Source organism: Achromobacter dolens, assembly GCF_902859745.1.
Classification (GTDB): Bacteria; Pseudomonadota; Gammaproteobacteria; order Burkholderiales; family Burkholderiaceae_B; genus Achromobacter; species Achromobacter dolens.
Map to the genome: position 1 here is coordinate 55385 of NZ_CADIJW010000011.1, position 51053 is coordinate 106437.

The 51053-nt window shown below is 62.7% G+C and carries 68 protein-coding genes (2 of these 68 running past the window's edge); 45 read left to right on the top strand and 23 right to left on the bottom strand.

Annotated features, from left to right (window positions below; all coding sequences use genetic code 11):
• The 5 genes from HV783_RS11030 to HV783_RS11050 form a co-directional block, all read right to left on the bottom strand.
• Positions 1–365: the 5' portion of a hypothetical protein gene (locus HV783_RS11030; RefSeq protein ID WP_175189111.1), read on the bottom strand. Its footprint begins 13 nt before the window's first position; only the first 365 of its 378 coding nucleotides appear in the window; its start codon is at positions 363–365; its stop codon lies off the left edge, out of view.
• 1 nt (position 366) lies between these two features.
• Positions 367–714 carry a hypothetical protein gene (locus HV783_RS11035; protein WP_175189112.1) on the bottom strand — a complete coding sequence of 116 codons (348 nt, stop codon included), beginning with the start codon at positions 712–714 and terminating at the stop codon, positions 367–369.
• A gap of 35 nt (positions 715–749) precedes the next feature.
• The gene (locus HV783_RS11040; RefSeq protein ID WP_175189113.1) at positions 750–956 is read right to left on the bottom strand and encodes a hypothetical protein; all 207 of its coding nucleotides are present in this window, start codon (positions 954–956) and stop codon (positions 750–752) included.
• Between the two features lie 155 nt (positions 957–1111).
• A complete protein-coding gene (locus tag HV783_RS11045; RefSeq protein ID WP_175189114.1) occupies positions 1112–1483 on the bottom strand; it encodes a helix-turn-helix domain-containing protein in 372 nt (123 codons plus the stop codon).
• A 334-nt stretch (positions 1484–1817) separates the two neighbouring features.
• Positions 1818–2177: a hypothetical protein gene (locus tag HV783_RS11050; protein WP_175189115.1), complete on the bottom strand. Its 360-nt coding sequence runs from the start codon at positions 2175–2177 to the stop codon at positions 1818–1820.
• An 89-nt stretch (positions 2178–2266) separates the two neighbouring features.
• On the opposite strand from HV783_RS11050, the gene HV783_RS11055 reads away from it, so the two are divergent.
• Positions 2267–2608, top strand: coding sequence for a hypothetical protein (locus HV783_RS11055; protein WP_175189116.1), 342 nt, complete (start codon positions 2267–2269; stop codon positions 2606–2608).
• Here the strand turns inward: HV783_RS11055 and HV783_RS11060 are convergent.
• Together HV783_RS11060 and HV783_RS11065 are read right to left on the bottom strand one after the other, a co-directional pair.
• The gene (locus tag HV783_RS11060) at positions 2574–2843 is read right to left on the bottom strand and encodes a hypothetical protein (protein WP_175189117.1); all 270 of its coding nucleotides are present in this window, start codon (positions 2841–2843) and stop codon (positions 2574–2576) included. The two genes, HV783_RS11055 and HV783_RS11060, sit on opposite strands and share 35 nt — an antisense overlap.
• Positions 2844–3257: 414 nt before the next feature.
• The gene (locus tag HV783_RS11065) at positions 3258–3890 is read right to left on the bottom strand and encodes a hypothetical protein (RefSeq protein WP_175189118.1); all 633 of its coding nucleotides are present in this window, start codon (positions 3888–3890) and stop codon (positions 3258–3260) included.
• Positions 3891–4349: 459 nt separating this feature from the next.
• Here HV783_RS11065 and HV783_RS11070 point away from each other — a divergent pair, with 459 nt between their 5' ends.
• The 3 genes from HV783_RS11070 to HV783_RS11080 all read left to right on the top strand — a co-directional run bounded on the left by HV783_RS11070 (position 4350) and on the right by HV783_RS11080 (position 6124).
• Positions 4350–5339, top strand: coding sequence for a helix-turn-helix domain-containing protein (locus HV783_RS11070; protein ID WP_175189119.1), 990 nt, complete (start codon positions 4350–4352; stop codon positions 5337–5339).
• Positions 5336–5815: a hypothetical protein gene (locus HV783_RS11075; protein ID WP_175189120.1), complete on the top strand. Its 480-nt coding sequence runs from the start codon at positions 5336–5338 to the stop codon at positions 5813–5815. Before HV783_RS11070 ends, HV783_RS11075 begins: the two co-directional genes overlap by 4 nt.
• A gap of 135 nt (positions 5816–5950) precedes the next feature.
• Positions 5951–6124, top strand: coding sequence for a hypothetical protein (locus HV783_RS11080; RefSeq protein WP_175189121.1), 174 nt, complete (start codon positions 5951–5953; stop codon positions 6122–6124).
• Between the two features lie 125 nt (positions 6125–6249).
• Here HV783_RS11080 and HV783_RS11085 read toward each other — a convergent pair whose 3' ends face one another.
• Positions 6250–6948: a hypothetical protein gene (locus HV783_RS11085; protein WP_144655210.1), complete on the bottom strand. Its 699-nt coding sequence runs from the start codon at positions 6946–6948 to the stop codon at positions 6250–6252.
• A 62-nt stretch (positions 6949–7010) separates the two neighbouring features.
• Between HV783_RS11085 and HV783_RS29605 the strand changes: the two genes are divergently transcribed.
• The 4 genes from HV783_RS29605 (at position 7011) to HV783_RS11100 (ending at position 8372) form a co-directional block, all read left to right on the top strand.
• Positions 7011–7139 carry a hypothetical protein gene (locus HV783_RS29605; RefSeq protein ID WP_276608449.1) on the top strand — a complete coding sequence of 43 codons (129 nt, stop codon included), beginning with the start codon at positions 7011–7013 and terminating at the stop codon, positions 7137–7139.
• Entirely contained in the window at positions 7129–7497 is a 369-nt protein-coding gene (locus HV783_RS11090) for a hypothetical protein (protein WP_175189122.1), read from the top strand. Before HV783_RS29605 ends, HV783_RS11090 begins: the two co-directional genes overlap by 11 nt.
• Positions 7494–7790 (top strand): hypothetical protein, encoded by a 297-nt coding sequence (locus HV783_RS11095; protein ID WP_175189123.1) that lies wholly within the window; start codon positions 7494–7496, stop codon positions 7788–7790. Before HV783_RS11090 ends, HV783_RS11095 begins: the two co-directional genes overlap by 4 nt.
• A gap of 87 nt (positions 7791–7877) precedes the next feature.
• On the top strand, positions 7878–8372 hold the full coding sequence (locus tag HV783_RS11100; RefSeq protein ID WP_175189124.1) for a hypothetical protein: 495 nt from the start codon (positions 7878–7880) through the stop codon (positions 8370–8372).
• A 233-nt stretch (positions 8373–8605) separates the two neighbouring features.
• Here the strand turns inward: HV783_RS11100 and HV783_RS11105 are convergent, their stop codons facing one another.
• A complete protein-coding gene (locus tag HV783_RS11105) occupies positions 8606–8803 on the bottom strand; it encodes a hypothetical protein (RefSeq protein ID WP_175189125.1) in 198 nt (65 codons plus the stop codon).
• Complete coding sequence (locus HV783_RS29640; protein WP_367646381.1) at positions 8800–9402, bottom strand: mobilome CxxCx(11)CxxC protein; 603 nt, start codon at positions 9400–9402, stop codon at positions 8800–8802. The genes HV783_RS11105 and HV783_RS29640 overlap by 4 nt, the downstream gene beginning before the upstream one ends.
• Before the next feature lie 331 nt (positions 9403–9733).
• Between HV783_RS29640 and HV783_RS11110 the strand changes: the two genes are divergently transcribed.
• The 30 genes from HV783_RS11110 to HV783_RS11260 all read left to right on the top strand — a co-directional run bounded on the left by HV783_RS11110 (position 9734) and on the right by HV783_RS11260 (position 33864).
• Positions 9734–10378 (top strand): putative metallopeptidase, encoded by a 645-nt coding sequence (locus HV783_RS11110; RefSeq protein ID WP_175189126.1) that lies wholly within the window; start codon positions 9734–9736, stop codon positions 10376–10378.
• A 318-nt stretch (positions 10379–10696) separates the two neighbouring features.
• The gene (locus HV783_RS11115) at positions 10697–11170 is read left to right on the top strand and encodes a DUF2280 domain-containing protein (RefSeq protein WP_175189127.1); all 474 of its coding nucleotides are present in this window, start codon (positions 10697–10699) and stop codon (positions 11168–11170) included.
• Positions 11121–12704 carry a phage terminase large subunit gene (gene terL / locus HV783_RS11120; RefSeq protein WP_175189128.1) on the top strand — a complete coding sequence of 528 codons (1584 nt, stop codon included), beginning with the start codon at positions 11121–11123 and terminating at the stop codon, positions 12702–12704. Before HV783_RS11115 ends, terL begins: the two co-directional genes overlap by 50 nt.
• On the top strand, positions 12701–13984 hold the full coding sequence (locus HV783_RS11125) for a phage portal protein (protein WP_254603870.1): 1284 nt from the start codon (positions 12701–12703) through the stop codon (positions 13982–13984). Before terL ends, HV783_RS11125 begins: the two co-directional genes overlap by 4 nt.
• A gap of 37 nt (positions 13985–14021) precedes the next feature.
• Positions 14022–14765, top strand: coding sequence for a phage head morphogenesis protein (locus tag HV783_RS11130; RefSeq protein ID WP_254603871.1), 744 nt, complete (start codon positions 14022–14024; stop codon positions 14763–14765).
• Between the two features lie 10 nt (positions 14766–14775).
• Complete coding sequence (locus HV783_RS11135) at positions 14776–15858, top strand: DUF2213 domain-containing protein (RefSeq protein ID WP_175189130.1); 1083 nt, start codon at positions 14776–14778, stop codon at positions 15856–15858.
• Positions 15858–16310, top strand: coding sequence for a structural cement protein Gp24 (locus tag HV783_RS11140; protein WP_175189131.1), 453 nt, complete (start codon positions 15858–15860; stop codon positions 16308–16310). The genes HV783_RS11135 and HV783_RS11140 overlap by 1 nt, the downstream gene beginning before the upstream one ends.
• Positions 16311–16377: 67 nt before the next feature.
• The gene (locus HV783_RS11145; protein WP_175189132.1) at positions 16378–17337 is read left to right on the top strand and encodes a DUF2184 domain-containing protein; all 960 of its coding nucleotides are present in this window, start codon (positions 16378–16380) and stop codon (positions 17335–17337) included.
• Complete coding sequence (locus tag HV783_RS11150; RefSeq protein WP_054506654.1) at positions 17337–17723, top strand: hypothetical protein; 387 nt, start codon at positions 17337–17339, stop codon at positions 17721–17723. The genes HV783_RS11145 and HV783_RS11150 overlap by 1 nt, the downstream gene beginning before the upstream one ends.
• A 2-nt stretch (positions 17724–17725) precedes the next feature.
• Positions 17726–18100: a DUF4054 domain-containing protein gene (locus HV783_RS11155; RefSeq protein ID WP_175189133.1), complete on the top strand. Its 375-nt coding sequence runs from the start codon at positions 17726–17728 to the stop codon at positions 18098–18100.
• Positions 18090–18542, top strand: a complete 453-nt coding sequence (locus HV783_RS11160; protein WP_175189134.1) for a hypothetical protein — start codon at positions 18090–18092, stop codon at positions 18540–18542. The genes HV783_RS11155 and HV783_RS11160 overlap by 11 nt, the downstream gene beginning before the upstream one ends.
• Positions 18543–18546: 4 nt before the next feature.
• Entirely contained in the window at positions 18547–18960 is a 414-nt protein-coding gene (locus HV783_RS11165; protein ID WP_175146762.1) for a hypothetical protein, read from the top strand.
• Between the two features lie 127 nt (positions 18961–19087).
• Positions 19088–19546 (top strand): phage neck terminator protein, encoded by a 459-nt coding sequence (locus HV783_RS11170; protein ID WP_175189135.1) that lies wholly within the window; start codon positions 19088–19090, stop codon positions 19544–19546.
• Positions 19547–19612: 66 nt separating this feature from the next.
• The gene (locus tag HV783_RS11175) at positions 19613–20971 is read left to right on the top strand and encodes a DUF3383 family protein (protein WP_175189136.1); all 1359 of its coding nucleotides are present in this window, start codon (positions 19613–19615) and stop codon (positions 20969–20971) included.
• A gap of 15 nt (positions 20972–20986) precedes the next feature.
• Positions 20987–21415 carry a phage structural protein gene (locus HV783_RS11180; protein WP_045953074.1) on the top strand — a complete coding sequence of 143 codons (429 nt, stop codon included), beginning with the start codon at positions 20987–20989 and terminating at the stop codon, positions 21413–21415.
• On the top strand, positions 21415–21924 hold the full coding sequence (locus tag HV783_RS11185; RefSeq protein WP_175189137.1) for a phage tail assembly chaperone: 510 nt from the start codon (positions 21415–21417) through the stop codon (positions 21922–21924). Before HV783_RS11180 ends, HV783_RS11185 begins: the two co-directional genes overlap by 1 nt.
• 142 nt (positions 21925–22066) lie before the next feature.
• Positions 22067–24529 carry a tape measure protein gene (locus HV783_RS11190; RefSeq protein WP_175189138.1) on the top strand — a complete coding sequence of 821 codons (2463 nt, stop codon included), beginning with the start codon at positions 22067–22069 and terminating at the stop codon, positions 24527–24529.
• 13 nt (positions 24530–24542) lie between these two features.
• Positions 24543–25163, top strand: a complete 621-nt coding sequence (locus tag HV783_RS11195; RefSeq protein ID WP_175189139.1) for a phage baseplate protein — start codon at positions 24543–24545, stop codon at positions 25161–25163.
• Between the two features lie 4 nt (positions 25164–25167).
• Positions 25168–25500, top strand: coding sequence for a phage baseplate plug family protein (locus HV783_RS11200; RefSeq protein WP_175189140.1), 333 nt, complete (start codon positions 25168–25170; stop codon positions 25498–25500).
• A complete protein-coding gene (locus HV783_RS11205) occupies positions 25487–26404 on the top strand; it encodes a phage protein (protein WP_175189141.1) in 918 nt (305 codons plus the stop codon). Before HV783_RS11200 ends, HV783_RS11205 begins: the two co-directional genes overlap by 14 nt.
• The gene (locus HV783_RS11210; protein ID WP_175189142.1) at positions 26401–27102 is read left to right on the top strand and encodes a Gp138 family membrane-puncturing spike protein; all 702 of its coding nucleotides are present in this window, start codon (positions 26401–26403) and stop codon (positions 27100–27102) included. Before HV783_RS11205 ends, HV783_RS11210 begins: the two co-directional genes overlap by 4 nt.
• On the top strand, positions 27099–27467 hold the full coding sequence (locus tag HV783_RS11215; RefSeq protein ID WP_175189143.1) for a contractile injection system sheath initiator: 369 nt from the start codon (positions 27099–27101) through the stop codon (positions 27465–27467). Before HV783_RS11210 ends, HV783_RS11215 begins: the two co-directional genes overlap by 4 nt.
• A 21-nt stretch (positions 27468–27488) precedes the next feature.
• On the top strand, positions 27489–28940 hold the full coding sequence (locus HV783_RS11220) for a baseplate J/gp47 family protein (RefSeq protein WP_175189144.1): 1452 nt from the start codon (positions 27489–27491) through the stop codon (positions 28938–28940).
• The gene (locus HV783_RS11225) at positions 28940–29605 is read left to right on the top strand and encodes a baseplate wedge 1 family protein (RefSeq protein ID WP_175189145.1); all 666 of its coding nucleotides are present in this window, start codon (positions 28940–28942) and stop codon (positions 29603–29605) included. The genes HV783_RS11220 and HV783_RS11225 overlap by 1 nt, the downstream gene beginning before the upstream one ends.
• Complete coding sequence (locus HV783_RS29350; protein WP_217484229.1) at positions 29605–30936, top strand: phage tail protein; 1332 nt, start codon at positions 29605–29607, stop codon at positions 30934–30936. The genes HV783_RS11225 and HV783_RS29350 overlap by 1 nt, the downstream gene beginning before the upstream one ends.
• Positions 30937–30945: 9 nt before the next feature.
• Complete coding sequence (locus tag HV783_RS29355) at positions 30946–31566, top strand: phage tail assembly chaperone (RefSeq protein WP_217484230.1); 621 nt, start codon at positions 30946–30948, stop codon at positions 31564–31566.
• A gap of 98 nt (positions 31567–31664) precedes the next feature.
• Positions 31665–32108, top strand: a complete 444-nt coding sequence (locus HV783_RS11245; protein ID WP_175189146.1) for a hypothetical protein — start codon at positions 31665–31667, stop codon at positions 32106–32108.
• Positions 32109–32110: 2 nt separating this feature from the next.
• Entirely contained in the window at positions 32111–32602 is a 492-nt protein-coding gene (locus HV783_RS11250; protein WP_175189147.1) for a hypothetical protein, read from the top strand.
• Positions 32599–33141 (top strand): DUF2514 family protein, encoded by a 543-nt coding sequence (locus tag HV783_RS11255; protein ID WP_254603872.1) that lies wholly within the window; start codon positions 32599–32601, stop codon positions 33139–33141. Before HV783_RS11250 ends, HV783_RS11255 begins: the two co-directional genes overlap by 4 nt.
• A gap of 321 nt (positions 33142–33462) precedes the next feature.
• The gene (locus tag HV783_RS11260) at positions 33463–33864 is read left to right on the top strand and encodes a hypothetical protein (RefSeq protein WP_175189148.1); all 402 of its coding nucleotides are present in this window, start codon (positions 33463–33465) and stop codon (positions 33862–33864) included.
• Positions 33865–34137: 273 nt separating this feature from the next.
• Here the strand turns inward: HV783_RS11260 and iteS are convergent, their stop codons facing one another.
• The 9 genes from iteS to HV783_RS11305 form a co-directional block, all read right to left on the bottom strand.
• Complete coding sequence (gene iteS / locus HV783_RS11265) at positions 34138–36420, bottom strand: S8 family anti-phage peptidase IteS (RefSeq protein ID WP_175189149.1); 2283 nt, start codon at positions 36418–36420, stop codon at positions 34138–34140.
• The gene (gene iteA, locus HV783_RS11270; RefSeq protein WP_254603874.1) at positions 36392–37540 is read right to left on the bottom strand and encodes an anti-phage ATPase IteA; all 1149 of its coding nucleotides are present in this window, start codon (positions 37538–37540) and stop codon (positions 36392–36394) included. Before iteA ends, iteS begins: the two co-directional genes overlap by 29 nt.
• Positions 37541–38361: 821 nt before the next feature.
• On the bottom strand, positions 38362–39054 hold the full coding sequence (locus tag HV783_RS11275; RefSeq protein WP_175189150.1) for an SOS response-associated peptidase: 693 nt from the start codon (positions 39052–39054) through the stop codon (positions 38362–38364).
• A gap of 550 nt (positions 39055–39604) precedes the next feature.
• Positions 39605–39946, bottom strand: coding sequence for an STAS-like domain-containing protein (locus HV783_RS11280; protein ID WP_254603875.1), 342 nt, complete (start codon positions 39944–39946; stop codon positions 39605–39607).
• Positions 39912–40625 (bottom strand): hypothetical protein, encoded by a 714-nt coding sequence (locus HV783_RS11285; RefSeq protein ID WP_175189151.1) that lies wholly within the window; start codon positions 40623–40625, stop codon positions 39912–39914. The genes HV783_RS11280 and HV783_RS11285 overlap by 35 nt, the downstream gene beginning before the upstream one ends.
• An 833-nt stretch (positions 40626–41458) precedes the next feature.
• The gene (locus HV783_RS11290; protein ID WP_175142946.1) at positions 41459–42073 is read right to left on the bottom strand and encodes an Nmad2 family putative nucleotide modification protein; all 615 of its coding nucleotides are present in this window, start codon (positions 42071–42073) and stop codon (positions 41459–41461) included.
• A gap of 113 nt (positions 42074–42186) precedes the next feature.
• Positions 42187–42624 carry a hypothetical protein gene (locus HV783_RS11295; RefSeq protein ID WP_049051322.1) on the bottom strand — a complete coding sequence of 146 codons (438 nt, stop codon included), beginning with the start codon at positions 42622–42624 and terminating at the stop codon, positions 42187–42189.
• A gap of 210 nt (positions 42625–42834) precedes the next feature.
• Entirely contained in the window at positions 42835–42993 is a 159-nt protein-coding gene (locus tag HV783_RS11300) for a DUF6726 family protein (protein ID WP_006388004.1), read from the bottom strand.
• Between the two features lie 285 nt (positions 42994–43278).
• On the bottom strand, positions 43279–44037 hold the full coding sequence (locus tag HV783_RS11305) for an MFS transporter (protein WP_254603876.1): 759 nt from the start codon (positions 44035–44037) through the stop codon (positions 43279–43281).
• A 260-nt stretch (positions 44038–44297) separates the two neighbouring features.
• Between HV783_RS11305 and HV783_RS11310 the strand changes: the two genes are divergently transcribed.
• Positions 44298–44945 carry a DUF7424 family protein gene (locus HV783_RS11310; protein WP_231133017.1) on the top strand — a complete coding sequence of 216 codons (648 nt, stop codon included), beginning with the start codon at positions 44298–44300 and terminating at the stop codon, positions 44943–44945.
• 102 nt (positions 44946–45047) lie between these two features.
• On the opposite strand, the gene HV783_RS11315 is transcribed toward HV783_RS11310, so the two are convergent.
• A complete protein-coding gene (locus tag HV783_RS11315) occupies positions 45048–45206 on the bottom strand; it encodes a DUF6726 family protein (protein WP_144655200.1) in 159 nt (52 codons plus the stop codon).
• A 299-nt stretch (positions 45207–45505) separates the two neighbouring features.
• On the opposite strand from HV783_RS11315, the gene HV783_RS11320 reads away from it, so the two are divergent.
• The 5 genes from HV783_RS11320 to HV783_RS11340 all read left to right on the top strand — a co-directional run bounded on the left by HV783_RS11320 (position 45506) and on the right by HV783_RS11340 (position 48526).
• Positions 45506–45826 carry a hypothetical protein gene (locus HV783_RS11320; protein WP_175142948.1) on the top strand — a complete coding sequence of 107 codons (321 nt, stop codon included), beginning with the start codon at positions 45506–45508 and terminating at the stop codon, positions 45824–45826.
• 70 nt (positions 45827–45896) lie between these two features.
• Complete coding sequence (locus tag HV783_RS11325; protein ID WP_006388009.1) at positions 45897–46202, top strand: NIPSNAP family protein; 306 nt, start codon at positions 45897–45899, stop codon at positions 46200–46202.
• Between the two features lie 135 nt (positions 46203–46337).
• Positions 46338–47255, top strand: a complete 918-nt coding sequence (locus HV783_RS11330; protein ID WP_144655198.1) for a PhzF family phenazine biosynthesis protein — start codon at positions 46338–46340, stop codon at positions 47253–47255.
• A 279-nt stretch (positions 47256–47534) separates the two neighbouring features.
• A complete protein-coding gene (locus HV783_RS11335; protein ID WP_049075013.1) occupies positions 47535–47969 on the top strand; it encodes a GNAT family acetyltransferase in 435 nt (144 codons plus the stop codon).
• A 53-nt stretch (positions 47970–48022) separates the two neighbouring features.
• Complete coding sequence (locus tag HV783_RS11340) at positions 48023–48526, top strand: ankyrin repeat domain-containing protein (RefSeq protein ID WP_064526942.1); 504 nt, start codon at positions 48023–48025, stop codon at positions 48524–48526.
• Between the two features lie 19 nt (positions 48527–48545).
• On the opposite strand, the gene HV783_RS11345 is transcribed toward HV783_RS11340, so the two are convergent.
• From HV783_RS11345 to HV783_RS11355, 3 genes are read right to left on the bottom strand one after another with little or no spacing between them, the layout of a single operon-like run.
• A complete protein-coding gene (locus tag HV783_RS11345) occupies positions 48546–48902 on the bottom strand; it encodes a hypothetical protein (protein ID WP_144655196.1) in 357 nt (118 codons plus the stop codon).
• On the bottom strand, positions 48903–49856 hold the full coding sequence (locus HV783_RS11350) for a M14 family metallopeptidase (protein ID WP_116792095.1): 954 nt from the start codon (positions 49854–49856) through the stop codon (positions 48903–48905).
• A 9-nt stretch (positions 49857–49865) separates the two neighbouring features.
• On the bottom strand, positions 49866–50864 hold the full coding sequence (locus HV783_RS11355) for a Bug family tripartite tricarboxylate transporter substrate binding protein (protein ID WP_054503844.1): 999 nt from the start codon (positions 50862–50864) through the stop codon (positions 49866–49868).
• 155 nt (positions 50865–51019) lie between these two features.
• On the opposite strand from HV783_RS11355, the gene HV783_RS11360 reads away from it, so the two are divergent.
• On the top strand, positions 51020–51053 hold the beginning of the coding sequence (locus HV783_RS11360; RefSeq protein ID WP_054503843.1) for a MurR/RpiR family transcriptional regulator. The gene runs 830 nt beyond the window's last position; the window shows 34 of its 864 coding nt (coding positions 1–34); its start codon is at positions 51020–51022; its stop codon lies off the right edge, out of view.

The following is a 51053-nucleotide window of genomic DNA, read 5'->3' on the forward strand; positions in this document are numbered from 1 at the left end:
CCGAAGGTCACGCGCTGGCCGTCCTCGCAGCGGTCCGCGAGGTCGGAGGTCAACTGTCGGACTGCCACACTGACCCAAAGGTGAAATAAGGCCCCCACCGCAGCCAACGGGGCCCGATTCATAACCGCGCGCACCGCCAATGCAAACCCATCCTCGGCGAGCTGGTTGCCTTCGGTCGCGGCGTAGAGCGCTTCGGCGGCGCGCTGGCTGAAGTCGTATTCGCGGTGGATCAACTGATCGCGGCACAGCGCCAGATGCACGTCGCCGCCGAGGTCTCGCATCAGCTCTGCGCGCCGTTCCTCATCGTTGTAGGGGCGAAGAATCGCGGACGTGCCGCACGGGGTGGGAATCGTCATGCTGGACATGTCAGTTCCCCTTGGCGCGGTCAGATTCAGATGCCGGCGCCGGGCTCAACTCGATCGCCAGCAGGTTGCTGATCTGGTTTTCGATGTGGCTGGCCTTCGCCTCGGCCTCGGCGCGGATCTTCTTCACTTCCGCGCGCATCGACGCCACCCTGGAATCGATCAGTCGTTCGCGGTCAGGCAGCGTCAGGGTGATGCGGGCCTTGCCGATGAGCGTGTAGCCGCAATCGGTCATGTCCAGGTTGGTGTAGGACAGGTCGCTGAGGCGGACCTTGTTCGGATCGGTGATTTCGTCGGGCGAGATCAGGCTGGTGGGCGTCAGCCATGCGCTGACGGTTTGGGTAACTTCCATGGTGGTCTCCTAGCCCCGGCACCCGGGGCGGGTGGTCAGGCAGAGGCGTGCAGGGCCGCACGGCGCGCGTAACGGGCCGGTGCGTTCTTGGCTTTTAGGTTGAGCGACCGCATTTGGCGCAGCACGTCGCCATGCTGGGCGCGCAGGTGCTTCGGGATTTTCTTCATCGCCGCGGCTAGTGCGCACCGCAACGAACGCACGCAGCGGCCTTTGCCGTCTTTACCCATGATCTTTGCTTGCATTGCTGTTCTCCCATTCCTCCCCGGGGTGGGGAGGTGTTGAGGAGAAATTAAGGCAAGCCTAACAATCATTCAATAGGCATGCCTAATTTTAAGACGAAAAGAAAGCCACTCAGAAGTGGCTATGTCTATTTACCAGTCAAAAAATGAGGCATGGCTCATGCACTCTGTGCCTTCGATGCTGTGGACGGCGTTCCAACGTAAGCTTCGACTTGCTTGAGTACCCATTCTTCAATCCCATCGCGCTGCGATACGGTGAGCTGGTAATACAGCTCTTTGGGGATTCGCGGAAATGGCCAATCTGAATCGAGCATTCGCTCTTTGGGCAGCTTGCCGTCTGCCAGCCAAGCCTCACTCACATTGAGCAGCTGTGCAACGCTAACCAAATTCGCACCGCGAATGTTCTTGGTCTTTCCGTTGAGCCAGTCGGCCACCGAGGGCGGTTTGATGTTCGCTGCGCGAGCAATGTCCACCTGCTTTACGCCGGTCTGGTCCATTGCTTCTCTGAGACGTTGTGCGAGTGTGCTCATTCGGCAATCCTAAGTGGAAAATGAATAGGTATGCCTTTTAATTCCATTAGGCATGTCTTGACTAAATTTAAGGCAAGCCTAATAATCTTGGAGTGAACACTAAACACCCCGACTCCCAAATTATCGACGCGCTGGGTGGCACCGTAGCCGTCGCCCGCCTGTGCAGAGTGAAGCCGCCATCGGTCTCCGATTGGCGCAAGGAAGGAATACCGCCTGCGCGCCGCATGTACCTGCAGGCTGTGCGGCCCGGAGCCTTCGAGCCGGCGCCCGAGCTGGCCACGGCCGCGCCGCAGGAGCCGAGCCATGCGTGACCTCGCGTACCGCCGGTGCCTGATCAAGGCTGCTGTTGCCGCCGAGGAGGAAAGTCCTCGAACCATTGGCGATCGCGGCAATCGTCTGGATGGCCTGCGAGGATCGGCCCGTCTCCACGTACGACTCCTCTTTCTGTGTGCACGTACACAAGCTGTCGTGATTCGACTATGGCGAGGACTCGGCCGACCGGATCGCGCCAGCCTGCAATCGGCTCGCCAACAGTCGCTTGGAACGGTTTGCCATTGTGATGAAACACTAGGGAATAGACCCGCGCCTCGGGGCGAAGGTGGCCATATGCGGAGGCATCCTGAATGAACAGCGCGTACTGCCGTTCGGCCATTTCTGCGTCTGCCGCGTCCGGCAAGAAGAATTTCACGCCCATGCCCAGCTCCTTTCTCAAGGATGGTTTGTGTGAGGGCAGCCAGTTTAAGGGGAAGGGGCAGGGCGCCCATTCGCAGCAAGGAGCCTCCAATGCGTGAATTCCGAACCTACGCAGACCTCGATATGAACGCCTGGCTCGAGCCTGCCGGCCGCGGTGGCGTTCGATTGGTGATAGAGGGCCCGAAAATGCGCCCTGAAGCTCCGACGCTCTTGGGCATGCGCCTACGTGATGGCGCTGGCAATCACATTGGTTATGCCACCTTTCGCCCCGTTAGCGATGCCGCAGGGCGATTCACATATGAGTTGGCCGAGATTATTCCTGGCTCGATCCCGCCAGCCGGTGTGACGGAGTGGAGCCGACCGTTTGGCTACCTCGTGATCGGCTGGGGTAAGAAATTCAGCGCGCCAGACTTTGGCGACCGTAATCCGTGATGGCCAGCACGCCCGTACTTATGGCGCACTCGCCGTCCACTCCTCGCGTTACGCCGCTGCGTACCAGGCCTTTCTCTTCCAACTCCAGCAGAGCTGCGATGATCTCGTCGTCACCTGCGAACGCTTGTATTTCTTCCCATGCCGTTTCGGTATCGGCTGGAGCGCTCGGTGTACCCACTTTCACGCGTGCAAGCGTGTCGAGGATTCTGCGTTGGAGTCCTGCTTGTGTCGTCATGGTCAGTTCCTTCCACATATGGTTGGGGTTGGGGAATCCCGATCATATATGGCTGGAACTGGCCGCCAAATTGGTTGGCAATTCTAGGTTGCGGATTCGTCCCGACATGCTCGGCCAGGCCAAATCAGCGCCAGTTGAGTATGCGTTTCTCGGACCAGAACTGGCGGCGGGGGGGGGGTTAGACCGGCAGGAGGTGCGGTGATGCGTTCACGACTACCATCCTTCGTCTACCCGACGATCTTCGGCAAGTTGATAGAGCTGTTTGCACGCAGGGCAGTTTGCGTAGATTTTTCCCGGGCCTGGAGATTAGCTTCTTGCGCATGCGCATGCGCACCAAAACGTTGCATTCATATTGTGCGAGCTATGCAGTCGTCAACGCTTATAGATCGCTGGAACGATCAGTCGGCCGCGCTCTCATCGCAATTTCGAATGCTGGTTGCGTGCGAGGCTTGCGTAGACCCGGGTGTGCTCTTGCAACTCTCGATAGGCCTCCATGAAAATTGGATCATTGTCGGCACTCCAAACAGCCATAACTTTGTTGGCTTCGGCATATGCTTCAGCAGCGGCCCCATGGATAGAAAATGCCGCATCGATTTTCCCAACATCGGCAAAATCGTGGACAGGCATGCGGTCGAACGCCTCAAGGGCTACCTTGAACTCCATGCGCTGAACCCAAACCCACGCCGTTCGGAATGCGCTTACCTGATCGTATCCCAATGCATGTTCAAGTCGCTCCAACTTTTGGAAGAGATTGAGCACGATCGCCACGTAGCCATCGAGTGTCTGAGTTCGAGCGTCTTTGCGCAGCTTCTCAGCCAGTTTCGCTGCTTCTATGGCTTGTTGCTTGCCGACAAAAAAAGCACCGACGATGGCAAGAATCGAACCCACTGCTTGAATCCAGGCTGCGGCGTCAGCGCCGTTCGTCGGAGCGAAAGTTCCAGTTTCTGGGGAAAAAATCAGGGTCAGCGCACCAACCGCCAATACAAACCCAGTCGTGCCAAGCGTCAGGGTGATGGCCCCGTACTTGAGGAACGCTCGAGTTTTCATAGTCTCTCCGGTCTGAGTGCGCGTCATATTAGCGCGCCCAAGGGGGGCGCTAATTTCCAGGGTTGGTATCCACCAGGAGGTGCCGAGCGGCGTCGCGAGCCTCATCACGAGCTACAGCCTCTGATGGAGCACATTCTTCGCAGTTCTTGTATCCCTTCCCAGGGATGCTCACGTACCAATCCCAGTACTTGCGGCCAATTCTCCGAAGGGAAATGTAGCAGTCCAGATCGGTGTCGTTGTTCATTTTTGATACCTCAATCAGGTAGTTGGCGAACTCTTAGTGTGCCGTCACGACCTGCGTCCTTGGCAATAGCGCATGAATGATCGTCAACCGCTACCTGCTCCTCTGACCCCCCGCGATTGCAACCTGCGCGGCCTGCCGTTCATGCCGCCGGGAAGCCCGAACTGCACGGACCGGGCAGTAAGCTCCGACGGCGTCCCGGTCCCTGTGGGGTGCAGATGAGCGCTCAAGCTGTCGCTTGGGCCTTGGCCCAGCCTGTTTGCCATTCTCCCGCCAAATTCATCCTGGTGGTGCTGGCGCATTATGCGCACGGCAAGCAAGCGCCATGGAGCGCATTTGCATCCACCACCCTGATCGCGCAGCAGACTGGGCAAGACCGCAAGACGGTGCTTGCCAATCTGCGCCGGCTGATCGACGCAGGTTTCCTGGTCGATAGCGGCGAGCGGGCAGGGGCCACTAAGTCGGTGGTCGTGTTCCGGCTGTGCGAACCAGCAAGCGGTACCAATTCTGGTACTGCTTCGGATCAGCAAAGCGGTACCGAAAACGGGCCAGCTTCCGAAGCCCAAGCAGTACCAGATTTGGGACAGCTAAGCGGTACCGAAATTGGGATAGCTTCCGATGATTTTGAGGGAAGCAGTCCCAAAACTGGTACCGCTTACCCCGAAGCAGTACCAAATTTGGGACACCTGGGTAAACCCGAAGCAGTACCAGTTTTCCCTACAGAAATAAAACATAAGAAAGAGGTAATACCTATCTTCGTAGGTAATACCTCTAAAAGCCGTAACACTGTCAGCACCACGAAGCGTGGATCTCGCCTGCCTGCCGACTGGGTTCTGCCTAGGTCCTGGGGCAAGGCGGCGCTTGACCTGCGGCCCGACCTGTCCGCCGAGCAGGTGCGCGTGCTGGCCGACGAGTTCCGCGACTACTGGACCGCCGTGCCAGGCGCGAAGGGCTGCAAGCTCGACTGGCTGGCGACCTGGCGAAACCGTGTGCGCACTGCCCGCGCGCCAGTCGTGCCGAACGCGGCGGGGCCTCGTGCCGAGACGGGCCAGGACTGGGGCGAGTGGTGGAAGTCCGATGCGGCGACGGACCGCGTCGGGCGTGAACTGGGCATGTTTGCCCGGGGCGGCGAGACCTACGCCAGCTACCGAGACCGGATCTTCGCCGAGCTGCGTCGCCGGCGTGATGAGCAGGAGCGAGGCGCATGAGCTACGCCGAAGCATCCGCGGCGGTGACCCGCCACCAGAACCCCGTCCAGGGCTACGGCATGTGCTGCGTCAGGGGCTGCATGTTGCCCGGGTCTATCGCTGACACCACGACCGGCGTGTCCGACTGGTACTGCCATCTGCACCACGGCACGGCCTACGCGGAGCAGGCGGGCATCACCGCTCGCATGCACAACCGCCGAAGCCTGTTCATCCTGGCTGGGCGCCTGAAGGCGGCGCTGCCCGGCCAGCCAGTGCCGGACAGCGTGACTCCTTGGCTGCGCCGGCACAACCGCAATGACTTCGCGGATGCAGCCAGCGGGAACGTGACGGCGCAGGCATTGGGTGCGCTGATGCTGCGGGTGCTGGGCGACGAATGCGCGTCACCGCAGCAGCGCGGAGACCAGGCAGGAGCATCGGCCGGTGCGGGCCTTGGCAGCTGGTTCAGGGCCGTGGATTTGGTGAGTGACCTGGCATGAAGACTTCACAGAGCCTCACGGGCGCCTGCGACCCGATGGCCGGCACGCTGGGCAGCTACGCCCGTGGGGGAGCGTTCCAAGACGAACCGTTCCCGCTGCATGGCGAGCAGGAACATCGGGTGCCGATTGTTCCGAATGTTCCAGGAGTTGTTCCGGCAAGGGGCCTGGGCCGACACCCTGCAATACCTGTACCTGGACAACGACCAGAAGGTGCTGATGGGCAGTCTGAAGGACGTGGCTTTCCAGGATTACGCCTGGGGGCGCGAGATCAGCGCCCGCCGGGCCGAGCCGGACGAATTCGGCGCGTGATGGGTGGCGGTCGTCACGCCGCTGGCCGTCGAGCAGCCGCAGACCGACCTCTTTGGCGCCGTGGCGTAGGAGAGCCAAGCATGAGCCGAACCGGCGAGCAGAGGTTAAGACACAAATCGTGCGGTCTAGCCGCCATCTGTCCTGGGAGCATTGTGTTGGACACTTTGCGGCCCAGTGTATGGATCGATAAGGGGCGATCGGGCGTCTGCGGCAAGCTCGCATGCTTGGTCGAACAGGCGCTTGAATATTTCCCGAACCTCGGGATCCAGGAGTGTTCGCGCAGATGCGAGAAGATCGGTATCGCTTCGATCCGCGGCAGTTTTCATTACATGAAAGCCGACAAGGTCGGCAAGGTCAATGAGCGTTCCGGCAAGCGCTGGGTCATAACCGTGAATCAACGGGATGTCGAACTGATTCATTATCCCCAAGATCGCTCTAAGCCGCTTATTGAGGACTTTCATCTTCTCACGCAGCGGAAGCTTGCTGTTGTTCATTTCCTGGATCGCCTCTTCGAACAGATCCGCGGAGAAGTCGATATTGGAAAAGTGGCGAGCGGCTTGAATTTGACCGCGAAGCTTGTCGCTTGCAGCGCTTCTGTTTTGACTGTCTTGGGCAATTTTCAAGGCAGTAACCGCTGCGGCAAAAGTCGCAATTGCGGTCGTCCAGCCGATTGTTACGGCATCGCTCAGGACGGCCTTTGCGCCTGCAGACAGGCGCGCAGCCAGGAAGCCGGCGACCGCCGCGCCAAAAACAGCTGCAATCCACGGGCTCCATGCTATGTAACCAGCTGCCAAGCGCCGCCACAAGTTGCCTTGCTCTCTCATGTTGTGTTCTCCCTGTTGTCTTTAGGCGCAGGGAATGTAACCGAATTGGCGGGGACCTGACCATGGACAGCCTGCTTGATGTCGATGCTTTCCGCGCCAGTATGCGTATGTCCGGGCGCCAGCTCTATACCTGGCCGATACAGCCAGGCTGTGAGCTTGAGAATTTGAAAGGAGTAAAGAATGCCGCGTGAAGCGCGAAAGCTGACCGGTGACGATCTTCTATGGAACTGGGCTCGATGGACCTGGTCAGGTTCCACGGTGGGAAATATGCAGGCTTACGTGCCATGGGAAGACGACCATCGGCCGATCAACCTGGACCACGCTCGTGCGGTGGAAGAGATGCACGCCGTGCTTCCTTGGCATGAGCGCATGGTGATCATCGCCGAGTACCCGCAGAAGAATGCCCTGTTTGGCGAGCTGACCGCCTCGGAACGTGCTGCTGCGGCCCGGCGGTGGATCGAATCGACCACGGGCGTATCGCTGGGCGAGACGGAATACAAACTCTACCTGGGCTTGTTCCGGGATCAAGTTGAAAGGAGTTTGGCGTGAAGTACGCGAAGGAAGTGATGGACCTGTTGGCGGCATATCCCGGCCGGCAGTTTCGTATGCAAGAACTGGTCCGGTATGTCGATCCGCGCGCTGTGGGTAATGACAGGCACCGCATCCGTACGGGAGTGCAGCGCGTACTCGATCAACTGGAGGAGGCCGGCACACTAGACAAGCAGGACGCGGGCGAGCGTGGGTCGTTTGCGCTCTATTCTTGGGCCGAGAAAGTGACACATGCCCCTGTAGGAAAGCGCCACTTAGAGTGCAATAATTTGTCCGGGCTACTGCGCCCTTAATAAACGAAGCCCTGTGCGATCAGCCGGGGCTTTTTGTTTGTAGCCGCCTTCGTGCACACTAGCGCTTTCCAACCACAGGAGAAGCGCATGTCCAGCGAAAAGAAAGATCCTTTTGATGAGTCCAGTTGGGGGTCGTTGCGGTATAGCAGCGCCACAGCAGCAATAGTCAAGCGAGCGCGATACACGATGAACGCGCTGGGGATGATGTTTTCGCAGGAAGATGCAGCGTCCCCCAAATTTTCCTTTGTGGAGGGCGGCGAGCTGCCTTCACTGGGTAAGTTTGTGACGCCGCTGGGCACTGCTGAAGTGCGGCTCGGTTGGCGCTTCGAGCCCAGCTCACGTCAGCATGACTTCGACGACGTTCATGGGGCAATCGCAGTCTTGGTTAAGGACTCGACCAGTTCATCCCCTCAGTTGGTGCCCGTCGATTGGCAGGTGGATGTCACTCAATACGGTGCAGTCAAGGCGCTCAGCGGCGGGTTCGAGCGGGTCCTTTCTGACCCGCAGGGTAGATTTTCCACCGATATGAACTACTACCAGGCCGGGATGGCGCTCTACAGGGCCATCGCGGCGGCGAGTTAACCGCTCAACCTTAAAGTGAGCCGCCTTCGGGCGGTTTTCTTGTTTCCAGAGAGCAGGGGCCAGAGAGAACCGTCAGCCGGGCCGCTTGGGCGCCGGCTGGCAGACGCCTCGTTCAGGACGTCGCTTCGCAGAGGAACCGCTGCGTGTTTTCACGAGGATAAGAAGCGGGACCATGCGCGCGGGCTACTGTGCCTTAAAGATATTTTCGGGCAGACAGCGTTCGATGATAAGAGCTAAGCCCTTCCGCATTTGGGGCAGCGGCCGAGATCGGCTCCCCCCATCCTCATGTTGCTACCGTAGATTTGAACGCTCTCATTAATGTGTTCCAGGCTGATTTCCCCCAAATCTAATGATTCGAGCAATTCTTGTTTCTCTGAATCGTTCAGACGGCCTATCTGCTGCAGGATCTGCAACACTTTATAGCTCTTCATTTCCGTTCTCCACAGCGGTTACAGTACTTGTCGAATCTCCACCACCGCCAAGGCAAAGATTCTCGAATAGGCGTCTGTTTGCATTCCCTGCACCTTGCGTCGAACTGCCTGAGTCCGACACGCAGGCTTCGTCTGCGCGCTTGCTGCGTTGCGTGGAAGCGATTCTCGTCGTTCTCCTCGAGGTGTTCATACTCAGATGTTAGCGAACGCGCAAGGACCTTCCATGAATCGCTTGGCATAGCCTCATCTCTCCTGAGCCTATCGGAGCGCAGCGCGATATTGCGGTTTCGAGCCTCAGAGTCCTGGGCATCGCGAGTCCTATCAGGGCTTGAATACATCAGAATCACAGCGCTAATAGCTGTATGTGCAATCAGAAATCCGGTAGCTACCGACCTTACCCAAGTCTGTTGTGCGAGCAAGTCTGGGTAGTTCAGGGCGATCAGTCCGATCAGGAGTGGAACCAGAACGCTCGATGTCGCCATGAAGCGCATCCATGCAGTGGACCATTTGACTTTCCTGCGTAGGAAATCAGCAGTCGCCCAGGCATCCACTGCTTGGCTTATCAAGTTGCTTCTCAACTGCTGCTCTTCGTCGTCCATGTGAGTGATCGGTAATGGTTGCGCTAATTAGGACATCGTGATTCAAACTGAGTGGATTTCGCACTCGCATATTTTGTCTTCGTGACGGGGCGCGTAAAGAAACGCGGTAATCGTGGTTAAGGCGCCATCACATCTACGTCGATTCTAAATGTAACCTGAATACCGAAATGATGCTCACAGACAAACAGCGCCGCTTCGTGGATGAGTCCCTCCTTGCCCCCAACGTCTACGCCAGCGGCGACAACCCAGTCAGCGACCGGAGAACGGATCGAAAGGTCAGGAGTCTGCAGCGCGCGAGGCAAGGTCAGCCGAAATATCGCGGAGACGCAGCATGAAGACAAGGCGGGCGCGATCGGTGGGTCAGGAGCGGCCCAGGCCGCCCGCCGAGTGGCTGGCGCGCGCGGAGGCCCTCGGAGGCTTGCTGGCGCCGGCGCCTGAGCTGCTGGAATGGACTGAACGAGTGATACTCGCCGCGGACGGCCCCCTACACAATCCCGACCACGTCCATCTGGCGGAGGCCGACCTGGCGTTCCTCTGGGCGTCGACGGGCTTCCAAAAGGCCGGGCGGGTGGTGCTGGGCCAGGCCGAGCAAGTGATGTTCCGCGCCGGTGGCTGGCAGAAGGCGCGCCAGGAGCAGCAGATGATCGAATGGTTTGGCCGCGTGCCGGCGTTCCTGATAACGTTGGCGGCGGACTATTGCACCACCTGCAGCGACGCCGAGTTCTGCGCCCTGGTGGAACATGAGCTCTACCACATCGGGCATGCGCCCGATCCGTACGGCGCGCCGGCGTTCGCCAAGCAGGGCCGGCCGAAGCTGCGCATCGTGGGGCACGATGTCGAAGAGTTTGTGGGAGTGGTGGCCCGGTATGGACCGTCGGAGGATGTTCGGCGGCTGGCCGCGGCCGCCGGCGCCGCGCCGGCTGTGCCTCGGCTCGACATCGCCAGGGCGTGTGGTTGCTGCCTGAAGGCGGCTTAGGGCTGGGCTTGAACGTACCAAAGGAGGGCGTACTCGTCGTAGCCCTCGCGTTCGGCTCGCTGGGCCAAGCGAACGAGATAGGCGCGAAGATCCTGCAACTGGCGCCGCCTGCGCCGGCAATCAGGATTCGTAGAGATATGTCGCTCTATGGCGCCGATGCGGTTGATGGTCCGCTCGGCGCGTCGACGTAGGGCCGATTCCCCGCGCCGGTGAAAGTGTTGGAGGCTCATTTGTTGTTTTTCTCCCGAAGTTTGAGCTTGATCACCCAGCATACGGGCCGCAAGGTAGGCCGGCAATATTTCGATTGCGAGTCTGGATATGCCGAAGTTGACCGACGCGCATAAGCGCTTCATCGTCCAGGCCCTGGCCTGCTGGGACCGCCCCAGCCAGGTATCGGAGGCAGTCAAGGAAGAATTCGGCCTGGACGTGCCCCGCATGCAGATCGCGCAGTACGACCCGACCAAAGTCGCCGGCAAAGACCTGGCCAAGAAGTGGGTCCAGCTATTCCACGACACCCAGCAACGCTTCCGCGAGGAAATCGCCGAGATCCCCATCGCCGACCAGGCGTTTCGCCTCCGACAGCTCGGCAGGATCTACGACAAGCACCTCAGCCGAGGCAACGTCGTCGGCGCGGCCAGCGTGCTGGAGCAGGCCGCCAAGGAGGTGGGCGGCGCATTCACGAACAAGCGGGAGCACACGGGCGCCGGCGGCGGCCCGATAGAACAGAAGACGGTGGTGGTGGATGAAAGAGAAGTCGCCGCCGCCGTCGCCAAGCTGCAAGGCGAGTACTGACCCCGCCGTCCTGCGCGCCACGGCCAAGGCTCTATGCGAACAGGACCACCTGTTCTTCAGCCGGTACTTCTTCAAGCACCGCCAGGCCATCAAGTTCCGGGTCAACTGGCACCACGAGTTGATCGCGCAGAAGGTGCAGGACGTCATCGATGGCCGCATCAAGAATTTGGTCATCAACGTGCCGCCGGGCTCGTCGAAGACCGAGCTGGTCGCCATCAACCTGATGGCCAGGGGCCTGGCGCTGAACCCGCGCGCCCGGTTCCTACACATCAGTTATTCCGACGACCTGGCGCTGCTGAACTCGCAGACGGCCAAGGAGCAGGTCCAGTCAGACGAGTTCCAGGAACTGTGGCCGCTGAAGGTCGCCGCGGATGCGAAGAGTAAGAAGCGCTGGAACATCGAGGTCGATGGGCGCAAGGCCGGCGGCGTCTACGCGGTATCGCTCGGCGGCCAGATTACGGGCTTTCGAGCGGGGCACATGGCGGAAGGGTGGCAGGGCGCCATCGTCATCGACGACCCGCTCAAGGTCGGCGACGCCTACAGCAAGCCGCGGCGAGCCAAGGCGAACCGCGACCTGATCGCCACGGTGAAAAGCCGTCGGGCCAACCCCGACACGCCGATCATCGTGATCATGCAGCGCCTGGCGCAGGAGGACGTGACCGGCTTCATCGAGGCCGGCAACCTCGGCTCGGACTGGGAACAGGTCGTCATCCCGGCGCTGATCGACGACGCCTATGTGGCAGGCCTGCCGGCCGAGCTGCAGCTCAAGGTCGACAGCAGCGTCCGGGACGAGAAGGGGCGCTTCAGCTACTGGCCCTACAAGGAGCCGCTGGCGGATCTGCTGGCCATGGAGGCCGGCGCTGGCACGGACCAGGAGGGCGCACGCGTCAGCCGGTACGTGTTTTCGGCGCAGTATCAGCAACGCCCGGCGCCGCTGGGTGGTGACCTGATCAAGGGCGCCTGGTTCGGCCGGTACGCGGTGCCGCCCCGGATCGTGGCGCGCAAGGTGTTCGCCGACACGGCCCAGAAGACGGCCGAACGCAACGACTACAGCGTCTTCGAATGCTGGGGCCTGGGCGACGACGGCAAGCTGTACCTGCTGGATCTGCTGCGCGGCAAATGGCAGGCGCCCGAGCTTAAACGCCGGGCGCTGGACTTTTGGGCCAAGCACAAGCCGTTCAATCCAAAGCTGTCGGCGCCGCTGCGGCAGTTCCTCATCGAGGACAAGTCGAGCGGTACCGGGCTGGTCCAGGAGATCGCCGCCGGCGGGCATATCCCCGTCAAGGGCGTTTCCCGGGACAAGGACAAGCTGACGCGGGTCATGGACGTCCAGAGCTACCTCGAGGCGGGACTGGTGTGTATTCCGGAAGAAGCCCCGTGGGTGAACGACTTCATTGCGGAATGCGAGGCCTTCACCGCTGACGATAGCCACGCTCACGACGACCAGGTCGACCCCATGGTCGATGCCATCAACGACATGCTCGCCACGGCGGGCAGCGACATAGGGCGCTTCATGGCGCTGGCAAGTACATGATGAACCAAGACGGCTACCTGTCGGCGCTGCTGGGGCCGGGCATGCTGGACGCATTGCCCGGCGGCCTTGGCGCGCTGGACGACCTGGCGATGTATGCCGAGGGCGGTCTGCCGGCCCGTGTCGTGGACATGATCCCGGACACCGCGGTGTCCCGAGGCGTAGTCATCGCCGGCGACGACCGGGTACGCGACGAGCTGGATCGGCTGAAGGCGCTGCCCGCGCTGGCAGACGCCTGGCGCTGGGCGCGGCTGACGGGCGGCGGGGCGATCGTTGTCGTGGCCAAGGATGGGCGCGCCTTGCGTGATCCCTTGAACCTGGACGCCCTGGACACGCTTCTGGAGCTCAAGGTCTTCACCTTGGACGACGTTTCGGCCACCGAGAGGCGCTACTCCAACCCGAAGGAGGCCAACTACGGCATGCCCGAGATCTACCGCGTGCGCGTGCAGGCGGCGGGCGTGCCTTCGGCCGAGTTTCTGGTACACGAAAGCCGCTTGATCGAGGTGCCGGGAGATCCGCTCCCTGCGCAGCTCAATCGCAAGGGCATACCCTGGGCGGGGCGACCGGCGGCGGCGCGGGCGTTTCGGGCGATCCGGCGCTACGGCGAGGGGTTGACCTGGGCGCTTCGGCTGATGGAGAAGAAGCAGCAGGCCGTGCACAAGATGAGAGGCCTCGCCGAAGCTATCCAGACTCAGATGGAGGCAGTCGTCCGAAAGCGCGTGGAGATGGTCGACGCTGCCCGCAACGCCCTGAACGGCGTGGCCGTCGATGCGGAAGACGACTACCAGGTGCTCAGCTCGGACATGGGCGGCATCAAGGACACCCTGGCCGAATTCCAGATCGCGGTGTCGGCCGAGGCCGGCTACCCGGTGAGCGTGCTGTTCGGGCGATCAGCGGCCGGCCTGAACGCCACCGGCGACGGCGATCTTGAGGGGTTCTACAACGCGGTGGCCATGGGCCGCGAGGTGAAGTTGAACCCCGCGCTGGAGCGCCTGGTGTCGTTGATCCGGGCGCAACGCTCATTGGCCGGCACCGGTACCGCGCAAGGCGAGGCCTGGTCTATCACCTGGCCGCCCCTCAAACCGGCCACGGCCAAAGAGGAGGCCGACGTTCGCAAGGCCAACGCCGAAGCCTCGGCCCGCGAAATGGACGCCCTGAGCGCCGCCGTCGACAACGGGCTCAGCCAGGATCAAGCGATGCGCTACATGAAACAGGAAGGGCTCTATGGCCTCGTTCCCGACCCAAACGGTCAAACGGCCACGTCGTACGCCGCGGCCACCTAAGCAGTGGCGCTACCCGCTGGGCGACGAGCAGGACTACGTGCGGACGCTGCGGACCGCTGCACAGGCCGCCGTTCTGGCCGTCGAGCGGTATGTGATACCCGAGCTGCCACGGGTCCTGCGCGAGGATGACCTGCGCAACACGCCCGCCGGCGACGGGGGCTGGTTCGAGTCGCTGCGCCGAGCCTTCATGGCGGCGCTGCAGGCGGCAGCCTTGCCGGATGGCAAAGCGCAGAGCCTGGCTTCGCTGGTGTCCCGGCGGGTCGAGCGATACAACAAGGAGCAGTACCATCGGATGCTGCGGCGCGCCTACGGCGTGGACGTGTTCAAGGCCGAGCCGGCCCTGGCCCGCATCCTGCGTCCCTGGGAGGCCGAGAACATCGGCCTGATCAAGTCCATCCCGGAGCAATACCTGGACTCGCTGCACGGCCGGGTGGTTGCCGCCGTCCACAGGGGCACATCCCTGCGGGACATGACCCGCGAGATCCGGGAAACCTATGACCTGCCGCGCAAGCGCGCCGAACTGATCGCCCGTGACCAGATCGGCAAGCTGAACGGCAACCTGACCGAGTACCGGCAGACCAATATCGGCGTCAAGAAGTACCGGTGGCGGGGCGTCCTGGATGACCGCGAACGCGATGAGCACGTCGACCGCGAGGGCCAGGAATTCAACTGGGACGATCCGCCGCCGGACGGCCACCCCGGCAAGCCCATCCGTTGCCGCTGCTGGGCCGAGGCCATCCTGCCGGCCCTCGAGGATCTGGACGCCCTCATTGTTCATTGAAGGAAATTCCATGGTGATGCGATATGACCGGGCGCCGCTCAAGGCGACCCGCACCGACGAGGGCTACCTGGTCGACACGCCCGTGCTGACGCGTACCGGCGTCTTCGAATACCGGGACGGCGCGGGCCGCGTGCGCCGGGAATACCGGCCGCCCGAGGAGGTGTTCAACGCCGACTCCCTGGCCAGCCTGCGGGGAAAGCCGATCACCGACGGCCATCCGGGCAAGGTCAACGCCCAGAACGTGCGCCAGCACATGATCGGCACGGCCTTGTCCGCAGGGCGGCAGGACGGCCAGAACATGGTCGGCGACATCCAGATCTTCGATACCGGGCCCGTGGACGCCGGCAACAAGGAGTTGTCGCTGGGCTACGAGCTCGAGCTGGACGAAACCCCCGGGGTATCGCCGCAGGGCGAGCCGTACGACATCGTCCAGCGGCACATCCGATACAACCACCTCGCCGTGGTGAAACGTGGGCGCGCAGGCAATGCGCGCTTGAACCTAGACGCGGCAGACGCCGTAACCAAAACCGATGAGGAACATGACATGAGCACGGTCAAGATCCGACTCGACAACGGCCTGTCCTATGACGCCGCGCCCGAAGTCGAACAGGAGATCAACCGCCTGCGGGCCGACCTGAAAACGGCCACCAGCAAGGCGGACGCCGAGGCGGCCCGCGCCGATGCCGAGAAGGCGCGGGCGGACCAGGCGGAGCAGGGTATCGAGCAAGCCCGCCAGGACGCCAAGGGCGCGGCCCTGGCCCGCGTGAAGCTGGAGGCGGTGGCCACCGAGCACAAGGTGGCGTTCAAGGCCGACAGCACCGACCGCGCGCTGCGCGAGGGCGTCATCAAGGCGGTCCGTGGCGACTCGGCCGATCTGGCCGACAAGTCCGACGGCTACATCGAGGCGGCATTCGACCTGGCCGTAGGCGAGGCCAAGAGCCGGCAGGATGCCGTCGAGACGCAGCGCCGCGAGTTGGCCGGCGGCGCCCCGTCGGCGGCCCGGCAGCAGCGCTCGGATAGCGCGCCGCCGCCCAAATCGGCCAGCGCGGCCCGCTCGGCCTACCTGGCGAACCTGAAGAAAGGAGGCGAATAATGCCCGCCATCTACGATGACCGCATGGAGCTGGCCTACGCCGGCATGAAGGCCGACCTGGGCTATGACGATATCGAGACCTACGCGGCCGCGGGCGATATTGCCCCGGGCGTGATCGTGGGCGACACCACCGACGACCGCATCGTCGCCGGCCCGGGCTCTCGCATCCGCGGCCTGGCGCTGCACACCCACACCATCCCCCGCGATGGCGGCTACCGCGAGTTTGACGCCGTGAGCGTGCTGCGCGTTCGCCGCGGTTGGGCAAAGGTATCGGCCGGCGGCGCCGTGACCAAGGACGGCCCGGTCCGCTGCGCGGCTGACGGCACCGTATCGGACAGCGGCGCCATTGGTGTGCCTAACGCCGTCTTCCGTTCGGGAGCCGTGGAGGTGTCCGGCGGCAAGATCGCCCTGATCGAACTGCTGGCGCCCTTTGCCGCCTCGGCGACGCCCTGATCCAGCCGCCATCATCCGCAATCACCCCCAAGGCCCCGCGTAGGGGCCTTTTTCATTGGGAATCAGCATGGAAAAACACGAGCATTACGACGAGGCCGACCTGCCGGCCGTCAAAAAGATCGTCGTGGCGCTGGCCGGCATGCGCGAGGACGAAGGTCTCTACAGCGCCCGCCAGTTGGACTACGTCAAGACGCGCACCTACGACAAGAAGCTGCCGCCCATGGTGGGCCTGACGCTGGTGCCGATCTCCACCGAAGTGCCCGAGTGGGCCGAGACCTTCACGTACTTCATGTACGACGAGGTCGGCATGGCCAAGATTGTCGCCAACTACGCCGACGACCTGCCGCGCGCGGACGTGAAAGGCGAAGAGAAGGTCGCCCAGATCAAGAACATCGGCGACTCCTACGGCTACAGCGTGATGGAGCTGCGGGCGGCCGCCGCCAATCGCAGCGACCTGCCCACCCGCAAGTCGATGGCGGCGCGCAAGGCGATCGAGATCAAGCTGAACCAGATGGCGCTGATCGGCGATCGCAAGTTCGGCCTGTACGGCCTGGTGAACCACCCGAACGTGCCGCTGGTGGTGGGGCTGCACGGTGACTGGCTGAATCCGGCCACGACCCCCGACCAGATCCTGGCCGACCTGGACATGATCTACGACGCGGTGACCAACCAGTCCAAGGATGTGCACACGCCCACCCGCATCGTTATGCCGACCGAACAGCGCAGCCGTATCTTTTCGCGCCGCGTCCCGGATTCCAACGGCAAGACCGTGGGTCAGTTCTTCCTGGACAAGCATCCCGACCTGCAGATCATCGGCGCCGCCGAGTTCAAGGGGGCGGGTGCCAACGGTAAGGATCTGATCCTGGCCTACGAGTACAGCGAGGAAAACCTCGCCATGGAGCTGCCGATGCCGTTCAACCAGTTGGCGGCGCAGGCCCGGGGCCTTGAACTCGTCGTGCCGTGCCTGGCGCGGGCCGGCGGCGTGGTCGTGTATTACCCGCTGTCGATGGCGAAGGGAGATATCTGATGCTGTATTGCGAAAACCGAACTAAGGCGGTCATCAACATCGGTGGCCATACCGTGATCGCGCCGACGCGCGCCGCGTGGGTCAACCCCGAGGACCGTGGCGTGCAGGACCTGATCGACCGCGAGCTGCTGGTCGAGACGGACCCGCCTGGCGAGGACGCGGTTGTGCCGCCGGGCCGCGGTGACAAGCCGACCCCCGCGGTGAAAGCGGACAAGGAGCCGTCCACGGTCAAGGAGCTGAAAGCCTGGCTTGATGAGCAGGGCGCCCAGTACTCGCCATCGGCCTCCAAGCCTGAGCTGCAGGGCCTGTATGAGGCCTTGAAGGCTGCCGCTCCGGGCGAAGGCGGCGGGGATACGCCGGCCGGCGGCGGCTCGCAGGAGTCGTAAGCATGGCGGCCACCATCGACGATCTGGATTTCCTGGCGCCGGCGGTGGCCAGCTTGCCGGCGCCGGACAAGGAGCGGGCGCTGGCCATGGCCGCTGACTACCGGCCGGCATGCCTGCCCCCCAAGTTGCAGGATGAGGCGCAGCTTTGGTACGCCGCCTGGCTGTTGTACGGCATCAAGGCACAGCGCGCAGCGGACGCCGACGGCGTGGTGGCCAGGCCTGGCCTGGTCAGCGAGAAGGAAGGTGACCTGCAGCGCGTCTATGGCCGAGCGGCCGGTGCGGAGGACCCGGCGGGTTTCTACGACCGGTACCAACGGCTGGCGCGCATCTGCAAGGTGGGCGCGGCCACCATAAGGAGCATTCCCCTTGGCGGTTAAGGCGATCGACAAGGGGCTGGAGGCGCACGCGCGTCTTGCCAAGGCCATCAACGGGCGCGGCGTCGAGTTTGGCATCCAGCGGGATGCCGGCAGCGACCCCAAAACGGGGATCGAGCTGATCGACATCGCGATCTGGAACGAGTTGGGCACCGAGCGCATCCCCGCGCGGCCAGCCATCCGCGACTTTGCCGAGAAGAATGGCGAAGTGCTGGGCATGGCCATGGAGCGCATGGCGGGCGCCGTCCAAGACGGCAGACTGACCGTGGAGCAGGCCCTGGATCAGTTGGGTACGTTCGCTGAAAAGCACCAGAAGGCGCACATCCAGCATTCCAAGGAATGGGCCAAGCCCAACGCGAAATCGACGGTCGCCAGGAAGGGGAGCGATGTGCCCCTGATCGACCACGGGCTGCTGGTGAACGCTGTCCGATACCAGAAGGTGTAGTGGCATGAGTTTCCGAAAGCCACATGTCATCCGTGGCCAGTTGCCCGGCCGCCGGGAGCGCGGGCGCTGGATCGAGGGCGAGCCCATTCCCGATAGAACTATTTCCGCCTCGGTGCAGCCGGCCAAGGTGGGTGACTACGAGCAATTGCAGGCAACCCCCGAAGGGCGCCGCATACGGGCGGCCGTCCGGATCTACACCTGCGAGCTGTTGAGCGTGGCCGGCCAGGACTGGACCGGCGGCGATCGGCTGGTCTGGGGCGCGGGGCCGCTAGCGGGTGAATACCTGCTGGTGGGCGTGGCGCCTTGGCAGTCGGGCGTCATTCCCCATTACCGCTACCTGGCTGTGCTGTTGGCCGACCAGGAACAACAGAATTCCCAGCACACCCCGGCCACCTGGACCGGGCGCGGACGGGGCTAAGCGTCCGCAGGGTCTCTCCCTGGGTCCGGCCAGGCAATCCAGGTCACCGGAGAGGGCGGCGCCGAGTCGCAGACCGTGCAAGCACGGGCGCGATAGTCCCATCGGCGCATACATCCGCAGGACAACCATGACACCGGAAGACGCGATTTTCGAACTGATCGAGGCGGCGGCCGCCGGCATCCCCGTGATCTTTGCCAACGAGAACGGCACACGGCCGGCGCCGCCGTACATCGCCATGGCGGTGCGCTGGGCGCAGGCCAGCCGGGCGGAGCTGAGCGAGGTGGATGAGGACGGCAACGCGCTGATATCTCAACACAACGACGCCACGGTGGAGCTGCAAGGGTTCGGCGCCGGCGCCTATGACGGCCTGGACACGCTTCAGCTACGCCTGCAGCACCCCGAATTCGAGGAGCGCGCCGAAGCCCTTGGCCTGGCGGTCTTTGATCGAGGCCGCCTGCAGAACATTCCCGTCTTGCAAGAGGGTGCGCGGTATGAGCAGCGCGGCCTCCTGGAGCTGGGCGTGCGCTATGTCGTTGCAAGCCTGGCGGCCGTGCCTGTTATCGAATCGGTCGCGCCCGCCGCGTAAGCGCGCGGCCGTTCCCCCCTTTGCCACCTGGCCGCCTTGCTGGCGGCTTTTTTACTGGAGCCACGCATGGCAAACCTTGAACGGATCGTCAATGTGGCGATCTCCCTGAACACCACGGCGATCAAGCAGCAGAATTTCTCGGACATCCTGGTGCTGGGCGCGCACGCGCTGGCGGTCGGCCGGATTCTGGTCGTCTCGGAGGCGGCCGAGCTGCTGGAACTGGGCCTGAGCCAGGCCGACCCGCTGTACATCGCCGTGCGCGACGCTTTCAAGCAGATCCCGACCGTGCCGCGAGTCTTCGTCGGCCGGCGCCACGTCGAGACCTCGCATGTCGCGGTTACGCGTGCAAGCGCCAGCGATTATGTGATCAGGCTGTCCTGGCCAGTTTCGAGCGGCACCTTGCCGCTGGTGGCGTGCCGATTCACGGGGCGGGCCGATAGCACGCCGGCGGACATAGCCGCCGGCCTGGTCCAGGCCATCGTCGACAGTGGCGCCCCGGTGTCGCCGACCTCGGTGGGCTCGGATATCTACATCACCGCCAAGCAAGCCGGCCTTGCCGTGGCGGTCTCGGTTAAAGGCGATTTGTTCTTGAATGTTGCCCGCAGCCAGGAAACGCCTACGGTTGCGCTGACGGCATGCAGCAAGGAGAACGCCGATTGGTATGGCGTTGCCCTGGCCAGCCGCTATGAGGAGGATATCCTCGACGCGGCTGAATGGGTCGAATCGAACGGACGGCTGTTTGGCGTTTCCAGCGCCCAGGCCGGCATCCTCGACGCGGCCGCCACCGACGATCTGGCCTCGAAATGCCAGCAGAAGCAGTATTTCCGCACGCACGTCTGGTTTCACGGTAAGGCTGACAGCGAGGCGCTGGATGCGGCGGTGGCGGCCAACCGCTTCACGTTCTACCCGGGCGGGGAAACCTGGGCCAACGCGCGCCTGGCCGGCATCACCTACGACGGGCTGGCCGAGGGCCAGGCGCTGGCGGCGCACGCCAAGAACGCCAACACCTTCGAGCAGATGCGCAGCTTCGCCGTGACCCAGAACGGCAAGGTGGCCGCGGGCGAGTGGATCGACGTCATCCGCGGCCGCGACTGGTTGGCCGAGCAGGTCAAGATCGAGGTGGCCACCCAGCTCGTCAACGCACCCGGCAAGGTGCCGTTCACCGACGACGGTATCCAGGTTCTGGTGGCCGGCGTGCGCAAGGCCCTGATGCTGGCCCAGGCCCGCGGCCTGGTGGCGCCCGACGAGGTCGACGCCGCCGGCAAGATCATCCCGGGCTTTGTGATCTCGGCGCCGCTGTCGATGAACATTCCCACCAATGACAAGGCCAATCGCGTCCTGCGCGACCTCAAGTTCAGCGCTCGACTGGCCGGCGCCATCCATGTCGGCGACATCAAGGGCAACCTGACCTATCAACAAATCTAAGCGGAGCACCTGAGTATGTCCGTAAAAAGCTATGCCCCGAGCCGGGTGAAGATCGTGATGGGCGCGATCGCGCTCAGCGGCCTGGCCGAAGACACCTTTGTCACCGTGGCCGAGATCGGCGAGGGAATCACCTCGGTTTCGGGCGTCGATGGCGAGGTGGCCCGCGCCATGTCGCGCGACACACGCCTGCGCATCACCGTGACGCTGTTGCAAACCAGCGCCAGCAACGCGCATCTGTCGGCCTTGCACCAGGCGGACAAGGCCACCGACGGCGACGGCGCCGTGCCTGTGGCCGTGACCGACCTGCGGGGCAAGTCGCTGCACGCCTCGGATTCCGCCTGGATCGTCAAAAGCCCCGAAGCCGGTTACGGCGCCAAGGTCGGCACCCGTGAATGGGTGATCGAAACGGGTCCTTCTATCAACGTCATCGGAGGCAATAGCTGATGAGTCGCACGCTATCGGTTCCCATTGGAGCCACCACCTTCCATATTCTCAAGTTCGACGCATCCACCCAGCTCAAGCTGTTGGGCGATTTGCAGAAGGAGGTCCTGCCGGCTGCTGGCTCGCTGTTTGGTGCCGTCGTGGGTGGCCAGTCAAGCGACGGCTCCGCGGGTGCTGGCGGGGCCACACTGCGAGACGAGCAGGCCGTCATGCAAGCCCTGCGACACCTGTCCGGCCGCCTGGGCGGCGACGAGCTGCAGAAGTGGTTTGGGCTGCTGGTCGGCCCGGACAACGTCAGCTTCGAGCTTGAGGGCCGCGAGCCGCAAAAGCTCACCGATGCCCATCGCGGGCTGGCGTTCCAGGACTTCTCCGAAATCCTGGAGCTCATGTACCACGTCCTGATGCACAACTTCGCCGGCCCTTTGGCGCGTTGGGCCAGCCGCTTTGGTCTGGCCCGCGGGAAGCTGGGGAATCTGTCGGCGTCTTCCGCCCCGACTTTGAGCGAGAGCTGATCATCTGGCGGCCGATCCTGGCCGGCCATGTCAGCCTCGACGCGGTGCGCCAGGGGCATGTGGACCTGCTGGACATCCTGAAGCTGAACGCCCTGATGGACGCGCAGGAAGCCCAGCAGGCCCACGCCAATAGGAAAGACCGATGAATGTAGTTCGCGAGCTGGTTACCCTCCTGCGGTACGAGGTGGACGATTCGGGCCTGCAGCGGTACCAGCAGGCCTACGCGGAGGTCCAGAACACCATTGCACGGGTCACAGAATCCGCCGTGCAACGCATGCGCGAGAGCTTGAGGCAGGCTGCTACCCTGCGGCCCGCAGCCGTACCCGCGCCGGCCATGAGCACGCCTACGTCCGTAGGTCTGCCGTCCGCACCTCGTGGCGCGGCCGCGGCTGTTGCCGGCGTTGGGGCTGCATCGGCCTTTCCGGTCAACGTAGCGGATGCACGAGCTCGGATTGGGCAGGCGCAGGCCGCCTACGGCACCCTCATGGCCAAGGCGCGCAGCGGCCTGCACACGGTTCGGGAAATCGGAATCGGCACCTGGGAGGGCATTCGCCTGGGCATCCAGGACGCCCGCCAGGCTCAGGACAGAATGACCCGCGCGCAATGGCAGGGCGTGCGCGTACTCAAGGAGCAGGCCGGCGCCTTCTCGGGCCTGCGCAAGATCGTCGGCACGGTGTTCGGCGTGGCCGTGGTCCGGCGGATCTTCGGAGACATCGATGCGTGGGGCCAGATGGAGGCCCGCATGCGCCAAGCGACCGCTTCGGCGCAGGAGTACTCGGAGGTCGACCAACAACTGGCCCGCGTGGCCCGCCTGACCTACAAATCGTACGAGTCCAGCGCCGAGCTGTTCGTCCGCACGCGCCGCACCATGGCCGACCTGGGCAAAAGCACCCAGGACACGGTGGACGTGACGGAAGGCCTGGCGCTGGGGATGGCGCTATCCAGCACCAAGGCGCAGGACCAGGAATCGGTCATCGCATCGCTGACCACCGCCATCATGCAGGGCAAGCTGGCGATGCACCAGTACAGCACGCTGATGCGGGCTGCGCCTCGCCTGCAGGTGGCGCTGGCAGACGGGCTGGGTCTGACCACGGACAAGCTGCTCGAGCAGGTGAAGGCCGGCCGCCTCACCAGCGACAGGTTCCTGCCGGCGCTTCAGTCGCAACTGGTGAAGATGCGCATCGAGGCGCAGGGCATGCCGGTGACCATGGCGGACGCCATGACGGTATGGAACAACGCCTTTCAGCGGTTCTGGGGGCAGGCCTGGCTCGGGCGCCAGGCGGTGCTGGCTGTTACCCGCGCCATTGAATTCCTGGCCGATCACATTCAGACGGTGGTTGGGCTGCTGGCCCTGACCGGCGGCGCCTGGGGCTTGGTGAAGCTGCGGGCTTGGCTTCGCCTGGCCACGGTGCAATCGGGCGGGCTCATCCGTTCGCTGGTCTCCGCCACGCGCGCGGCGATCGGGCTGGATACGGCCATGGCGCTACGCCGCGGCCCCGCCGGCGCGCGCCGGATGCTCGCCCTCTGGAACCGTACGCTTGTGCCGATGCTCCGGATGGCTGCGTTGCTGTACACGATCTACCTGCTGATGGACGACATTGGCGTTTGGTATCGGGGCGGCGACTCGATGCTGGGCGACCTGATCGGCCCGGTGGAGGAATGGAAGGACGAGATCCAGACGGTCAAGACTTTCCTCATACAGATCAAGGACATGCTCGGCGGAGCCGGCCAGGACCTCAAGCCCTGGCTCAAGGGGCTTGGCACGATTCTGATCATGGTCTACGGGCTGTGGAAGATCTTCCGAGGGCTGTTGTGGGTCCTGGGCGTTGTCCGCGATGTGTTCGTGTTCCTGGCGACGCGGGTGGTGCCGATGCTATGGCGTGCCTTTGTGATGACGCCGTGGGGACGAATCGCGACGCTCGTCATCGGCGGCCTGTGGCTGATTTGGAAGTACTGGGATCAGATCAACAAGGCCCTGGGCGACGCCTGGACCTGGCTGCGGAGCAAAGCCAAAGGGACCTTCTTCGAACCGGTCCTCGAGTACATCGACGCATTGTGGGCGTTCTGGGTGGAGCTGGTGAAGGGCGTCGTTGCCCTGTTTACCGGCGACTGGGACGGCGCGATCGCGCATTGGCGCAACGCCTTCAGCGGCTTGTGGAAGTTCTTCGAGGATATCGGCGGTCGCATGATCGCCAAGATCCAGGAGATCGGGGCCGCCATCACCAAGTGGATTACCGACAAGGTCGAGGCGGCCGCGAAGTGGCTGGAGCGGCTGCTGCCGGGGGACATGCTGACCGACGACCACACGGCTGCCATGGCTGCCCCGAAGGAGCTGCTGGGCCACAAGGCTGTCTGGCAGGCGTTCGCAAACGGCACGGGTGTTCCGCTCGTGTCGGCCGGTGCTGCCGTGCGCGCCGGCGCGCCTGGTGGGCGAGGCCCTATGACCGTAGAGATCCACAACGAAACCACGGTCAATGCGCCTGGCGCTGATCCGGGCGCGGTTGCCGGCGCGACCGCGCGCGGCCTGGCCAACACCCAGCGGCGCAGCATTGACCGCCTGGCAGAGTTTCTGGACTTTCATACGGGCGTAGAAGCCGCAAGGTAGGGGTAGAGCCGCGATGAGCTTCGTGTCGATGGTGTTCGGGTGGGGCGGGGGCAGCAGCATCGGCGTGCTGCACCTGGACGCCCTGATCAGCGAGAGAACCTCGCTCAACAGCCGGGCGACCGAGTACCCGGTCGAGGACGGCCCGCCGGTGACCGACCACGTTGTGCAGGAATCGGAGCTGCTGACCCTGGAAGGCTGGGTGACGGCGGCGGAAGCCTCGTTGCTGGGCGGGATGAAGACGATCGCTTCGCGCATTGGCGGGCATGGCGGAGGCGGCCGCTCCAAGCTTATCGGGGCCAAAGAGGCGCTGCGCAAGATCCACGAAGACCGGCTGCCAGTGACCGTCGTGACCGGCTTGGATGTCTATGTCGGGTTCGTCATGGAGCGGTGCGATATCGACCGCAACAACGAGGACGGCGAGCGGTTCAGTATCAGCGCGGACTTCCGGAAGATCCGCAAGGTCGCGATGCGCCAGGCCGTGATTCCGCCAGAGAAGGTCAAGGGCGGCGTCAAAGGCAAGGCGGGCGCCACCAAGACCAACGCGGGCAAGGCGACCCCCAAGGAAGTGTCGGTGCTCAAGAGCGATACCGGCCAGGTCATCGGGAAGATCAAACAGGTCATCTTCGGGAAATGACGCAATGCTGCAGATACCGATCCTGGACGCCAATGACAGCCTCACCGAGGTGGAGCTGGACGGCGCCACGTTCTTTCTGGGCCTGTCCTGGAACAGCGAGGCCGAACGGTGGACGCTGTCCATCGAGAACGCCTACAACGAAGTGATCGTCGCCGGCATCGCCGTTGTGCCCGATACGCCGTTGCTGGCGCGGTATCGGCACTTGGCGGTGCCGGCCGGCGAGCTGGTGGCGCTGGCGCCCGACCGGCGCGATGTAATTGACCGGGAGGCCTTGCCCGCCGGCAAGGTGGCGCTGGTGTACGTCGAGGCGGCTGAGGTGGCTCATGGCTCGGTTTGATCGCGTGTACCGCCTGCTGGTGGGCAAGCCGAACCAGAAGGGGCTGGAGATCCGACAGCCCATGCGGGTGACCTTCGAAGTCAGCAAGGACGCCCAGGAAGAGCCCAACGACCACAAGATCAGGATCTACAACCTCGCCGCGGAAACTCGCCGGGCGCTGGAAGAACCTGGCTTGCGCTGCGTGCTGTACGCCGGCTATGCCGAAGAGGGCGGGCCGTTGTTGATGGCGTCGGGCAGCGTGGTTTACGCCTACACCTGGTACGAATTGCCGGATGTGGTGACCGAGCTTGCCGTGAAGGACGGCTACACCGAGGTGAGGGACACCGCCGTCTCGATTGGCCTGGGGGCGGGCGCACAGGCCAGCGCCATCATCCGGGATGTGGCGCGCCAGATGGGATTGCCCCTGGTGATGGCCGACGACGTGCCTGACCGCCGATGGCAACAGGGGTTTTCGTTCTACGGAGCCGCCCGCACCGCGCTGCACAAGGTGACGCAGGGTACCGGCCTGGAATGGTCGATCCAGAACCAGCAATTGCAGGTTGTGGGCCGGCGCGGGACGACCCGTCGCAAGGCGGTGGTACTGGCGGCTGACACGGGACTGATCGGCTATCCGGAGCGCACGCGCGAAGCGGCAAGGGAAAAAGCCCGCGTGCGTGACAGCCAGACAAACGACGACGTGCGCCTGGTCAGCGCCCGCCAGCAGCTCGACGGCTGGCGCGTGACCTCGTTGTTGCTGCCTACGATCAATCCTGGCGACCTGGTCAAGCTGGAGAGCCGCACGGTGCAGGCATTCCAGCGGGTGGAGGCGGTGCGTCACTACGGCGACAGTGCCGGTGGCGACTGGCAATCCGAGCTGCAGCTGGTCGATCCGCATCTGCCGCATCGTGAGAAGAGAAAGACATGAAAAACCCGATTGCAGGGCTGCGGGCCCTGATCGACGCGGAGCTGGCAGACGTGTATACGACGCTGCCGGGGGAAGTCGTGTCTTATGACGGCGTCACGGTGACCGCGCGCCCGGCCCTGGCCAAGCGCCTGGCAAACGGCGAAGTCCTGACTCCGCCCCAGATCGTCCGGGTGCCGGTCAGGTGGTTCACGGGGGACGTGAACGGCGCGCTGGCGCTCATATCGGTCCCGCTCAAGCCGGGCGACCCAATCACGCTGTCGTTTTCGGCCCGCTCTATCGAAAACTGGCTGGCCGGCGAGGACGGGCCGCCCGACGATCCCCGCCAGTTCGATCTGTCGGACGCGTTCGCCAGCCCCGTGGTGCGGCCGGGAATCGCCAGGGCCGATACCGAGAATCTGAGCATTCAGTACGGCCAGGCCTCGATGAAGCTGTCGCCAGCCGGCGCACTGAGCTTCGTGGTTGCGTCCTGGACAGTGCAGGCCGAGCAGACCACGTTCAACACACCCCTGACCGTAAACGGGCCGCTGCGGTACACGCAGGGCCTGTCCGGTGAAGGAGGCGAGGGCGGTGCATCGATGACCGTCCGCGGCGGTGTGGCGTTCGAGGGAGGCCGGCTTACCCATGACGGCAAGGACGTGGGCGCCACGCACGCGCACCCCAACGGCATGGGCGGAATGACGGAGGAACCTGTTGGATGACGATCGATCTTGCACTGTCCGACAACCACGACCTGGCGCTGGACCTTGTCGGCCGCGCTTCGTTGATCGACGGCGCCGCCAAGGTGGCGCAACAGATCAAGGTGACGCTGCTGGCCTTCCTGGGCGAGTGGTTCCTCGATACCAGCTTCGGCGTGCCGTACTTCGAGGAAGTCCTGGTGAAGTCCCCCAATCGAGCCGCGGTCGAGGCTGCGTTTCGCGCCCGGATCGGTGAGGTGCCTGGCGTGTCCCGCGTCCGGCGCCTGGGGCTGGAAATCGATCACGGCCAGCGGCTTCTGCGCGTCTCCTACGAGGCCGACACATCGGCGGGCCTGCTTGCCCAGGTAGTCGACCTGCATCGCCCCTGAACCCATTTTCTTGAGTAGTCCATGGCCTACGGTCTCACACCGGACGGGTTCGTCCGCATGCGCCTGCCTGAAATCCGGCAGGAAATCATCGAAGACCTGCGCGCCCGGTTGAGGGCGGCAGGCGTAAACGACGCCATCGAAACGCGGCCAGACAGTGTCATCGGTCTGCTGATCGACACCTTCGCCGAGCGAGCGGCGGCCCTCTGGGAGCAAATGGAGGGCGTTTACCTTTCGATGTACCCCGGCTCGGCCGTCGGCGTGTCGCTGGATCGGTCGGTTGCCTTCACCGGGGTGACGCGCCAACCTGACCAGCAGGCACGGGCTTATGTCGTCCTGTATGGAGCTGAGGGTACGGCTGTTCCCGCCGGCGCCTTGGTGCGCCACCGGGTCAGCCAGAACCTCTGGGCGCTTGCCGGGGATGCGCAGATCCGCAGAGCTGCCACCGCCGACGTGTGGCTGCGGCCCGTGGTGACGCCTGCGTCGCTGTACGAGATCGTCGTTGACGGTCAGGCCTATTCCTACACTTCAGGCCCCAGCACCAACCTGCCGGCGATCCTGGCCGGCCTCGTGGCCGCACTGGCGTCCACGGGCCTGGCAGTTTCCAGCGACGGCGCGGCTATTCGCCTTCGAACCGATGGCCGGGTGGCGCGCGCTTTCACCTGGTCACCGACCTTGGACCTGGTGCGCCTGGGTTCGCCGGCGCTGGCCGTCTCGGCCGACCCGTCGGAAGAAGCGGCCGCGCCGGGCGACTTGAACGGCATCGTGACGGCCGTGGATGGTTGGGATGCGGTGGAGAACCTGCAGGCCGGCGTTCCGGGGCGCTTGGCCGAGAATGACGCCGCGCTGCGGGCGCGGTATCCCACCGGCTTGTTCCGCCTGGGTGCGGCGACCCTGCCAAGCCTCGCGCCCAACATCCGTGATCAGGTGCCTGGCGTGCGGGCGCTACGTGTGTTCCAGAACACCAGCGATGACGTTGACTCGGCAGGCCGGCCGCCGCATTGCATCCATGTGGTCGTGGACGGCGGCCTGGACGACGAAGTCGCCCAGGCGATCTTCTGGACCAAAGGGGGCGGCATTGATACCCATGGGGCGACACGCGTCGTTGTGACCGACAAACAAGGCGCCCGGCATCCCATCCAGTTCGACCGGCCCCAACGGGTCTTTGTCTGGGTGTGGTGCGCGGTGACGCTGCTGCCTCCCTCTGAGCAGGCCTTCCCGCCGGATGGATTCGACGCGATCACAGCAAGTCTCGCCGCGGCGGGGGATGGTTTCTCGATTGGGGACGACGTGATCCGCCAGCGGCTCTTTGGCGCGATCTACCGCACGCCGGGCATCGCCACGGTGGATCTGCGGCTGGCCCATTCCACGGATCCCACGTTCGTCCCCCGCCAGGCCGACTACACCACATCCAACATCGACATCCTGGATTCCCAGGTGGCCGTGTTTGACCAATCTCGCATCAAGGTGACCTGATGGATCTGCAGCAAGACCATGCCGGCATCGCCTGGTCCCACTGGCTGGGTCAGTTCCAAGGCAAGCCGAGGCTTGAAGCCTTGGTCAAAGCGTTGTTGAAGCCGGCCGACGGCCTGCAGGGCGCCTTGCTCGCCATGTATGAGCAGCGCTGGCTGGATACGGCCGAGGGGCGGCAGCTCGACGGCATCGGCGAAATCGTCGGTCTGCAGCGCGCTATCGATGACGCGATCTATGTGCGGTTCTTCGGCTTTGCCGGGCAGCCAAATGTTGGCGGCTTTGGTGAAGTGCGACTGCGCCGAGCCAACGAGCGGTCGGTGGCTGGCTCGACCCGGCTGCTCGATGCCGAATACCGAAAGCTGCTGTATTGGAAGATCGCCCTGAACAACGGCCACGGCACGACGCCCGAAATCATGGCCTCGCTCAAACCGATTTTCGACGTCAACAACGTGGTGGTGCAGGACGCGGGCAACGCCAAGATCCGCATTTGGGTCAGCCGGATTCCAGGCCCGAACGACCCGCTGATGGTCAATCCCTACAAATGGGTGCCGGCGGCCGCTGGCGTGGGCGTGCAAATTATCTCCGGCTCAACGGAAAAGCCGTTTGGCTTTCGTGAGCAGGGTTTCTACGGTTTTGGCGCCGGCGTGCTGGCGCGGGAAATTCACTGATGGCTGAAACCAACTTCTTCCAGCTCTTCAAGGCAACGTGGGCGCAGAACGGCACCACGGATCGGATCTCGGCCGCCCAGTACAGCGCGGGGTGGGCCTACATCGGGTCGTTGCCGCCGACGGTAGAGCAATTCAACGCTGTGCAGCAGTTCACGGATCAAAAGCTGACCTGGGTTTACCGGCATCTGGAGGCCGTGGCCACCTTGACCGGCCGGGAGCTCACGGCGGCGGGCAGCGATGCGATCTCGTATGCATTCCAGAACTTGAATGCCTCGAGGCTGACCGCTGGCACCGTGCCGGTTGAGCGTCTGCCGGAAAGGGCCCCATCTATGACGGTAGGCGCGGCCTCCAAATGGGAAACGCCGCGCAATATCTCCATCAGCGGCGGGGCGACGGCGCGAGCCAAATTGTTCGACGGATCTGCGGATGTGGCGCTGCAGGTGACAGGCCTGAGCATGAGCGCGGCCACGGGCGTGCTGCTGCCGGTGAATGGTGGCACAGGGCTGAATTGGATTCCACCCGGCAACTACCTGGTCGGCAATGGCACTGCGCCGATGACTTTCAAGACGCCAGGTCAGGTGTTCAGCGATCTCGGCATTGCCGAGGCCATCATCGACATGGCTCGGAGGATCTTGTATAGCCCAGCGTTCACGGGTGCGCCTACCGCCCCGACGCCGGCGCTGACGGACAACAGCACCCGGCTCGCCACCACGGCATTCGTATCCGGCAACTCCCTGCGCAAGTGCTCGGCCAACGCGCTGCCCGTCACTAACATTGGTCCTGTCTTCGTGACCGAGTTCGGTGAAATCTGGAGCTGGGTCAGCACGCTCAGCTACACCGGCTATAGGTCACCAAACTGCGGCCAGATCGCTTACTTCGCAACGGATCAAGTTCCGATGGGCTGGTTGAAGGCGAACGGCACTGAGGCATCCCGAACCGCCTTCGCCGGCATTTTCTCGGTCATTGGGACAAGGTTCGGCGTTGGTGATGGCGCTACGACATTTGGCTTGCCCGATCAGCGCGGCGAATTTATCCGTGGTTGGGATGACAGCCGAGGCGTCGATAGCGGCCGGGTTGTTGGTTCGGCGCAGGCGGCCACAGCAATTCGCCTGCTGATTGACAACTACGTAGGCTACGCCGCGGGCACGTTTGCTATTGGCATGCGGAACGTCGATGGGGTTCTGTTCGGCGAAGGAGGTGAAAACCGCACTGTCGGATCAGATTCGACTTTCTATGTCGCCAGCACCCTGGTTAGAGGCGGCGCGAATGACAACACTGCCTATTTCGTCAGGCCGCGCAACGTCGCGCTAATGGCCTGCATCAAGATTTAAGAGAAATCCATGGACATCCAGAAAACCAAAATCGTCTCGCAGCTGGGGCCGGATGGCTACCTGGTCGGGCCGACCATTGCCGACGAGTCGCCGCTGGAGCCGGGCGTGTTCCTGATCCCCGGTGGCGCCATCGACCGCGTCCCGCCCGAAATGCAGCCCGGCATCGCGTACCGCCCTGATGATGCCAGCGACGGCTGGATCGAGGAAGAGGATCATCGCATCGAAACGCTGTATCGCACCAGCGACGGCTCGGTGTATCCGTTCGGTGCGAAGCACGCCGATGAAACCTACAACGGCATCGGCCCCATCCCCGCCTGGCTGACCGCCAAACCCCGGCCCGACGCCTGGAGCGTGTGGAAAGACGGAGCCTGGGTGCGTGACGAAGCTGCGTGGCAGGCCGAAAAGATGGCCACCGAGCGTGCCTGGCGTGGATCGCAGTTGGATGCGACCGACGCTTTGGTCCAGCGCCATCGAGACGAGCTCGAGGACGGGTCCAGCACCACATTGATCGCTGGGCAGTACCAGGAGCTGCAGGCGTATCGCCGCACCCTGCGAGAGTGGCCGGAGACGGCAGGCTTCCCGTCGACCGACCTGCGCCCCGTGGCGCCGGCCTGGTTGTCCCTGCGCTAACCAGGCAGCCGCATCCACATCGCTCATAGACCGCCTCGGCGGTCTTTTTTTCGTCCATCCGGGAGGCAGCAATGCGACCCCATCAAAGGAATTTCTGCATGGAACCCACATCTGCCGGCTTCGGCGGTGGCGCCGCGGTGAAAGTGGCGCTGGCCTATGGCGCGCCTGCCGCGCTGGCCGCCATCCTCGGGCTGTTGATCATGCCGCCCAAGACCTCAAGGGAGTTCACCGTGCGCTCGATATGCACGGTGGCGTGTTCGTTCATTTTCGGGCCGGCGCTGGCGGTCGCCGTCCTTACGTGGAAGCCGAGCCTGATGGAAGCCATGACCTGGCTTGCCCGGCACGGTGCCGAAGGTGACGACCTGGCGCTGGCGAGGTTCTATGTCCTTGGGCCGAGCATGCTACTCGCGGGCCTGCCGGCCTGGTGGGTGCTGGGTGCCTATATGCAGTGGATGTCGCGCATTCGCGAGATCGGGGTTGTCGCGTGGGTGAAAGAGGTGCTGGCGCTGCTGCCCTGGCGCCGGACTGGCGGGGAGGGGTGAGCATGGACTTGAAAGAGGTTGTAGAGCGGGCGATCGAGCCGGCGCTGGCGTTGCTGCCGGCGCGCATGGATACGCCTGCGGCGCGCGTCATGTTGCTGGCCATCGGCCTGCAGGAAAGCCGCTTTGTGCATCGGCGCCAGATCGGCGGGCCGGCGAGGGGCTTCTGGCAATTCGAGAAGGGCTCGCGTGCGAGTCGTGGCGGGGTGTGGGGCGTATGCCTACATCCAGCGTGCAAGGGCCACCTGGCGGCTCTGTGCAAGGCCCGTAGCGTGGCGTGCGATCCCGATGCGATCTATGCGGCGCTGGAATATGACGACGTGCTGGCAGCAGGTGTGGCGCGGCTGCTGCTTTGGACCGATCCCAAGGTGCTTCCGGCCATCGGCGATTGGGAGGCAGCCTGGTCGCTGTACCTGCGCACCTGGCGGCCGGGCAAGCCCAAGCCGGACAGCTGGCCACCCCTTTACAGCCGGGCCACGGACGAGGTGGCACCGTGAGCGCCCTGACGCGCGCTGCGGGCCTGCTGGCCGGTTGGAAGGGGTACGCCGTGGCTGCGTTCGCCGGGGGGCTTGCGCTCGGTGTTGCCGCCTGGACAGCGCAGGCCTGGCGCTATACGGCACAGTTGGCAGACATGCGCGCCGCCCACGCACAGGAGCGAGATGCCCAGGCGCAGGCCGCAGTTGCCGCCGTCGAGGCGGCCAGAAGTGAAGAGCGGCGGCGCATGGCCGCCATGGAGAAGGCCCGTGATGATGCTCAGAAACAGGCCGCTGCGGCAGCTGCTGATGCTGTTGGCGCTCGTGATGAGCGCGACCGGTTGCGTGCCCGCGCAAACACGTTGGCTCGCGCCGCAGTTACCCGAGATCCCGCTCTTGCCAGCGGAAGCCCGTCAGGGGCCGCTGCCGTCGATTTGCTCGCCTACATGCTCGGCCGCGCTGTCGATCGAGCTGAAGCGCTTGCGGGAATTGCAGACCGTGCCCGCATCGCAGGACTGACCTGCGAGCGTGCCTATGGAGAGATGAGTCACCTCGATCCCTGACCGCGTCGTAGCAACGTGCCAGTAGTGGGGCGGGCTCGGATGATTATCTGAAGGAATAGCGATTTTGTGTATCTAGACGGCATTAATTTTCCTGCCTGGCTGCCGTAAGTTTTTGAGGAGGTAATCGCCATGCGCGTTATGCAAACGAGTTTGCCTATAGCTGTCCTCGCCACATCGTTGATGTTGGTAGTTATAGCTGTCATGGACGGAAAGTACCTTAGCGCCTTCGCATGGATTCTCGGTTGCCTTGCAGTCCAAGTCTGCCTACTGGGAATTTCTCGCCCATGGGAGGACGATGCCTGGCTTTTCAAGGTGCTAGCTATGGTTACTACGATCTGCGCGATCTTCGCGGCATTCAGTGGCAGTGCGGCGACAGATTCGCGCCGTCAGGCGGCTCAATTGGAGTTGAGGAGTTTCTACCTGAATGTGATGGGTGGAATGTATGGGCAGGTGAGTCCAGTAGCAAACAAGATGGCCGAGGTAGGAGTGCGGCGTTGTGCTGTTCAAAGCTATTTGGACCTCGCAGATTTGGCACATGAGCTGCATAAGGCGCAGCACCTTGGGCCGGGTTCTTCCTTGGCTTTGGGTACTTACGAGCAATTGGCTGGAGCCGACAAGCCTCCTCCAAGCTGCATAGCGTCTTTCGTCGAATTCAATCGAGTTGCCCCGGATGTGGCTAAGGTATTTTTGCACCGATACCCTGAAGTACTGACCTATAAGTGAATCGGTGTCACTACGGGAACAGCCTAGTAAGAGACCAAAAAGTCGCACAAAGAATTTGGCTCGACCGGCCGGTTAGGCATACTGGTCTGGCAGACCCAATAGGAAACGCCCCGCTGGCAGCAACCAGCGAGGCGTTAGGTCTGTGACAAGCCCTGTAGGAAGGAAGAATCACAAATGGAAGTTAGCACCGACTCAAAATTGGCTCACGCGACGAATGCACCGGAGGTATAAGTCTATCATCGGTACCCATCAAATTTCGATAGCTAATCAAAGCTATACAAAGACGGGGATTCGAGCCGGCAATTGCTCCCTTACCCAGTTGGTCTGCTGTAACGCCCGCAGGCCGTCCGCATGTACGTTTATGTCGCCTGTGATTGAACGCAAGGTTACAAGAATAGTGACTGGCAATGCTTGGGAGAGAGGGGGCTCATACGCGCGTAGCGTTACCCCGGCCTGTAAGGCCCAACTGTCTCCTGCTGTACCGTTTGGAAAACGCTTCCTGTGGACCTTTACTGGAGCCCATTTTGCGCCGTGTTCAACTTGAAGGGATTCGAAGCCCGATTGTCCTTCGTCTGAATCCATCGGTACGCGGCCTTTGATTCGATCGCCTTCGAGCACCCCGAAACTGACTTCGACGTTCGCCCGCACATACTCGCTGCCCGCGTTCGGATCTAGCGGGGGAGAGTAGACGGCGGTGATAATTACTTCCCCCCGGAATTTTCCGTCCTCGAGCAAGCACGCTGGGATGGGGTACGGACTCTTTCTCCATCTCATGCCCGGGAAGACGAGGGCTTCAAACGCCAACGTGAAACTATCATCGCTATCGTAGAGCGTGTTGATTGTGTCCGACGGTCGTCCTGCTCCGAAATATCTTCGTTCAAGTGCCGAGTACTGTGGCGAGCCAAGCTGTGCTGCATGGATCAATAGGGCCTTTACCATAGCGGGCTTTGGCGAAGTCCCTTTTCTTCCTTCCAGTGCGCTCCAGGTATGGGCTGCTATGGCGGAGACGATTGGGGCCGCAAAGCTGGTCCCGAAAGTCTGAATTGGCATATCGGTCGGTGAAAGTGCCTGTACGCTCGCCGGGCCGCTATTCCAAGGGCTGTGAACGCCGCCGCCTGCGTGTACGATATCTGGTTTGGGGGTAAAAACCGGACCCGGGCCACGTCTTGAATAGGGGGCTGGATCTCCCGCTTCGACCATTGCGCCGACAGCGGAGATGTGTGCTATCGAGCCTACGGTCAATGATCGTACCGAATCCCCAGGGCTGCCCACGCGATCTGTTAGTGTGCTTGCTGCTGGCCATGACCGCCGCGGTAATGAAGTATAGTTGCCTGCAGCTACGACGAATAAGACTCCGTACCTATCTGACATCTCGTCCAAGGCTTGAGCAAACTCGCTGAATAAATCGGGGTCGCATTCATCTGAACTTAAAGATAAATTCCAGACCTTCACAGCGGGGTACTTTGGGATAGTCGTTTTTAAACGCTCGATTAGGTCGCTGATATAGCTGCCGTTCGTTTCCAGTCCTGATACATCAATCACCCAACACCCGATCGGCGGGAACCAATCGTGCGATTCGTTAAGTATCCGCGCGCCAGCAACTAACGAAGCAACCATAGTTCCGTGGACATGGTCAGTGTCTGGAGGAAGGACGAAGGTCTCCGTTGCTCGTATCCATTGGTTCAAGCTTGTTGCGCGTGTCGAAACCCCTGTGTCGAATACTCCGACAGTTGGAAGGTCGGAAGAGGGAGATGGAAGGCTTATCCTTGGTCTCCGGGCATCGATGACCTCTGCCTGGGGTGTTGCATATCGAGGCTCTGTGCTGGCGACTCGAATGCCTGGGAATGACAGTAAATGGAAGAGGTCGTCATCAGAAACCGAATCAATATCGGCAATGCGGATCAATGGCACTGAGCCATAGTCCATTTTGATGAGCTTCGAACTGATGTTTAGCTTGGCTAGCAAGTCACTCAGGGCAGACAGATTCCTTGCCGTTGCATCTGACTCTTGATAGCGAAATGGACGAATTAGGATAGGTCCATTGTCGCGAAGCGAGTCCAGTCCTTGCGGTACTCTGCGCTCAATGGACCAGGGCATGATCTTGATAATTGCGCTTAGATTGGCGCGTACCTGCTTGGTCGTACGATTTAGAATAGACCACCGTAATTGGGCAATGCTCGCCGCATGCGCGCCGACTAACATTTCGTCAACGCTGGCATGCCCTGCCGGAAGGAGCTCAGACTCTTGAGCTAATGTTATTGGTCGATGAGATTTGGCAATCCCGGTGGCACGCAACTTGAAGATCAGTACCCCCAGAGCATTGGGGTGAAACTTCAAGTCCAACGCTAAACTAGCTTGAGCCGTGTCTAGAGTTTCTACTAGGCGCCGTCTATAAGCGCCGTCAACCGGGACTAATTCTTTGGCCCCGCCTCCTTGCTGCTGTGATGAGGTGAGGTCAGGACGGTGAAACGGAATGTGGACGAAGGGGTTTTCCCTCCGTGCTTGCATGTTCTCTGGCCTACTGCCTTTATTTGCCTTTCCCTTTCCTTCCGCCATACGAGTGCTCCCGTTTTAATACGTTACTTACGTGACGAACGGAAACATTATATATGCGCGCTAAATCCCGCAGCGGAAATGAATGAGGATCCCAGACTCTTAGCCAGTGGATCTCGGCATCGTTGGTGCTCAATACGGTTCCTGAGTTTAAGGCCAGAGCCAGACCCAGGCGACGGAGCAGCTCAGTTTTGTCAACTTGTTGACAGCCTGAAATCACTGCACTTCGCTTCGCATCAAGGCAGACCTGCTCTATCAATGCTCCAGACGCTGACTCTGATAACGTCGCAAGGTCCTCGAACGAAATTGTTGAAGGTGAGTAGTCACCCAAGAATTTTGCCCAGAGCTGAGCACGCAAACGTATGTCCGGGAACGGCATAGGAACCCGGAAACTGAATCGGCGCCATACAGCTGGATCAAGCAAAGCCTCGTGATTGGTGGCTGCTACTAGGATCGTCTCGTCGGGCAATGCGTCAATGTTCTGCAGGAGCGCTATCACGACTCGCTGAAGTTCCCCAATGTCCCTTTCATTGCCGCGCGCCCCGGCCAATGCATCGAACTCGTCGAGGAAGAGCACGCAGGGGCGTTGCTGTGCATAGTCCATTACACGGCGCAGATTCCGGCTTGTTTGTCCTAACAGACTGCTGACCAACGTGTCACACCGCACAGTGAGCAGCTGAAGTTTCAATCTAGCAGCGATCCAACGAGCGGTCTGGGTCTTGCCTGTGCCGGGGGGGCCATAGATGAGAATTCGGGAAGGGAGGGCAGCACCTGCTTGTACCAGTTGTTCGTGATGTTCCACGCCGTCGACGAACTCCTGCAAGCGTCGTTCAATAGCGTCGGGGAGTAGAAGATGCAAGCCGTCCAGGTGGGGCATGCTGATATCCACAGTGTGCAGACGACTTTCTCCGTCAACAGGCAACGTGCCAAGGGTCGCTTGTAGTGAGCCGTCTTGGGCTGACGCCACTGCCAGCGGTGCGCGTGCGAGTCGTTCCCGAATCAGGGATGCCTGGCGCCGTTCCCCGGCAGCTTCCAGCTTGTCAGCAAGCAATCCGGCGTAGTTCGCAGCCATGGAGGCATTTGCTCTGAGCGCGCCTTCTAGGATCTTCACTACTTCAGACATGTTTTCCAAGGCGTATCCTTCGTAAATTGGTGCTGATGATTGACTTCAATTATACGAAACACAAGGCCGAAAAATCGATACAAAGTTTGGTGTTAACGAATCAGATGGGCGTTTAATTGAAACGGATATGGTTTTTTTGAAATGCATGCGGATATTTGAGGGGTTTGGTGGGTCAGAAGTCGCCTTAGGTGCGGCAGACCCGTGGATATGTGGATGATCCCTGGCGCGGCCGGGTTACTCGGTGATCCACGGTATCCGCCACCCTTGGTAGTGCCCACAGCCTGCGATATCCTCGAACCCGATCGCTATCCATGCCGCAGTCTGAAGCAAAGGTTGGAAGTTGGGGGGCAGGCAGGTCAGGGATTGCGCCGGGAATCGTCGCGCCGAACTTGGCCAAGCTTTCCAAGGTCAAGCGCGGTACATAGCGGTTGAGACCCTGATGGGGCATGGAGTACCTCCGGACCGTACCCACGACGGGCTGACCTGGATCGTTGTCGCGGCGGTGCTCGCCGAGGCGATGCGTCCGCTGGGCATTGCAATGGAATTGCACGATTTTGCTTGAAAATACTGTACATGCATACAGTATAATCTACCGTCAAAACGGTGCAATTAGGCCCCGATTTTGCCCGTTAAGGGACGGAACACAGTGGACGTGACGGACTGGCAGCAGCGGGACCAATACTTCTGGGCAGGGCCTGGCGGCTGGACGATCTGCCGGGTGTTCGCTCAGAACCGCTGGCAGTACGAGGTGTGGGCGGCGAACGGTACGCGCCACGGTATGGAGCCCTCCCTGGTCGCCGCGATCGTGCTCTACGATCGGGTCAAGCCGACGGCATAGGTTGCACGGGCTCGATGGCGTCCGGCAACTGGTATTTCGAATTGCCGACTTCCTGGCGCACCGGGTGCCAGGTGAACGCGGTTTCCGGTGAGCCATGCTCCAGCAGTGCAATCGCCTGCGCGGTGGGAAATTCCTGGTCCATCCAGTGGATGGCGAGGTCGGCCGGCAGCGCTACCGGCCGGCGGTCGTGGACGTCGACCATGCCGCCAGCGGCGTCGTTGGTGACGATGGCGAAACCGTGGGCCTCGTCCTTCTCGGCGTCCGGCCGCCAGTTGCTCAGCCCGGCGAAGAACAGGGGCGCATTGTCGGTGGCGTGGATGAAGTAGGGCTGCTTGGGCGGCTTCGGCCCATCGGCCAGCGGCTTCCATTCGTACCAGCCATCCGCCGGCACCAGGATGCGGCCGCGCGCGGTGAGCATCTTCCAGGGCCAGGCGCCGGCGAGGATCTTGTCCAGCCTCGCGTTCGACATGAGGTACTTCGAATTGTGCGGGCGCCAGCCCCAGTGCAGCCGCTCCAGTTCGAAGTCGCCGGCCAGGCGATGCATTGTCATCGGGCGCGTGCCCGGCGGAATGTTGTAGAGCGGGCCGGCTGGGTCATCGAAGACGCGGCGAGGGTTGGGAAATATGCGCTCGACGTAATCGAGCGGGCCCGACTTCTGGACGATGCGACCGCACATTTTGCGCTCCTCGTCGACGGTCGTTTCCGTCTAGAGCTGGGGAAATCCTTGCCCCCGCCTTGGTATAGGCCCACAGCCTACTTTAGGGCATCGCGGGCTTGCCTCAACGCGGACTTCAATTCGTTCGAAGCCGCGCGCATTCGCGCGAAACGTGCATCTTGAACACTGTAGGCTGGCCTCTGTTTGGACTGAAAGTCGCCGTCTGTAAGTGCCTTTCGAAAATTCATAGCCTGCTGCGTCAGTTCTCGACATGCATAGGGATGTGCAGCGTTCAGATCGGAGATATGTTTGGTGATAGAACTAACTTGGCCGCTGATATGCATGCCCGTAATGTGAGTCTGAGCGGTGTCACCTGCTTCGAGGTAGTAGGAGCAAGCGGACTGTTCTGAGGCCTCCACTTTCTCAATGAGAGATGAGAAGTCACTATAGGCTTGTTGGCGTCTCAAGCCCTTGGCGGTCTGGCGAGCTCCCAGGACATAGACAGCAAGCGAAGGCACTGCCCCACCCAGCAGCCCTATGATGAATTCTTGTGCTAGAGTCTTCTCAGGCATTAGCGGTGGTGCAGTCGTTCGCTTGACGCGTCATCAACATAGCCCCAGATCTCGATCGGCAACGTGTTGTCCTCTTCTGACTTGAGAACGAGACTCTGATGAAGCTGGCTGGCCGAAATCTTGTGAAGTCTGACGAGGCCCCCGAATGCCTCCTCCAAGAACGACGAGCCATAGCCTTCCGCCCCATCCAGATCCACGGTCACTCGACCGCCGGTTCGAAGAGCCGGCCAAAGGAGTTCGTCCCGAAATCGTTCGCCGCTAAACGGGCCATCGCTGACGTAGCGCCCCGCTGGAACGGGCGAGAAATCAATTGCTACCCTGATCATTTTCGCTTCCTTCATCGGGATCTCCAGACCAATTCGTGACCCGGTCGATTGGAACCGTCCATCTAATTAAAGTTCCGCCTAGCTCGGCGTCCAGGGTGTCGTGCGACTCCCCTCCGCCGCTAGTATAACTATAGCGACCGCGCCGGCTGTAGATGTGCATTTCCCCAGCGCCTGCCTGGTCAATAAATTGGCGTAGATCGTTCAGCCCCTTCCCCCTGTGACCCTTCCTGGTGCGGGTGCGCCCTATCTCCATGCCTGCGTATATCATTGCTCCGTCGTCCGGGCGGACGCCAGGCAAGAGGGACAGAGCTCCCCGAATCATCTCCAAAGGATACCTTCTTGGTAGTGTACGTGGAATACCAACGCCCAGGTCACAGAACATGATCGAAAGGCGCTTGCTCGGGCGATGGTAGTGACCACAGAGCCACCACCTATTGTGCGCATCTCCCAAGTTCATCCGTGTGGGGGGATAAGCGTGTTGTAGCGCGTTGAGCATCGCCTCGATGACGCCGCGTTGAAGTTGCTTCCTTGCCATAGTATTCATGGCAATCTTGTCTCCAAGTAGGCTCTCGCGAAGCTCCTTCGCGCTCTCTGATTCCAGCTTCGTCCCCGAGCGGAATTTGATGTACTCCATCGGAAAAGTGCGCTGCGATTTGAGTGGCGATTTGATGTTGAGCAGTTCGAAAAAGCCCATGTCGCACATCCTTTTGAGCAATGTTTGATCTTCTGGGTACGTTCCTGTTAGGGCTTTCTTGCCTCGGAGAATTTGCGCCCTATGTACTTCTGCCAGAAGTACCAGTAGGGCGGAGGGCCGGATGCTCTCACATTCTTCCAATCGCAACCTAACTGTCACCTTTGCGTGCTCTACTGTCATTCGTAGCTTTTGCAGCAACGATGCGCATTCGTCGAAGCGCGTTTCTAGGCATAACAGTTGGGGCACGAACACGTCGATAAATTCTGGTCGTCTGTTGTTGTCGACGACAATGGGAAGGTACCGAGTGTTCGCGTACACTCTTCCGCGTCGATTGTGCCGCCTCCAGAAGCGCTCGTCTCCAAGGTTCTGCAGCCGCACACGCCTATCTTCTCGCAAGCGTTTCATATAAGAATATTTGTTTGGGCCGGAAAAGTATTGTAATACGTGCCGCTATGGCTTCGCCGTCGCAAGAGCTTCATCCCTCGGCAACTAATTACAGGCGTATTTTCCAATTAGTCATGCATTAGGAGCGGCCAGCTCCCGCCCCGCCCATTGTGGCAGGGGGACTTTCGTGGGGACATGGCTGCTCCCAGATGATCAAAATAGAGCGCGGTTGCAAGCGAGTGCCACGCTAAGTAATTGAAAAATAAGGGTTTCGATTTCACCCCTATGCATGGGGTGCAAGGGGTCGCGAGTTCGAATCCCGCCGTCCCGACCAGTAGTTCAAAAGGCCGTCAGTGAGAAATCACTGACGGCCTTTTTCATTTTTGTGGCTTGCATTAAATGGGCGTCATGCTCGCATTCGCAGAACGCCGCGAAGGAATGTGGTCAAGTCAGCAGCTTGACCGGCATTTCGCTACAGATGCGGGTCGCGTTCCGTTGCGCTTGTCATCGCAGTCCGAGGGAATGCAAATAGGCGAACACTTCGTGGGAGTCAGCGGGGCGCACGGTTCACCGGATTTGCCAAGGGGCCGGTTTTTCGCCAACCATTGTGTCAACGCGAGAACCTTGTCTTCGGGTAAGTCGCGCCGATACCGAGGTCCTCTTTTCTCCAGCTTGAGACTGCTTAGAGAGCGGGGAAGTTGGGCGATGCTCAGGGCATCCTTGCCGAAGTAGTGGAAATGGCTGGATACCAGCGCCCACTGATTGCCGTGATGGTCATCGCGCTGATCCCAACGGCCATTGAAGCGGGGATCGACCAGGAAATCCTTGAAGGGGAGTTTCTCGTCCACACGCATAAGATAGATGATCTTCCCGTGGCCGGCACTGGCTCTGCTCGCGCCGCCGGTTCCCATGACCCAGTCGCCCACCTTTGCCATTTCGACAATATTGTTCGTGCCGCCTGGCTTTTTGTACATGCAGTGCACGAGGGTGCAGAATCCGCTTTCGGGATTCGGCGACCTGCCGTGGTCGTGATCAACGACGTAGGAATAGAGTACGTTGGCCATTGGTTCGTGAACCTCTTCCGTATCGGATGCTGTGATGGTGAGAGGTCACATTATCTCCGCACTCATTTTCGATGTGCGATCAAATTTGCAGGGCTTTCCGTCCATCAGTGCGCTCAGAACCTGAACCCGCTGATGTATTCCCCGCACGAGTTGTAGCTGATCTTCCCATTCGTCTTCATGTCGTAGCGCAGCACGGTGCCGGCCTTGTCGGTGTAGAAGATCACCGCGCAGTCGGTGTATTCGGGCACGTAGGCGCTGTAGGACCCATACGTCGTGCCCATCGGGCCGTTGGTGGAATAGCCGCGGCCTTCGTAGTGGCCCGGATGGTAGCCATAGACATACGTGTAGCTCGTGGTCTGGTCATCGACCTTGTTCACGAACGGCTTGGCGCCGGTCTCGGGCGGCCAGGCGGGCAGCATTTCATTGATGTTCTTGCCGACCTGCGCATCGAGCTTGTTGCGCGTGGGCGAGTAGACGGACAGGCCCATGCAGGCGGACAGCGTGAGCGGCAGGATGACGGCGGGAGCAATGCGGCAGATGCTTTTTAGCATTTGGAAGCCTCGGGTCGAGCACGTTGGGTGCGCGAGTATAGTCAGCGCGTTTTGCCTTTGAGAAGGCAAAAAAACCAGATGAGCACATCGGTAAAGTTTCGTTCCAATAGTCAGAAGGCCGTCAGCAGGACGCGGATATTCTTTTACGTTGGTCCGCATCGCGCGGGCAAGCGTTACGCGTTTTTCCAGTCCGGTTGACGCGGGTCGCGGTCAGTCGATGACTTCCGCGCAGGCGTCGGTCGGCGCGGCGGCGACGCCGCCCACCACCGGCACGATCTTGATGACCGCGGAGGTGACGCGGCAGGGCGCGGCGGCGAGGCCGCAGCCCGTACAGGACAGGCAGAGCAGGGAAATCAGCAACCACTTCATGGGATTCGTCGGCGAGGGATTGGCGCCGCGGGCGGGGCCGTGGCGCAATGCCTGGATTTTGCGCCGCGGGCCGGTCCCGAATAGTGGGGAATTGAGCGGCGAATGTAATGACGTTTGCGCGAGGGCGCACAGGATGTAACGCGGGGGGGGCAATACGAGCGAAAGTGATGGTCACGCCATCCTCATCATGCTCAACCCGCCGTGAACGTTCAGCCTATCGAGTGTTCTGCCCTTTCAGCGTTCCGCCTTTTCTTTTCAGCTTGCATCCGCCATTGGCGACGCCGCTCACAGCGGCGCCTGGCCGCGCTGGCGGTACGCGCGCGCCAGGCTGGCGGAGAACGACAGCGCGGCGATGCCGCAGGCCAGGGCGAAGACGTAGCGCGAGAATTGCCCCGAGGCGGCGCCGGTTTCCTTGCCGAGCAGGGCGATCACCACGGCCACCAGCGCCGCGCCCAGCGATTGGCCCGTGGTGCGCGCGGTCGACAGGACGCCGGAGGCGGTGGCGGTGCGGTTCCTGGCGGCGTTGGCGAACATTTCCTTGTTGTTGGGCGGCAGGAAGAAGCCGTAGCCCATGCCGCACAGCGCCACGCGCCATAGGAAATCGCCGGTGCCCGGATCGGCGGGCAGCAGCACGAGTGAGTCGAGTCCCAGGCAGAAGGTGAAGACGCCGATGCTGGAGACCTGGGTGGCGTTGAAGCGGTTCGCGAGCCTCCCGGCGAACGGCGCGCAGACGGCGACCGCGATGGGCCACGGGGTGAAGACCAGCGCGGATTCCAGGGCGGTGTAGCCGTAGGCGTCCTGCAGCACGAACGGCAGCGCGACCAGCGCGATGCCTTGCGAGACGAACATGGTCAGGGACGTCAGCACCGCGAAGGAGTAACGGCGCGACTTGAAGATGTCCAGGGGCAGCAGCGGATGCCGCGCGCGGGTCTGGCCGAAGGCGAACAGGGCGATCAGCGCCAGTCGGAAAGTACGTTCATCAAGTTTAGGAAATCCTGTTCCAGTACGGTCAGGTCGCTCGCTTCCACCGCTCGCATTGTGCATTCCTTCAGCCATCCCAAAGACGGAAACATACGCGTGGTACGGGCACGGCTATTTGCAGATATGGCGCGGCAAAATCGGCCATTTGCTTCAACTGCATCAGCGATTCGTGTCGAGTCGCGCCGCCCTGCCGCGTTTGTCGCGCGATTAATCAATTAGATATAATTTGTCATTGATAGTTAAAATTCAGGGTTCTGCTTTTGATTAATCGAGCTACACGCAACGCCATCCGTTGCTGGCCGAATGGAGAAAAAATGTCGAGGATGAAGAGAATTGCCGTGCTGGCATGCGTTGCCGCCTTGATTTCCGGGTGCAAGACTACGGTCGAGACCGCGGTCAGCCTTTCTGACCTACTGACTGCGCCGAGCAAGCAGCTATCCGGCAATTTGTATGTGGAGGTGCCGAGCTGCCAAAGCCATGAGGATTCGCGGCTGCCATCGACCTCGGTGCAGGATGTCCAAAAGGCCATGCCCGGTATTTTCTCCGATGCCAAATACCAAGAGTGCTTTCGAAAGGGTTTCGATTCCTACGCGCGATTTTCGGTACCGATATTTCTCGATAAGGACCTGGATGGCAAGCCGGCATCGCCTTCCCATATCAACCTGATTTCGAATGAGAAGGCCTTGCTGCGAGTCAGCGTTCCGGATCAGGTGAAGGCCCGCATCATCAACGCGCAGAAGCGATCGCCCGTGGGCGGGCTGGACCTGAAGTTTGTCATTCGGGTCAAGAACGATACGGGCAAGGATTTCGCATTCACGGCTTTGGCGGCGTATATCGACCAGACTCCCCATGTCATCAATAGCCTGACCATAAAGCGCGGCGGCGATTTCCTTATCACGCTGTCTGACGTTTCCGCCCGGTCCGCGCTGGACAAAGGTGAAGCGCTGGTCTTACTGCTGCCGTCGAAATAGCTGCTTTTGCATTTCGGGGATACTCGCGGCATGCGTGTAGTGCGTGGTCTCGTTGTCAATGCGTTCAGACTCGGAGCGAGCGAAGCGTGAGGCCGCTCGCCATCAGTCGATAACCTCCGCGCACGCATCCGTCGGCGCGGCCGCGGCGTCGCCGACGACCGGCACGATCTTGATGACGGCGGACGTGACGCGACAAGGCGCGGCGGCGAGGCCGCAGCCCGTGCAGGGCAGGCAGAGCAGGCAGATCAGCAACCACTTCATGGGATATGCGCCGGCGGATGTTGGCACCGTCGGCGAGGCCAGGGTGCAGTGGGGAGATTGTGCGTTGCGGGCCTGCTGGCAATAGTGGGGAATTGATGGGCGAATGTAATGACGTTTGCCCGCGATCAATCAGGATGTAACCGGGGCCTGCACCCATGGTCGCGGAATTGCCTGGTTGTGCCCCTGAGGGGCAGCATGCGTGTGGCGTGTCGGTCAGCCATGGGCGCGCGGGCCAGGACGCCGCTGGCGTCGTCCGCGCCTTCCGCGGGAGGTAGGTTATCCTGCCGTCGCATAAATTGATGACGCCGTCGAATTCCATGCCCCACCCGCCGAAACCGAATGCCGCCGTGCGTCGCTACCGCTTTGCCTGCCAGGACATCGAGGCGCGATACGGCCACGGCAATTTCGATGATGCCGGCGACCACGTGGCCGAGGCCTTGCGTGAGGTGTCGGCGGCAGAGAACCAGTACCCGCTGGCTTTCGAGTTCGACACCGCGCATGCCAATTCGTGGTACCACGCGTTCGTCGTGACGGTCACCGGCCTGCCGGATGACATTGCGCGGCGCTTTGCCGAGCGCATGCAGGCGCTTGGCCTGCCGCCGCCGCGCTCGACCGATTGACCGGGATTCGCCCCGCGAGCTAGGATGCCGCGGCGCGTTCGCGCCACAGTCATCCGCTATTGGAGTCTTCATGGTTACCTGCTATCTGCGTTACGTCATCGACCCCAGCCGCCTCAAGGAATTCGAAGCCTACGGCAAGATGTGGATTCCGCTGGTGGAGAAGTTCGGCGGCACGCACCATGGGTACTTCCTGCCGTCCGAGGGCGCCAACAACATCGCGCTGGCCTTGTTCACGTTCCCCAGCCTGGCCGAATACGAGCGCTATCGCCAGCAGTCGATGCAGGACGCGCAATGCCAGGCGGCGTTCAAGTACGCCGAAGACACGCGCTGCATCCTGAGCTATGAGCGCAGCTTCTTTCGCCCCGTGTTCGACTGAGCATTGCGCGGCGCGTGGCGGGCCTGATCCGACCACGCGCCTGTTATGCCCGGATTTCTGCGGCTCTGTGTCTGTCGCGCGGGGCGGGCGGCGCGGATAATTTTCCGCATCCGCCATCCCTTTGAAGGAACCCGCATGCGCTACCGCTACGTCACCGCCGATGTCTTCACCGAGCATGCCTACCAGGGCAATCCGCTCGCGGTGGTGCTGGAGGCCGAGGGCCTCGATACCGCGCAGATGCAGCGCATCGCCCGCGAATTCAATTATTCCGAAACCAGTTTCGTGCTGCCGGCGCGCGATGCCGCACACACGGCCTGGGTGCGCATCTTCACGCCCGACCGCGAGGTGCCGTTCGCCGGCCACCCGAACGTGGGCACGGCGGTGGTGCTGGCGCGCGAGATGATCGCGGCCGGCAAGCCGGCCCCGGCGCGCTTCGTGTTCGAGGAAGAGGCGGGCCTGGTGCGCATCGACCTGCGCTATGGCGCGGACGGCCGCCTGCTCGGTGCCGAGCTGGCCGCGCCGCAGCCGTTGACGCGCGCCAGCCAGGTGACGGCCGAGGCCGCGGCGCGCGCCCTTGGCCTGGCGCCGGACGATATCCTGTTGTCCGAGCATGCGCCCCAGGTGGTGTCCGTAGGCCTGATCTTCCTGGTGGTGCAACTGGCCAGCCGCGATGCGTTGCGCCGTGCGCGGCCGGATCCGGCCGGTTATGCGGCATTGCTGCCGCTGGACGGCGCCCGTTCCATCTATGCCTACACCACCGATTGCGGCGCCGAGACGCCGCTGGGGCCGACCGACATCCAGGCGCGCATGTTCACCGGCCGCATGACCGAGGACCCGGCCACCGGCAGCGCGACTGGCGCCGCCACGGCATTGCGGGCGGCCCTGCGCGGCAAGGGCGAGTTGCGCCTGCGGGTGGCGCAGGGCGTCGACATGGGCCGCGCCAGCCTGTTGCTGGCGCACGCCGAGGTCCGCGATGACGGCGTGTGGGCCGGCGTGGCGGGCCAGGCGGTGGTGGTGATGGAAGGCACGCTGCCGGCGCCCGCCGCGGTCTAAGCGGCCGCTTGGCGCGGCGGGCCGGGGTCGTGTATGCTGCCCGCCATGAACCGCATTCTCATTGCCCCGCCGGCCGCGCCGGCCCTGGCAGACAACCGACGAATCACTCGACGCCTGCGTTGAGTGGCAAGCCGTGTTCGAACGCCGGATCCCCGGTGTTCCCTCCAGAAGGCCACGATACCCCTCGTGGCCTTTTTGTTTGCGCGGCATGCGCGCTTTGCTTTCCAGCCATCGAGGCGTAGCGCCCGGCCTTCGTTTTTCCTTCAAGAGGAACGAAGCATGAAGCATCCCGAACTGGCCATCCGGTCTTTTCATCCGGCGGACGAAGCCGCCATCATCCAGTTGTGGACCGATTGCGGGCTGACGCGCCCCTGGAACGATCCGCGCAAGGACGTGGCGCGCAAGCTGACCGTGCAAGCCGACCTGTTCCTGGTGGGCGAGGCGGACGGCGTCATCGTCGGCACGCTGATGGGTGGCTACGATGGCCACCGCGGCTGGGTCAATTACCTGGCGGTGTCGCCGGCGCATCAGCGCCGCGGCTATGCCTCGGCGTTGATGCGGGCGCTGGAGCGCAAGTTCCTGGAGATGGGCTGCCCCAAGATCAACCTGCTGATCCGCGCCAGTAACCTGGCGGTCAAGGACTTCTATGCCAGCCTGGGGTTCCAGCAGGACGAGGTGATCAGCCTGGGCAAGCGCCTGATTCCCGATCTGTGAACCGGGCGGTGTTTAATGGGGGCCTTCGATTCCTTTCCGATGACGGGTTTTTCATGACGACACCAGACGAACAACTGCTGCAGGCGGCGACGGCCGGCGACGCGCCGGGCGTGGCGCAGGCGCTGGCGCTTGGCGCGGCGGTGGACACGCGCAATGCGTTCGGCGCCACGCCGCTGTTCTGCGCGGCGACCGCCGGCGCGGCCGAGGCGGCGCGCCTGCTGCTGGCGCAGGGCGCGGACACGGCCTGCCAGGCGGGGCATGGATTGACCGCGTTGCATCAGGCCGCGGGCTGGGAGCACCTGGAGCTGGTGGCCTTGCTGCTGGAGGCGGGGGCGCAGGTGGATGCCGCGTCCGACGACGGCGGCACGCCCTTGATGGCGGCCGCGGCGCGCGGCAATGCCGCCATCGCCGCGTTGCTGCTGGCGCATGGCGCCGAGGCCGACCGCCGCGACGAGGAAGGCTGGAACGCCTGGGCCTGGGCCATCGAGAAGGGCGCGCAGGACGTGGCGGACCTGCTGGAGGAGGCGGGCGCCGAGCCGGCGTTCCCCGAGGCGTAGAGCCCGTCGCCCCGCGCGCTCAGTCGACGCCGGGCGGCAGGCGCCACGTCGGCGGAAGGGCGGCGAACTGACCCCAGGAGGTCCAGGGTTGTCCGGCAGCATCCCGCGGTCGGGTCCACAGTCCCCATTCGGGCGGATCGGGAAAGCCATGCCAGAGCCGTTGGGTCAGCACCCAATGCTCGTCCTGCACGGTGGCATGGCAGACGGCTTCGGCCGAGCGCAGTTGATCCGCGGTCAGGCCGAACAGTCCCTCGGCCGGCAAGTCGCCGAACGGGATGCTTTGCCAGCCGACGGCCACCATCCCGCGGACATGGAAACCCTGCCGCTGGATGTCAGCGGCGGCGTCGTCCAGGTCCCAGGGATGGGGCTCCCACATTTACATCGGCTCGGTCAGGTACACCGCTTCACGGCCGACGATGGGCATGCGGGTCGGCATGAAGATGGTGCAGTTGTCGCACGGCGAGCGGATTTCCTCGCCGGCGTTGATGGCGATGAGCTCGCCCTTGTTGAACACCTCGAAGCCCAGCAGCGGCCGCGTGAAGGTGAAGTCCTCGGACTTGACCATGTGCACCTCGAGCAGCCGGAACGGCTGCGCGGGCGCCGCGGGCGCGCTGTTGGCCGGGGCGTCGATCAGGCCCAGGTGCGCGAGGAAGCGCAGCGTGACGTCGGTGGCGAGCAGGGCGGCCGATTGCGCGAAGTGCTGGCCGCATTCGACCACCAGCGCGCCGCCGCTGTCCGAAGCGGGGTCGCCATGACGGCCGTAGTTCAGCACGCCGGTGCCGGGGAAGCGGCCGGCCGGCATCACCAGTTGCACCGCGGGGGCGCCGACGGCGGCGGCCAGCGCGGTGTTGCGGTCCATTTCCGGATAAACCCAGAACGGCTGCACCGGCGCCCGCGTCGAATGGATATCGAGCACGTAGTCGGCCGCGTCCAGCACCGGGCGCAGCTCGCGCGCGCGCCGCAGCTCCGGGCTCTGCTCGCTGCCGTCGAGCCATTCGGGCGACCAGATGCGGTTCAGGTTGTGAACCAGTTGGCGGTTTTCATAGGGATTATCAATGTCGAAGGCGTTGTACGCCTCCATGTTGGCAAAACTCACGGTGAGCGTGCCGATCTTCGGGCGCACGCCCGTATCGAGCAGGTGCGTGGCCGCCACCATGCCGCAGATCTCGTTGCCGTGCGTCAGAGCGTTGACCAGCACATGCGGACCGGGCTTGCCCGATTCGAAGCGGTGCACGTAGTCGATGCCGGTGTTGCCCTGGCGGTAGGCGGACAGGTCGCGCGGCAGGACCTCGAGGGGCGCGGTGTCGGGGGCGAAAGCGGGGTGGGTCATGTGGGGATCCTATTCCGGACGGATGCCGGCGCGGTCGATCAGGTCTTTATACAAGGCCAGGCGCTGCGACATCATGTCGGTGAATTGTTGGGGCGTCTGCAGTTCGGGCGGCAGCGCGCCGCTCTTTTCCAGCGACTGCACGGTGCTGTCCTGGCGCGCCGCGGTCTGCACCGCGGCCAGCAGTTTCTGGGTGATTTCGGGCGGGGTGCCGGCCGGAGCGGCAAGGCCGATCCACGACATCGCGTTCAGCACCGGGTAGCCGAGTTCGGCGAAGGTGGGCACGTCGGGCAGCGCCTCCTGGCGCGTGGGCGCGGCCACGGCCAGCGCGCGCATCTTGCCGGTCTGGATGTGCGGCAGGAAGGGGGCCAGGTTGTCCAGCGCGAACTGGGCCTCGTTGGCCAGCAGCGCATTCAGCAGCGGCGCGCCGCCGCGATAGGGCACGTGCACCGCGCGCAGTTGCAGGGTGTGCTTGAGCAGCTCGGCGTTCAACTGGCCCATGCTGCCGACGCCGGCCGTGGCGAAGTGGACATCGTCCGGATGCGCCTTCAGGTAGGCGACGAATTGCGCGAAGTCCTTGACGGGCAGGGCGGCGCTGGTGACCAGCACATTGGGCGTGCGCGCCAACTGCGAGATGGACGTGAAATCCTTGATCGGGTCGTAGCCCAGGTTGGGATGCATCAGCGGATTGGCCAGGTGCGAGCTCTGCGAGGACGCGACCAGCGTGTAGCCATCAGGTTTGGCGCGCGCCACGCGCTGGCTGCCGATGGCGCCGCCGGCGCCATCGCGGTTCTCGACCACCACGGTCACGCCCAGGATCTTGCCCAGCACTTCGGCGTAGAGGCGGCCGACCAGGTCGACCGAGCCACCGGCGGGGAAGGGCACGACGAGGGAGATGGGGCGCGACGGATAGGCGTCGGCGCGCGCGGACAGCGGCAGCAGGGCGGCGGCCATGCCCGCGATGAGCAGATTGCGGCGGGCGGGCGACGCGGCCTCGGATGGGTGCTTCATGAAGCTCTCTTGTGGTGATGAACAGTTCAGTCTATTCTGCAAAGAATATTGCAGAACTAAATATAGTCTGCAATGAACGTTGTTGAATTTGGGGTTATCACCTAGGGCCGTGCGAGGCATTCCAGGGTGGAAACCGGCCCAGGGACCTTGCCATCATGAATCTGCATCAACGCATCGCCGCCTACGACC

What these genes read in the sequence shown, in the direction of transcription:
- HV783_RS11035 (WP_175189112.1), bottom strand. Translation starts at nt 714, where the DNA reads ATGGAAGTTACCCAAACCGTCAGCGCATGGCTGACGCCCACCAGCCTG.
- HV783_RS11040 (WP_175189113.1), bottom strand. Translation starts at nt 956, where the DNA reads ATGCAAGCAAAGATCATGGGTAAAGACGGCAAAGGCCGCTGCGTGCGT.
- HV783_RS11045 (WP_175189114.1), bottom strand. Translation starts at nt 1,483, where the DNA reads ATGAGCACACTCGCACAACGTCTCAGAGAAGCAATGGACCAGACCGGC.
- HV783_RS11050 (WP_175189115.1), bottom strand. Translation starts at nt 2,177, where the DNA reads ATGGGCGTGAAATTCTTCTTGCCGGACGCGGCAGACGCAGAAATGGCC.
- HV783_RS11055 (WP_175189116.1), top strand. Translation starts at nt 2,267, where the DNA reads ATGCGTGAATTCCGAACCTACGCAGACCTCGATATGAACGCCTGGCTC.
- HV783_RS11060 (WP_175189117.1), bottom strand. Translation starts at nt 2,843, where the DNA reads ATGACGACACAAGCAGGACTCCAACGCAGAATCCTCGACACGCTTGCA.
- HV783_RS11065 (WP_175189118.1), bottom strand. Translation starts at nt 3,890, where the DNA reads ATGAAAACTCGAGCGTTCCTCAAGTACGGGGCCATCACCCTGACGCTT.
- HV783_RS11070 (WP_175189119.1), top strand. Translation starts at nt 4,350, where the DNA reads ATGAGCGCTCAAGCTGTCGCTTGGGCCTTGGCCCAGCCTGTTTGCCAT.
- HV783_RS11075 (WP_175189120.1), top strand. Translation starts at nt 5,336, where the DNA reads ATGAGCTACGCCGAAGCATCCGCGGCGGTGACCCGCCACCAGAACCCC.
- HV783_RS11080 (WP_175189121.1), top strand. Translation starts at nt 5,951, where the DNA reads ATGTTCCAGGAGTTGTTCCGGCAAGGGGCCTGGGCCGACACCCTGCAA.
- HV783_RS11085 (WP_144655210.1), bottom strand. Translation starts at nt 6,948, where the DNA reads ATGAGAGAGCAAGGCAACTTGTGGCGGCGCTTGGCAGCTGGTTACATA.
- HV783_RS29605 (WP_276608449.1), top strand. Translation starts at nt 7,011, where the DNA reads ATGGACAGCCTGCTTGATGTCGATGCTTTCCGCGCCAGTATGCGTATG.
- HV783_RS11090 (WP_175189122.1), top strand. Translation starts at nt 7,129, where the DNA reads ATGCCGCGTGAAGCGCGAAAGCTGACCGGTGACGATCTTCTATGGAAC.
- HV783_RS11100 (WP_175189124.1), top strand. Translation starts at nt 7,878, where the DNA reads ATGTCCAGCGAAAAGAAAGATCCTTTTGATGAGTCCAGTTGGGGGTCG.
- HV783_RS11105 (WP_175189125.1), bottom strand. Translation starts at nt 8,803, where the DNA reads ATGAAGAGCTATAAAGTGTTGCAGATCCTGCAGCAGATAGGCCGTCTG.
- HV783_RS29640 (WP_367646381.1), bottom strand. Translation starts at nt 9,402, where the DNA reads ATGGACGACGAAGAGCAGCAGTTGAGAAGCAACTTGATAAGCCAAGCA.
- HV783_RS11110 (WP_175189126.1), top strand. Translation starts at nt 9,734, where the DNA reads ATGAAGACAAGGCGGGCGCGATCGGTGGGTCAGGAGCGGCCCAGGCCG.
- HV783_RS11115 (WP_175189127.1), top strand. Translation starts at nt 10,697, where the DNA reads ATGCCGAAGTTGACCGACGCGCATAAGCGCTTCATCGTCCAGGCCCTG.
- terL (WP_175189128.1), top strand. Translation starts at nt 11,121, where the DNA reads ATGAAAGAGAAGTCGCCGCCGCCGTCGCCAAGCTGCAAGGCGAGTACT.
- HV783_RS11125 (WP_254603870.1), top strand. Translation starts at nt 12,701, where the DNA reads ATGATGAACCAAGACGGCTACCTGTCGGCGCTGCTGGGGCCGGGCATG.
- HV783_RS11135 (WP_175189130.1), top strand. Translation starts at nt 14,776, where the DNA reads ATGGTGATGCGATATGACCGGGCGCCGCTCAAGGCGACCCGCACCGAC.
- HV783_RS11140 (WP_175189131.1), top strand. Translation starts at nt 15,858, where the DNA reads ATGCCCGCCATCTACGATGACCGCATGGAGCTGGCCTACGCCGGCATG.
- HV783_RS11145 (WP_175189132.1), top strand. Translation starts at nt 16,378, where the DNA reads ATGGAAAAACACGAGCATTACGACGAGGCCGACCTGCCGGCCGTCAAA.
- HV783_RS11150 (WP_054506654.1), top strand. Translation starts at nt 17,337, where the DNA reads ATGCTGTATTGCGAAAACCGAACTAAGGCGGTCATCAACATCGGTGGC.
- HV783_RS11155 (WP_175189133.1), top strand. Translation starts at nt 17,726, where the DNA reads ATGGCGGCCACCATCGACGATCTGGATTTCCTGGCGCCGGCGGTGGCC.
- HV783_RS11165 (WP_175146762.1), top strand. Translation starts at nt 18,547, where the DNA reads ATGAGTTTCCGAAAGCCACATGTCATCCGTGGCCAGTTGCCCGGCCGC.
- HV783_RS11170 (WP_175189135.1), top strand. Translation starts at nt 19,088, where the DNA reads ATGACACCGGAAGACGCGATTTTCGAACTGATCGAGGCGGCGGCCGCC.
- HV783_RS11175 (WP_175189136.1), top strand. Translation starts at nt 19,613, where the DNA reads ATGGCAAACCTTGAACGGATCGTCAATGTGGCGATCTCCCTGAACACC.
- HV783_RS11180 (WP_045953074.1), top strand. Translation starts at nt 20,987, where the DNA reads ATGTCCGTAAAAAGCTATGCCCCGAGCCGGGTGAAGATCGTGATGGGC.
- HV783_RS11185 (WP_175189137.1), top strand. Translation starts at nt 21,415, where the DNA reads ATGAGTCGCACGCTATCGGTTCCCATTGGAGCCACCACCTTCCATATT.
- HV783_RS11190 (WP_175189138.1), top strand. Translation starts at nt 22,067, where the DNA reads ATGAATGTAGTTCGCGAGCTGGTTACCCTCCTGCGGTACGAGGTGGAC.
- HV783_RS11195 (WP_175189139.1), top strand. Translation starts at nt 24,543, where the DNA reads ATGAGCTTCGTGTCGATGGTGTTCGGGTGGGGCGGGGGCAGCAGCATC.
- HV783_RS11200 (WP_175189140.1), top strand. Translation starts at nt 25,168, where the DNA reads ATGCTGCAGATACCGATCCTGGACGCCAATGACAGCCTCACCGAGGTG.
- HV783_RS11205 (WP_175189141.1), top strand. Translation starts at nt 25,487, where the DNA reads ATGGCTCGGTTTGATCGCGTGTACCGCCTGCTGGTGGGCAAGCCGAAC.
- HV783_RS11210 (WP_175189142.1), top strand. Translation starts at nt 26,401, where the DNA reads ATGAAAAACCCGATTGCAGGGCTGCGGGCCCTGATCGACGCGGAGCTG.
- HV783_RS11215 (WP_175189143.1), top strand. Translation starts at nt 27,099, where the DNA reads ATGACGATCGATCTTGCACTGTCCGACAACCACGACCTGGCGCTGGAC.
- HV783_RS11220 (WP_175189144.1), top strand. Translation starts at nt 27,489, where the DNA reads ATGGCCTACGGTCTCACACCGGACGGGTTCGTCCGCATGCGCCTGCCT.
- HV783_RS11225 (WP_175189145.1), top strand. Translation starts at nt 28,940, where the DNA reads ATGGATCTGCAGCAAGACCATGCCGGCATCGCCTGGTCCCACTGGCTG.
- HV783_RS29350 (WP_217484229.1), top strand. Translation starts at nt 29,605, where the DNA reads ATGGCTGAAACCAACTTCTTCCAGCTCTTCAAGGCAACGTGGGCGCAG.
- HV783_RS29355 (WP_217484230.1), top strand. Translation starts at nt 30,946, where the DNA reads ATGGACATCCAGAAAACCAAAATCGTCTCGCAGCTGGGGCCGGATGGC.
- HV783_RS11245 (WP_175189146.1), top strand. Translation starts at nt 31,665, where the DNA reads ATGGAACCCACATCTGCCGGCTTCGGCGGTGGCGCCGCGGTGAAAGTG.
- HV783_RS11250 (WP_175189147.1), top strand. Translation starts at nt 32,111, where the DNA reads ATGGACTTGAAAGAGGTTGTAGAGCGGGCGATCGAGCCGGCGCTGGCG.
- HV783_RS11260 (WP_175189148.1), top strand. Translation starts at nt 33,463, where the DNA reads ATGGTTACTACGATCTGCGCGATCTTCGCGGCATTCAGTGGCAGTGCG.
- iteS (WP_175189149.1), bottom strand. Translation starts at nt 36,420, where the DNA reads ATGGCGGAAGGAAAGGGAAAGGCAAATAAAGGCAGTAGGCCAGAGAAC.
- iteA (WP_254603874.1), bottom strand. Translation starts at nt 37,540, where the DNA reads ATGTCTGAAGTAGTGAAGATCCTAGAAGGCGCGCTCAGAGCAAATGCC.
- HV783_RS11275 (WP_175189150.1), bottom strand. Translation starts at nt 39,054, where the DNA reads ATGTGCGGTCGCATCGTCCAGAAGTCGGGCCCGCTCGATTACGTCGAG.
- HV783_RS11280 (WP_254603875.1), bottom strand. Translation starts at nt 39,946, where the DNA reads ATGAAGGAAGCGAAAATGATCAGGGTAGCAATTGATTTCTCGCCCGTT.
- HV783_RS11285 (WP_175189151.1), bottom strand. Translation starts at nt 40,625, where the DNA reads ATGGGCTTTTTCGAACTGCTCAACATCAAATCGCCACTCAAATCGCAG.
- HV783_RS11290 (WP_175142946.1), bottom strand. Translation starts at nt 42,073, where the DNA reads ATGGCCAACGTACTCTATTCCTACGTCGTTGATCACGACCACGGCAGG.
- HV783_RS11295 (WP_049051322.1), bottom strand. Translation starts at nt 42,624, where the DNA reads ATGCTAAAAAGCATCTGCCGCATTGCTCCCGCCGTCATCCTGCCGCTC.
- HV783_RS11300 (WP_006388004.1), bottom strand. Translation starts at nt 42,993, where the DNA reads ATGAAGTGGTTGCTGATTTCCCTGCTCTGCCTGTCCTGTACGGGCTGC.
- HV783_RS11305 (WP_254603876.1), bottom strand. Translation starts at nt 44,037, where the DNA reads ATGCACAATGCGAGCGGTGGAAGCGAGCGACCTGACCGTACTGGAACA.
- HV783_RS11310 (WP_231133017.1), top strand. Translation starts at nt 44,298, where the DNA reads ATGAAGAGAATTGCCGTGCTGGCATGCGTTGCCGCCTTGATTTCCGGG.
- HV783_RS11315 (WP_144655200.1), bottom strand. Translation starts at nt 45,206, where the DNA reads ATGAAGTGGTTGCTGATCTGCCTGCTCTGCCTGCCCTGCACGGGCTGC.
- HV783_RS11320 (WP_175142948.1), top strand. Translation starts at nt 45,506, where the DNA reads ATGACGCCGTCGAATTCCATGCCCCACCCGCCGAAACCGAATGCCGCC.
- HV783_RS11325 (WP_006388009.1), top strand. Translation starts at nt 45,897, where the DNA reads ATGGTTACCTGCTATCTGCGTTACGTCATCGACCCCAGCCGCCTCAAG.
- HV783_RS11330 (WP_144655198.1), top strand. Translation starts at nt 46,338, where the DNA reads ATGCGCTACCGCTACGTCACCGCCGATGTCTTCACCGAGCATGCCTAC.
- HV783_RS11335 (WP_049075013.1), top strand. Translation starts at nt 47,535, where the DNA reads ATGAAGCATCCCGAACTGGCCATCCGGTCTTTTCATCCGGCGGACGAA.
- HV783_RS11340 (WP_064526942.1), top strand. Translation starts at nt 48,023, where the DNA reads ATGACGACACCAGACGAACAACTGCTGCAGGCGGCGACGGCCGGCGAC.
- HV783_RS11345 (WP_144655196.1), bottom strand. Translation starts at nt 48,902, where the DNA reads ATGTGGGAGCCCCATCCCTGGGACCTGGACGACGCCGCCGCTGACATC.
- HV783_RS11350 (WP_116792095.1), bottom strand. Translation starts at nt 49,856, where the DNA reads ATGACCCACCCCGCTTTCGCCCCCGACACCGCGCCCCTCGAGGTCCTG.
- HV783_RS11355 (WP_054503844.1), bottom strand. Translation starts at nt 50,864, where the DNA reads ATGAAGCACCCATCCGAGGCCGCGTCGCCCGCCCGCCGCAATCTGCTC.